The sequence below is a fragment of the Nocardia sp. NPDC005998 genome (assembly GCF_040614395.1).
In the GTDB taxonomy this organism is placed as follows: domain Bacteria; phylum Actinomycetota; class Actinomycetes; order Mycobacteriales; family Mycobacteriaceae; genus Nocardia.
Window position 1 is genome coordinate 1 of record NZ_JBEXUI010000001.1, and the last position, 57312, is coordinate 57312.

Consider the following 57312-nt stretch of genomic DNA (forward strand, 5'->3'; position numbering starts at 1 on the left):
CCAACCGAATTCGCGGTGCACGCGACCCACGGACCGGTGGCGCAGGGGCTGGTCGGCGCGGTGCCGATCGGCCTGCCCGTCTGGAATGCCCAGGCGTATGTGCTCGATGCCCGCCTGCATCCGGTCGCACCGGATGTCGCGGGTGAGCTCTATCTCGCGGGTGCGCAGTTGGCGCGCGGTTACTTCGGACGCGCCGATCTGACCGCGGATCGCTTCGTTGCCAACCCTTTCGGCGCGTCCGGTGCACGCATGTACCGCACCGGTGACCTGGTCACCCGCAATGCCAACGGGGCCATCGTTTACTTGGGCCGCACCGACTTCCAGGTCAAGTTGCGTGGTCTGCGCATCGAGCTCGGTGAGATCGAAACCGCCCTGACCGCGCACGATGCGGTCGCACAGGCCGTGGCGCTGGTGCGCTCGGATGCCCGTACCGGCGATCAGCTGGTCGGCTATGTGGTGCCGGTGAACGGCGGCGAGGTGGATGTCGACGAGCTGCGCAGGCACCTGACCGGGCAGCTGCCGTCGTACATGGTGCCCGCGGCACTGCTGGTGCTCGACGCCATGCCGCTGAACCCGAACGGCAAACTCGATCGCCGCGCACTGCCCGAACCCGCCTTCGAGGCACGGGAATTCCGCGCGCCGTCGACCCCGATCGAGGAGATCGTGGCCGATACCTTCGCCGAGGTGCTCGGTCTGTCGAGCGCCGAGGGCGGGCGCGCGGTCGGTCTCGACGACGACTTCTTCGATCTCGGCGGCAACTCGCTGATCGCCACCCAGGTGGTCGCCCGCCTCGGCGCCGCACTCGATACCCGCATTCCGGTGCGGCTGCTGTTCGAGGCGCCGAATGTGGCCGCGCTGGCCGCGCGGATGGAGGCGCAGCAGGGCACCGGCGGTCGCCGGGAGCTGGTCGCCGGACCGCGGCCGGAACAGATTCCGCTGTCGCTGGCCCAGCAGCGGATGTGGTTCCTCAACCGCTTCGACAACCAGACCGCCGTCAACAACATCCCGCTGGCGGTCCGGCTCACCGGTGCACTCGATACCGATGCGCTGCGGCTGGCCGTCGCGGATGTGATGGACCGGCACGAGGTGTTGCGCACCGTCTACCCGGAGACCGCCGATGGCCATGGCGTGCAGGTCGTGCTGCCCGCCGGTCAGGTCCACCTCGACCTGACCCCGGTCGTGGTGTCGGAGACCGATATTCGCGATCGCATCAGCGAGCTGGTACTGACCGGCTTCGATGTCACCGCCGAGGTTCCGGTGCGGGCCAAGCTGTTCCGGCTCGAGGCCCCGATGGACGGGTCGCTGCCGGATACCCACGTGCTGGTCTTCGTGGTGCACCACATCTCCGGTGACGGCTGGTCGGTGCGTCCGCTGGCCCGCGATGTGATGGTCGCCTACGCGGCCCGCAACCGTGGCGAATCGCCCGCCTGGGCGCCGCTGCCGGTGCAGTACGCCGACTTCGCGCTGTGGCAGCGCGAAACCCTCGGCTCCGAGGACGATCCGGCCTCGCTGATCGCCAAGCAGGTCGCGTACTGGTCCGAAAGCCTGGCGGGACTGCCCGATCAGCTGGACCTGCCATCGGATCGTTCGCGTCCGGCCATCGCGTCCAACCGCGGTGACGTCTACGAATTCGGCATCGACGCACAGCTGCTGACCGAACTCAACGCACTGGCCCGCGCACAGGGCGCGAGCCTGTTCATGGTGGTGCACGCGGCGTTCGCGGCACTGCTGGCGCGACTGTCCGGTACCGACGACATCGCCATCGGCACCGCCGTCGCCGGTCGCGGTGAGGCCGTGCTCGATGACGCGATCGGCATGTTCGTCAATACGCTGGTGCTGCGTACTGCGGTCGATGCGGGTGCGTCGTTCACCGAGCTGGTCGCCCGGGCCCGGGAAACCGACCTGGCCGCCTTCGGCCACGCGGACCTGCCGTTCGAGCGGCTCGTCGACATCCTCAATCCGGCCCGTTCGCAGGCGCGGCATCCGCTGTTCCAGGTGATGCTGTCGTTCCAGAACACCGGCGAGGCGGCATTCGAACTGCCCGGCCTCGAGGTGGCCGGCGTTCCGCTCGATGTGGTGACCGCGAAATTCGATCTGCATCTGAACCTCGCGGACCGGATCGACGCGGCCGGCAATGCCGACGGCATGACCGCCGAATTCGCCTATGCGACCGATATGTTCGACGCCCGCACCATTGCCGGTGTCGCGCAACGGCTGGTCCGCCTGCTGCGCGCGGTGGTCGCGGATCCGGCCGCCGCGGTCGGTGACGTCGATCTGCTCGATGCCGCCGAACGCACGAAGGTGCTCGACACCTGGAACGACACCGCGCATGTCGTCGACGCCGAGCTCACCCTGGTCTCGATGTTCCAGGCCCAGGCCGCCCGGAGTCCGAAGGCGACCGCGCTGACGTTCGAGGGGACGAGTCTGTCCTACGGCGAGTTCAGCACACGGGTGAATCAACTCGCGAGGCATCTGATCGCACTGGGTGTCGGACCGGATTCGATGGTCGCGCTCGGTATGCGCCGGTCCTTCGAGCTGGTGATCGGCATGTACGCGGTGAGCGTCGCCGGTGGTGCGTATGTGCCGCTGGATCCGGATCATCCGGCCGAGCGCACCCGGTATGTGCTCGACACCGCGGACCCGGTGTGCGTGCTGACCACCGCGGCCGACGAATTCGACGCGGGCAGCACTGCGGCGCTGGATATCGCGGCGCTGGATCTGTCGGCGTACTCCGACGAGCCGGTGACCGATGCGGAACGTCTGGTGCCGCTGCGGCCTTCGAATACCGCGTACGTGATCTTCACCTCCGGTTCGACCGGTCGCCCGAAGGGTGTCGCGGTCAGCCACGTCGCCATCGTCAACCGCCTGGTCTGGATGCAGTCCGAATACGGGCTGGATCGCGGCGATGTGGTGCTGCAGAAGACGCCGGCCACCTTCGATGTGTCGGTCTGGGAATTCTGGTGGCCGCTGCAGGTCGGGGCGCGCCTGGTCATCGCACGGCCCGACGGGCATCGCGATCCGGCGTACCTGGTGCAGACCATTGCCGAGGAGCAGGTCACCACGGTGCACTTCGTGCCGTCCATGCTGTCGGTGTTCGTGGCCGATGACCGGGCGGGCGAATGCTTCGACCTGCGCAATGTCTTCGCCTCCGGTGAGGCGCTGCCCGCGGTGACCGCACAGCGGCTGCGCGAGCTGACCGGTGTCTGGCTGCACAACCTGTACGGTCCGACCGAGGCCGCGGTCGACGTCACCTATCACGAGGTGACCGACGCCGACACCGTCTCGGTGCCGATCGGTGCTCCGGTCTTCAATACCGAGGTGTACGTGCTGGATTCACGGCTGCACCCGGTTCCGATCGGTGTGCCGGGTGAGCTGTACCTCGCGGGTGATCAGCTGGCGCGCGGCTATGTGGCGCGTCCGGATCTGACTGCGGATCGCTTCGTGGCCAACCCGTTCGGCACCGGCGGGCGCATGTACCGCACCGGTGACCTGGTCACTTGGACGGCGAATGGTGAGCTGGAGTACCTGGGCCGCACCGACTTCCAGGTGAAGCTGCGCGGTCTGCGTATCGAACTCGGTGAGATCGAATCCGCGCTGACCGCGCTGGATGCGATCGCCCAGGCCGCTGTGGTGGTCCGCTCCGACGATCGCCTCGGTGATCAGCTGGTCGGCTATGTGATCGCGGCGGCCGACCGTAGCGTCGATATCGACGCGGTGCGTGCCGAACTCGCGGCCGATCTGCCCGCCTACATGGTGCCGACGGCCTTCGTCGTGCTGGACGCGTTCCCGCTCAATGCCTCCGGCAAGCTCGACCGAAAGGCATTGCCCGCTCCCGTCTTCGAGGCGAAGGTGTTCCGCGCACCGTCGACCCCGATCGAGGAGATCGTGGCGAGCATCTACTGCGACGTGCTCGGCATCGCCCGGGTCGGCCTGGACGACGACTTCTTCGAACTCGGCGGCAACTCGCTGCTGGCCACCCAGGTGACCGCGCGCATCGGTGCGGCGCTGGATACCCAGCTCGCGGTGCGCGACCTGTTCGAGGCGTCGACGGTCGCCGCGCTGGCGGCCAAGGCCGAACACAATGCCGGATCCGGCCGCACCAGGCCGCGCCTGGTGGCCGGGGAGCGCCCGGCCCGTATTCCGCTCTCGCCCGCGCAGCAGCGGTACTGGTTCCTCAACCAGTTCGATACGGCCACCTCGGCGGTGGACAATATTCCGCTCGCCGTGCGGCTGTCCGGTGCGCTCGATGTGGCGGCGCTCGAGCAGGCGCTCGGTGACGTCTTCGCGCGGCACGAGGTGCTGCGGACCACCTACCCGAGTTCGGCCAGCGGTCCGCACCAGGTGATCCAGCCCGCCGATCAGGCCGTCCCACGGCTGACCGTCACCGATATCGACGAGTCGGATCTGCTGCGCATGGTCATCGAATTCGCGCTCACCACCTTCGATGTCACCGTGCAGGTGCCGCTGAAGGTCGGGCTGTTCCGGATCGCCGAACACGATCACGTGCTGGCGTTCACGGTGCACCACGTCTCGGCCGACGGTTCGTCGATGGGCCCGCTGGCCCGCGATGTCATGGCGGCGTATGTGGCACGGGCGCAGGGGGAGATCCCGCAGTGGGCGCCGTTGCCGGTGCAGTACGCCGACTACGCGCTGTGGCAGCGTTCGGTGCTCGGCTCCGAGGACGATCCGGAATCGCTTGCCGCACAGCAGGTCGCCTACTGGCAGTCCACGCTGGCGGGTCTGCCCGATCAGCTGGAGCTGCCCGCGGACCGGCCGCGTCCGCCCGCGCAGAGCTTCCAGGGCAAGGCGATTCGCTTCGAGATCGCGCCGGATAAGCACGCTCGCCTGCACGAATTGGCGCGGGCCAATAACGCCTCGCTGTTCATGGTCGTGCACGCGGCGCTTGCGGTGCTGCTGGCCCGGCTGTCGGGCACCGACGACATCGCCGTCGGTACGCCTATTGCGGGTCGTGGCGAGCGCGAACTCGATGATCTGATCGGCATGTTCGTCAACACCTTGGTGTTCCGCACCCGGGTGCGGTCCGGCGATACCTTCGCCGATCTGCTCGCCGATGTGCGCGAACGGGATCTGGAGGCGTTCGCGAACGCCGATGTGCCGTTCGAGCGGCTGGTCGAGGTGCTCAACCCGGAGCGTTCGACGGCGCGCAATCCGCTGTTCCAGATCGGTCTTTCGTTCCAGAACCTGGCCGAGACCACCTTCACGCTGCCCGGCCTGTCGGTGAGCGCGGTGAACTTCGATTCACAGCTGGCCAAGACCGATCTGCACGTCACGCTCTACGACCGCTACGCCGATGACGGCACCCCGGCCGAGATCGTCACCGAATTCGGCTATGCCATCGACCTGTTCGACGAGGCCACGGTGCAGGGCTTCGCGGACCGGTTCCTGCGGGTACTGGACGCGGTCGTCGCCGATGCGGCGCAGCCGGTCGGCGAGATCGATCTGCTCGCACCGCAGGAGAGCACGCGGATCCTCACGCAGTGGAATGACACCGCGCATGCGGTCGATACCACCGCGACGCTGGTATCGCTGCTCGATGCGACCGTGGCCGCGACGCCGGACGCGATCGCGCTGGTCGCGGATGTGCCCACCGGCGGCAAGCTGAAACTCACCTACGCCGAACTCGATTCGCAGGTGAACCGCCTGGCGCGGTACCTGATCGAGCGTGGTGTCGGATCGGAGGATCGGGTCGCGCTGGCGATCCGCCGGTCGGTTGATCTGGTCGTCGCGATGTACGCGGTGGCCAAGGCCGGTGCGGCGTATGTGCCCGTCGATCCGGATCAGCCCGCCGACCGCGTCGAGTACATCCTCGGCACCGCCGCTCCGGTGTGCGTCCTGACCACCGGTCACGAGGGCTTCACCTCCGCGACGGTGGATTCGGTGGCCATCGATGAACTCGACCTGTCGCCGTACTCGGATGCGCCGATATCCGGAGACGAACGACTCGGCACGCTGACCGCGGCGAATACCGCGTACGTGATCTTCACCTCGGGTTCGACCGGCCAGCCGAAGGGTGTGGCACTGCCGCACAGTGCGATCGCCAACCAGTTGCAGTGGAAGACCAGCGAATTCGGCCTCGGCGCCGAAGACGCGGTGCTGCTGAAGACGGCTGCGACCTTCGACCTTTCGGTATGGGAGTTCTGGTCGGCCGCGGTGTCCGGTGGCCGACTGGTCATCGCGACCGCCGACGGACATCGCGATCCGGCGTACCTCAATACCCTGATGCGCGATACCGGTGTCACCACATTGCATGTGGTGCCGTCGATGTTGGACGCCCTGCTGACCGAATCGGACGGCAAGCTGCCCGAGTCCTTGTGCCGGGTGCTGGCGATCGGTGAGGCACTGCCCGCCGCGACCGCACAGCGGTTCCGCAAGGCCAATGCCGCCAAGCTGTTCAACCTCTACGGTCCGACCGAGGCCGCGGTATCGATCACCAACCACGAGGTGACCGATGCGGATGCCGTCTCGGTGTCGATCGGTGCGCCGGAGTGGAACAGCCGTGTCTACGTGCTGGATTCGCGCTTGCGGCCGGTGCCGGTCGGGGTGTCCGGTGAGTTGTACCTGGCCGGTGCGCAATTGGCGCGCGGCTACTTCGGACGGGCGGATCTGACCGCGGAGCGGTTCGTGGCCGACCCGTTCGAGTCCGGCGTGCGCATGTACCGCACGGGTGACCTGGTGGCGTGGAATGCCGACGGTGAGCTGGAATACCGTGGCCGCACCGACTTCCAGGTGAAGATCCGCGGTTTCCGCATCGAACTCGGCGAGATCGAGGCGGCACTGCTGCGGCAGACCTCGATCACCTCGGCCGCCGTGCTCGCGCACACCGATCCGGCGCTCGGCGACCGCCTCGTCGCCTATGTCGTCCCGACCAGCGGTGAACTCGATAAGCGCGCACTGCAGTCGGCGCTGGCCGCGGAGCTGCCGTCCTACATGGTGCCGAGTGCCTTCCTGGCGCTGGAAGCGTTGCCGCTCAACGCCAATGGCAAGCTCGATCGAAATGCGCTGCCGCAGCCCACCTTCGAACATGCCGCATTCCGCGCCCCGGTCTCGCCGGTGGAGCAGATCGTGGCCGGTGTGTTCGCCGATGTGCTCGGTATCGAGCGGATCGGCGCCGATGACGACTTCTTCGCCCTCGGCGGTAACAGCATTCTGTCGATCCAGTTGGTATCGCGGGCGAAGGCGCTGGGCGTGGTGTTCTCCGTGCGCGATGTCTTCGATCAGCGCAGTGTCGCCGGACTCGCGGCGATCGCCACCTCGACCGCGGAGCTGCGTCCGACAATGGCGGAGCTGCCCGGTGGCGGGGTCGGCGAGATCCCGCTGCCGCCGAGCATCGCGGCCGTGCTGGCCGGTGGCGCGCCCTACCAGCGCCTCGCCCATGAGGCGACGGTGGCCCTGCCACGCGAATTCGATCGCGACGGACTGCACGCGGCGATCGCCACGATCGTCGAACGGCACGACGCCCTGCGCACCCAACTGCGCCAGGTGGGCGATGGCTGGACATTCGCGGCACTGGAGCGCGGCGCCATCGATATCGATGCACTGGTGCACGAGGTTTCGGTCGATGCCACCCTGACCGAGGACTACGGCTACGACGAGCTCATGCGGCTCGCCGATGGCGAACGCGCCGCCGCGGCGGATCGTCTCGATCCGGCCAACGGTGTGATGGTGCAGTTCGTGCGGATCACCGCGGACAAGCTCGACGGCGGCAATTTCGTGCTGGTCGTGGTGCACGCATTCGCGGCCGACCCGAGGTCCCTCGGCGTGCTGACCGCGGATCTGCGCGATCTGGTCGCGGCCGAGCCGGTCGCACTGCCGGAGGTCGGCACCTCGCTGCGGCGCTGGGCATACGGCCTGACCGAGGATGCGAGTGCCCGTGCCGCCGAACTGCCGTTCTGGCACGAGGTTTCGGCCACGCCGGATCCACTGCTGGGCGCGCGCGCCTTCGATCCCGCACAGGACACCGTCGCCTCGGTGCGGCGGGTTCGGGTCGAGGTGCCGACGGCGGTCTCCGAGATCCTGCTCACCACCGTTCCGGCGCGGTTCCACGGCGGTGTGCCGGACGGGCTGCTTTCGGCATTGGCCATGGCGCTGGTGCGCTGGCGCGGTGAACAGCACGGATCGGATGTGCTGATCCGGCTCGATGGCGATGGGCGCGCGGCGGTCCGCGATGCCGAATTGTCGCGCACGGTCGGTGCTTTCACCACGACCTATCCGGCCCGGCTCACACTGGGCGATATCGATCTGGCCGATGCGTTCACCGGCGGTGCCGCCGCGGGCGCCATCGTCAAGTCGGTGAAGGAGCAACTGCTCGCGGTGCCGGATCAGGGCGCTGGCCACGGTCTGCTGCATCTGCCGCAGGTGGGTCAGGTGAGCTTCCGGTATCAGGACGCGGCGATCAAGACCGAGCGTGCCGCCGATATGCCCGCCAACGGTGCGGTCGATATCACCGTCACCGCCGACGATGCGGACACTGGTCCGCGCCTGCTCGCCACCTTCGAATTCCCGGTGGGCCTGCTCGGCCCGGAGCGGGTGCAGGAGCTGGCGGATCTGTGGATCACCGCGCTGACGGCGCTGGCCGAGCACGCGCAACGCCCGGATGCCGGTGGGCACACACCGTCGGATCTGCCGCTGGTGCGGGTCGGCCAGTCCGATATCGACCTGTGGGAGCGGACCTACCCCGGCCTCACCGATGTGTGGCCCGTTTCGCCGCTGCAGTCCGGTCTGCTCTTCCACGCGCTGATGACCACGGCCACCGTGGACGTCTACACCATGCAGGCCGTGGTGCAGCTGGCCGGAACGGTGGATATCGAACGGCTGCACGCGGCCGCGCAGGCGATCCTGGATCGGTACCCGAACCTGCGCACCGCCTTCGTCACCGACGCCATGGGTCGGGCCATGCAGGTCGTACTCGATCGGCTCGAAGTGCCCTGGCGCGTGGTGGATCTCACCGAGCTGCCGGAGGCGGAGCGGGCCGAGGAACTGCGGCGGCGGATCGAGGCGGACCATGCGGATCGCTTCGATATGTCGGCGCCGCCGCTGGTGCGCTACACGCTGTTCCGTACCGCCGCCGAGGAGTGGTCGCTGGCCATCACCACCCACCACGTACTGGTCGATGGCTGGTCGATGCCGCTGCTCATGCGGGATCTGCTGGTGCTCTACGCGACGCGTGGCGAGCAGTCGGCGCTGCCGCAGGTGTCCTCCTACCGCGACTTCCTGGACTGGCTCGCCACCCGCGACCAGAACGCGTCGCTGCGGATCTGGGCCGAGGCCTTCGACGGTGCGACCGAGCCGACCGAACTGGCGACGCCCGCGCGGACGGCCGAAACCTACGAGACCGGCAAGCTGGTCACCGAGATCGACGCCGACCGCACCCGCCAGCTCACCAAGCACTGCGCCGATCTCGGCATCACGGTGAACACGCTGGTACAGGCGGCCTGGGGCATTCTGCTCGGCCGGCTCACCGGTCGCGCCGATGTGGTATTCGGCGCAACGGTTTCCGGTCGGCCCGCCGAGTTGCCCGGTGTGGAATCGATGGTCGGTCTGTTCATCAATACGCTCCCGATCCGGGTGCGCATCGACGACCGCGCGACCATCGACGATCAGCTGAAGCGGTTGCAGCGCGACCAGACCGAACTGCTCGACCATCACTACGTCGGACTCGCCGATATCCAGCGCGCCGCCGGGATCGGATCGCAGTTCGACACGCTGCTGGTATTCGAGTCGTATCCGATCGATCGCGAGGCGATCGCGGCCGCGAGTTCGATCGACGGCATGTCGGTGACCGATGTCGGTGTCGACAGCACGACGCACTACCCGCTGACCCTGCAGGTGACCGCGGAGTCCAAGCTCGAGTTCACCCTCGAGTACCTGCTCAGCCGGTTCACCGCCGATGAGGTGGAAACCCTGTCCACCAGGCTGATCCGGGTCCTCGACGCGCTGCTCGGCGATCCGAACGGACTGGTCGGCGATATCGATATCCTCGACGCCGGTGAGCGCGCTCGCCTGCTCGCCGAATCCGGTATCGCGGCAACGGCTCCCGCGCCGGAACCGGTCGGCCGGCTCGGCGCGCGCACGGTGTCGAAGGTGCTCGGCGAGGTCGTCGAGGCGGATCCGGAGGCGCCCGCGCTGCTGGTCGACGGCGACGAAATCGCCTACCACGTGCTGGATCGCCGTTCCTCGCAGCTGGCGCGGGTGCTCATCGAGCGCGGTGCCGGACCCGGCGATGTGATCGCGGTCGCGCTGCCGCGTTCGGTGGATGCGGTGGTCGCGGTCTGGGCCATCCAGAAGGCCGGTGCCGCCTGCCTGTTCGCCGGTGATCTGAGTGCCGACGACATGGTCGCTGCCGGAGCCGGTTTCGGGATCACCCTGGAACCGGTCGACGCCCCGATCAACTGGCTGGTGCCCAGCGATCCGACGGTGCAGGCCGAGTTGGCCTCCGCGCCATCGCATCCGGTGTCCTACGCGGACCGCGTGCGCCCGCTGGCCGAGGAACATGCGGCCTTCGTGGTACGCACGGCCGACGGATCGGTCCAGGCACTCAGCCAGACCGAGGCGCTGGCGCAGTCGGATCGCGTCCGCTCGGAGTACGAGATCGACTACGAGTCGACAACGTTCACCACCGCCGCCTCCGGCCGGACCGCCCTGCTGGAGTTCCTGTCCTCGGCAACCGCCGGTGCCATGTCGGTGCTGCCCAGCGCCGATGACATCGCCGACGACCTCGCCGACGGCGAGGTCAGCCACTGGTTCGTCACGGTGGACGAGGCGACCGACGCGGCCGACGAGAACGTACGCATCGTGATCGTCGAGTAGTCGAAAGCGCATTACCGACCCAAAAGCCCCGCACCTCAACAGAGGTGCGGGGCTCCGTGCTTGCTACTGCCAGCCCTGCCATCGAGCCGAGTCATATGGTGGCTTTGCAATCAGATGTACCCACCATTTGACTCGGCTCGACGCCAGGACTCGACCGAGCATCCGGCCATTGCTGATTCGCCGCTGACGTGTGCGGCTCCGGCTAGACTTGGGCGGAGTCAGCGGACATCGTCCGCTCCCGTTCGGCGAGGTTGGAGGTGGTTCCAATGGCAATGCCCGTTCCCAGGTCCGATCGTTGGACAGCCGAGGACCTCGATCACATGCCCGAAGACGGATTACGGTACGAGGTGCTGAATGGCCAGCTCGTCGTGAACGCTGCTCCCAAACCACGACATCAATGGCTGATTCAATGGCTGGTTCGCGCACTCGTTGATGTTGTGCCACCTGGGTATGTCGTGCTGGAAGGCGTCGGGGTGCTGATCGGCGATGACGAGCCGATTCCCGATGTCATGGTGGCTACCGGCCCGATCGACTGGGACGCCCGGGGTGTTCCGGCCGAACAGGTGAAACTGGTCGTCGAAGTGGTATCTAAATCAACGACCCTGCAGGACCGCATGGTCAAGCCCGTTCTCTACGCCGCAGCCGGTATCCCGAACTACTGGCGCGTCGAGATCAACCCGTTCAAAGGCCAACTCCGCGAGGAAATGTTGCCGGTCCTGTTCGCGCATGCCCTTGGTGCGGACGACACCTACGAACGGACGCACCGGGTGGCGGCTGGAGACACCGTCACCCTGCGCAGTCCTTTCGAATTCACGGTGGATCCGGCGTCACTGATGCCCTGAGTCGGACACCATCGCCGCAACGCTGGCCTGTTTCGTTGGTGGCAGGGGGAGGGCCGCATGCTGTGACGAGCTTCGGGCACTCGATGGTCGATGCCGGGCCTCGGTGCTGGGTGCGAGCGCGAGCAGTTCGTCGACCGACCATTGGTCGTCGGCGTGTTTGCCGAGTTTGCTCGCCAGTACACGGCCGTCGGGGGCGATGAGGAAATCGCCGGGGAGGCCGAGGCGGCCGCCCTCGGGTTTGGCTGGGGGAGCGGGCTTTTCCTTGCGCAGTACTGCTCTGGTCACGGTGGCGACGCTGCGGATGATGGTGGGCCAGGCGCGCGGGTCGAGTAGGGCGCGGGGTGTGGATTCGATGCCGAACTCGCGGTAGAGGATTCGGGTTGGGTCGGCGATCAGATCGAACGGGAGGTCGCCCTCGTATCTGCGCAATTCGGCTGCGCTGGAATGGAAGACGACGACCTCGCGGATATTCGCGGCGAGGATCTCATCGTGTCGGACGGCGAACGAGCGCAGGTGCAGGTTGCAGATCGGGCATCCTGCGAAGCGGCGGAACTGCAGGTGTATCAGGCAGTCCTGATCGGGGATCTGAATTGTGCTGTCGGCGATGGTGACGAGTGCCCGATCGGCCACCGTGGTCGGCAAGGACATGAAAACTCCCTTCGTAGGTGTACGACGTACGCCTACGATCAAGTATGCGCGTACCTTGTACGCTGTCAACCCGTGCCCCGCCCTCGCTCGCTGACCAGCCCCGCCATCGCGGCCGCCGCCATCGCCGTGCTGGATCGCGACGGCCTGTCCGGCCTCACCATGCGCGCGGTCGCGAAGGAACTCCGCATCGCCACCATGGGGCTGTACCGCTACGTCGCCGACCGCGACGAACTGGAGGTACTGGTCGTCGACCACCTCCTCGCCACCATCGACCTCACCCCACCGACCGACCCGAATTGGCGCGCCCGTATCACAGCCCTACTGGACCGCATGCGAACCGCGGCCTCCGCCCACCCCGCGGCGGTCCCACTCGTAGTGCGCCACCGCCAGTCTTCCCCCGCCAGCCTGCGCTGGATCGAAGCGATGCTCACGATCCTCACCGACGCGGGCTTTTCCGGCCCGAGCCGAGTCCTGGCCCAACGCACCCTCATGGCCTTCCTCGTCGGCCACCTCCAGAACGAGCACTACGGCCCCCTCTCCGGCCCGGGCACCACCACCATGACCCAACTCCCCCCAACCACCTACCCCCTCCTCACCGAAACCGCCACCGAAGCCCAGAACATCGACTCCACAACAGAATTCCGCCTCGGCCTCGAAATCGTCCTCCGCGGACTCAGCTAGCCCGCTTTGGACGGTGCCCCTCGAGTCCTCCGTGTGCCGTCCCACCCCAGCACGCCCCCCGAGGGGCGTCCTGGACGAGCGATCACCATGCACTCACGCAGGCAAACGTCGAGAACACCCTGCACCAGCGCATTCTCGCCGCCTGTTGAGGCGTGGTGGTGCGCGTTCTGAGGGGCGGGGCGTGGTTCGGGCTTGGGGCAAGGGGGTTGCTGTGTAGGTGACTGCCTTTTTGGGCGTGGAAAGCCTAGCCCTGTGTCCGGATAGCTCTTGCTGTATCGGCTCTGGGGCTGGGGTCTGTTGGACGTAGTCGAATGGTGGTCGCGCAGGCCGGATTCGACGGCCGTGTGACTGCGCTCGGCGAGCTGTCCAAGCTATCTGGACGGGGGCGGCTGGGACCGGCACGGGGTTTCGTGCCGGTCCCAGGGGGGTGATTCAGTGGGTGAGGCCGGGGAGTGTCATGGTTTTGCCCATGATCAGTGCGCCTGCGTCGTTGAGGTGTAGGCCGTCGCCGGAATCGAGGTCGGGGCGGATGTAGTCGGGGTTTTGGGGGTCTTCTACGGCGGCTGCTACGTCGAAGACGGCGTCGAAAATGTCTGTGGTGCGCAGCCATTCGTTGACGGTGTGGCGGACGGGGCGTCCCTCGTCGACATTGAGGTCGGGGTAGATCACGCCGGCGAAGGGGCCGATGGTGTTCGCGTAGACCTTCAGTCCGGCGGCGCGCGCGCGTTCGGCGAGGGCGGTGAACCCTGCGATCAGGTCGTTCGCGGGGGAGGTGTGGTTGTCGAGGATGAGGTCGTTGACGCCGAAGTGCAGCACCACGTGCGTCACCCCGGGGACGGCGAGGACGTCGCGATCGAAGCGGGCCAGGCCGTGCTCGCCTACCTGGTCGGTCAGCAGGCGGTTTCCGCCGATCCCCTGATTGACCACCCAGCCGGAGATGAGACGTTCGTTGAGGATGTCGACCGAGCGGCGGTTCGCACCCGAGGTCGAGCCGACGCCTTCGAACCAGGAGTCGCCGAATGCGACGACGATCGGATCGGTGCTCGCGGTCAGCACATCGACGCCGGTCACATAGAAGCGTGAGGTGGTCTGTTCGGCGTCCGGCAGCGTGAGTGCGGAGGTCTGGTCGCCGGTCGTCACGTAGCTGGGTTCCATCGGCAGCTGCGAGAAGGGGGCCAGCTCGGTCGCCTCGGGCAGGTACAGGCTCAGCGCGAGATCGGTGCCCGCCGCGACGGTGAAATCGATCGGGTCGCTGATGATGTCGGCGCCAGCGGGAATGATCGTGCCCGCCTGGCCGTCGAAGCGCAGTTCGGCATCGGTCTCGGCCACGATCTCCTCGCCCGACTTGCGCACCGCGATGCGCGCCGCACCGATTGTCACCGGCGCCGAGCCGTAGCGGTTGGTCAGTCGCACCCGCAGTTGCTCACCGCCGCCGACCAGGTGCAGCACCTGACGCACCGTGTGATCGGCGAAGTCGCGCGGTTCCGCGAAACGGATCCGCTCGGCGGGGTTGACCAGGGTGGAACGAAATCCCGCGACCCAACGCAGCGTGCCAGTCATCTGAATCTCCATTTTGTTGCTGTGAGGAATATTGCGCTGACAACAACTTAGACAGAGATATTCCTCATGTCAACTATCCCCATCGCAACTATCTTCGGTACGCTCGGAGTCGTGGACACGACAGACCTCTTCGATGACCCCCGACTCACCACCATGGGCCTGCTCTACGAGGCCTACGACGGACTGGCCGGCAAATTGGAACCGACCTGGAAGAAACATGGTCTGTCCGGCCTCGATGTCAATGCGCTGATGCGATTGAGCCGCTCACCGGGGCGGCGGCTGCGGATGACCGATCTCGCCGCCCAGACGAATCTGTCGACCAGCGGTGTCACCCGGCTCGTCGACCGGCTGCAACGCAATGGATTCGTGTGCCGCGAACTGGATTCCGCGGACCGCCGCAGCTCCTATGCCGTACTCACCGCGGCCGGCGCGACCCAATTGGCGCGCCTACTGCCCGAATATCTCGAGGTCATCGAGCGCTGGTTCACCGGCCTGCTGAGCCCGGACCAACTCGATGCCTTCGTCGCCGGGCTGCGCATCATTCGCGACCAGGTGAGTCCGCAGGCGACCATACGTGGATCCGACTAGATCATCGAAATGCGCTCCCCGGCAAAGGGTTCGGCTCTCGATGAACCGACGGACCGGACGCCCGCTCCCGCTGCGCAATGGTCCGCGCGGGCGACGAACCGCATGCCCCGGACGAAAGGTAGCGGCTTCGTCAATTCCGAGGAGGGCCGCGCCGGCCGGACCATCCAGCCCTTCCGGCATCGAGGATGAGGCACGCAAAGGGCGCCAATTTCATTGTGGCGAGCCGCTTCGAGCTGCATGCCGAGACGCCACCCGATCACCGGGCAGCAGCAGTATTCCGGTGCCGCGGTGGCCACGCTCGTCATCGCAGCGCTCGGCGCCTGATCACGCGCCCCTGAGCCGCTCCAGGCCGTCGAGGATGAGCTCGAGGCCGAAATCGAAGTCGGCCACGCCGTTATGGGTGCCCGCGATGACGCGCTCGGCGAGCGCATTCATATGTGGGTATTCCTCGGCCGGAATGAGCGGCAGGAATTCCGCTGCGGCAGAGGCATATTCGGCGGGCTCCATACGACGTCATCCTCGATCTGATCGGCAACCGTTCGCTGGCCGACTGCCGACGCGTTCTCACCCCGGCGGGTGTCTTCGTCTCCTCGGCGGGCGCGCCCGGCGGCAACTGGTTCGGCCCGATCACCTGGATCGCAAAAGTATTGCTCGCCAATATCTTTGCCACCCAGACGCTACGCCCACTGCTCATGCGTCCCCGCAGCGCCGACCTGGTCTTCCTGTCTGACCTCGCCGAGCGCGGTGCGTTGAAGCCATTGATCGAAGGCCGCTATCCGCTATCCGACGCGGCCCTTGCGATAGCGCATGTCGCGGAAGGGCACGCCCAAGGGAAAACGGTCATCCGCATCTGAAAACATGGGCCTGTTCCGGCATATCGCAGCCGGAACAGGCCCACAATCAATGGCAGCAGGACCGCGGCAACGCAGGGGTGAGCGCCATGAGCGAGCCGAGAAGGATTACTCCGGAACAGCGAGAGGACTTCTGGCGGCGCTGTGGCTGGTCACCGGAGCTGCCGGAGGCCGAGCGCCGCCGTATCGAGGAAGTCTGGGATGACGAGTCCATCGATATGGCCGAGCTTTTCGGCTGGTAGTGCGGATCAGGCGGTGAGTTCGCCCGCCTGCCGCCAGGAGTCGCGTTCGGCGGCGAACGCGTCGGCTTGCCGTGCGCGGAACTCATCGATGGATTCGGCATTGTCGGACAGGAACTTCCGGTATTCGGCGAGGGCGAACTCCCCGTCCTCGGCCCGCACCTCGACCTTGCCCGCGGCGAAATCGGCGCGCAGCTCCAGCAGTTCGTCGGCTTCGACGGGGTACCAGCGGATCCGGTCGAAATAGCGGAGCAGCCAAGGGGATTCGTCCTTGTCGGCGTGGTGGTTCCATACCTGGGTGGTGCGTCCGACGAACTGGTAGCCGCCCGGACCCTCCATACCGTAGATGCACAGGTAGGCCCCGCCGATGCCGACGGCGTTCTCGGGGGTCCAGGTCCGGGCCGGATTGTATTTCGTGGTGACCAGACGGTGGCGCGGATCGGTCGGCGTCGCGACCGGCGCGCCGAGGTAGACGTCGCCGAGGCCGAGCACCAGATATTCGGCGCCGAAAACGGTGTCGTACACCTCCTGCACCGAGGCCGATCCGTTCATCCGCCGGATGAATTCGATATTCCACGGGCACCATGGGGCATCGGCGCGTACGCCGTGCATGTAGCGGGTGATGGCCTCGCGCGTCGACGGATCGTCCCAGGACAGCGGCAGGTGAACGGTGCGACTCGGCACCACGAGTCGATCGGCGGCGGGGATGTGCGCTTCGGCCTCGGCCAGCAGGTCCAGCAGTGCGGGCACCGGCAGGATCGCCGGATCCACTCGGATCTGCAGGGATCGCACGCCGGGCGTCAGTTCGGCCACCCCGCGTAGGCCGAGCGCGAGTAGGTGTTGGTGCAGGGCGTGCACCCGGGCGCGCAGACCGAGATCCAGTGTCATGGTGCCGTATTCGACGAGCACACCGTCGTCGCCCTGGCGGCGGTAGGTCACGCCGATCTCGTCATCGACATCGGCGCGGCGCAATACACCGTCATCGCCGTCGCCACCGGGGGACAGTACGGCGGGCCAGGCCGCGCGCCGAGCCGGACCGAGTTCCCGTATCGAGGCGGCGTGTTCGGCACGGATCGGGACGAAGCGCACGGTATCGCCGGGGCACAGTTGGCCGAGCTTCCACCGGTCGGCGGCGACGACGGTCACCGGGCAGACGAAACCGCCGAGGCTGGGGCCGTCCGGGCCGAGCAGGATCGGGGTATCGCCGGTGAAGTCCAGTGCCCCGACCGAATACGGGGTGTCATGGATATTCGACGGATGTAGACCCGCCTCGCCGCCGTCGGTCCTGGCCCACTCCGGCTTCGGGCCGATCAGCCGCACACCGGTGCGATCGGAGTTGAAGTGCACTTCGTAGTCGGTGCCGACAATGGTGTCGAAGTCCTTGCGTGTGAAGAACTCCGGTGCGCCGTGCGGCCCCTCGGTAACCGCCAGTTCCCAGCGTCGCGACAGCACCGGCTGCTCCTCCATCGGCACCGCCTTCGCGATCCGGCCGACGTGCGGGCCGAGCTCCAGCATGTCACCCGCTCGCACGGCATCGCCCTTGCTGCCGCCGAATTTGCCGAGCGTGAAAGTGGCTGTGCTGCCGAGATATTCGGGAAGCTCGAGGCCGCCCGCGAGCAACACGTAGCAGCGCATGCCGGGACCGCGCACCGCGCCGATATCGAGCACCCCACCCGCCGGAACCAGCACGGTCCGCCACTGCCGCGCGGCGGTCCCGTTCACGGTGACATCGGTCGGCGCGCCGGTAACGCACACCCAGGTCGGTGCGGAGAATTTCAGTGCGGGGCCACCGAGGGTGCATTCCAGCCCGGCCGCGCCCTCGGCATTGCCGAGCACCCGATTGCCGAGTCGAAACGACAGGTCGTCCATAGGCCCCGACGGGGGCACACCGATATGCCAGTAGCCGATGCGTCCCGGCCAATCCTGCACGGTGGTCAGCATTCCGGGCCGCAGCACTTCAATTCGCGATATGGCATCGCCGGTTGCTTCGAGGCTGCGGCCATTCGTGTGATCCAATCTGGTCGCAGCAGCCGTTATCGGGGTTGTCCGATCGGCCATCGCGACGGTTGAGATCCCGCCGACCGGATCGGCACCGTTCGCCCCTCGGCCCTGTTCATGTGTGGCGGATTCTGAAGCGGCAGGCGTGATTTCTGACGCCTCCGCCGTGTCGACACTGATGTTCGCCCTTAACTGTCCGCGGGTGTCCGGCCCGCTGATCGAAGGAAAGCGCTTGTCGGTCGGCAGCCCCGACCCAATTGGATTCGTCGCACCGTTCGCCGACAAGTGGGTCACCGTCATCGGGTCACCACCATGCGCACGGGCGTGGGATCGAAGCCGTTGCAGGGGTTGTTGATCTGGGGGCAGTTCGACACCAGCACCAGGGTGTCGATCTCCGCGCGGAGGGTGACCTTCTTTCCGGGAGCGGACAAGCCGTCCACAATGCCGAGGGTGCCGTCGGCCTCCACCGGAACGTTCATGAACCAGTTGATATTCGAGACCAGATCCCGTTTGCCGAGGCCCCATTTCAGCGCCTCGGCGAGGAAGTTCTCCACGCAGGCGTGCTGGTGGCGGGTGTGATGGCCGTAGCGCAGCGTATTGGACTCCTGGGAGCAGGCGCCCGCGATGGTGTCGTGATTGCCGACCTCGTCGGCGACGACGGTCATCAGTGCGGTGCCCGCATCGGTGCGCAGCACACTGCCGGTGCCGAGGAAGATATTGCGCTGCGCGGCGATGGTGGCCTGTGTGCTGTAGCGGTCGGTGTGGTCGGCGGCCGAGTACAGCAGACAGTCGACGGCCTGATTGCCATGCAGGTCGATGATTTCGAGCTGATCACCCGCGCGGACCACGGTCGACCACGGCGCGCGTGCTGGCACGGTCTCGTCGAGCACGATGGTGCGGGTCGGTGCCGAGGTCATGCCCCTACCTCCAGAGTCGCGGCCGTCCAGGCCTGTTCGGTGTTCTCGACCGCCCGCAGATATTCCGGGTCGGAATTATGTTGTTCGGCAAGCTCTTCCGGCGCGGACCAGGCGACGATGTCGAGATCGGTCGCGGGCCGGTCATCGAGCGGATGCGCGGTGTTCGCGATGAGCAGGACCACCGGCAGGTGGATGAGCAGGTCGACCGATGCGCCGGGCGCGGCACTGCCGGTTGCGGTCAGCGCGCCATCGGATTCGACGCGTACACCGCGGAAGAAGGACATGGTCGGCGCGATATCCCGCGGCTCGAGGCCCTGTTTGGCTCCCGCCAGCCGCAGCAGCCCGCGCGCCTGCGGCGTCGGTCCGCACAGCGTGTCGTGGTGGTCGGAGGTATCGGCGACGATGGTGGCCAGCACTCGGCCCTGATCCGAGAGCAGCGGATGTCCGGTGCCGAGATAGGCCTGCCACGGAACCTTCACGGTGTCGGCGACATTGAGCCGCTCCCACGGCGCTTCCGCGCGCAGCAGCAGTAGGTGCGCGCACGCGGCACCGGCGACATCGCCCAGCCGAATCCTGGTCCCGCGACCGAGCACGATATTCGCGTACCCACCGGCCGGAATCCGCTGTGCGAAGGTGATCTTCGCCGCCGCGACGTCATCGGGCTGTTCCGGCCCCGCGATCTCCGCGACGGCCGCTTGCGCCCGGGCATGTGCCCGCGCTCCAGTGGTCGAGGCTGTGCTGGTCATCGTTGATCCTTTCGGTGCGGTAGCGACCGATCCGTCGCTCGGTGGAGCGGCGGTGCTCGCACGCAGTAGTCGGCGGATGGGGCTGGCGTAGGTCGGTTGTCGGTGGCCGAGTGTGTATTCCGTGGTCGCCGTGCGTCTGCCGTGGTCCGCCGGTGCCTCGAGCGGTCGGGAGTAGCGCGGGAGATGTGTTACTGGGGCCGGGTAGTGCGCGAGGTGCGTTACTTGGTCGGGGTGGTGCATGAGGTGCGTTACTTGGTCGGGGTGGTGCGCGAGGCGTGTTACTCGGTCGAGATGGTGCGCGGCGGCAGGTATTCGGCCCACCACCGCGCACCGATCGGTCAGGCAGGTTGAGCGGCTGGCTCGAGGCTCTCGGTCTTCGGCCCGGCATTGACAATGCGGTGCACGACAACACCGACGGCGATCACCACCAGCACGAAAAGTGGTGCGGCCCAGAGCATCCACCAGCCGCCGCCATTGGGCGTGTATACCTCGGCGCGCGGCCAGGCCAGGTTCACCGCCATCGCGATGCCCCACACCACCGCGAGTGCATTGATCGGAATGCCGAAGCGGCCCAGGCTGAACAGTGCGGAGTCGCTGTCCCAGCCCCGGCTCCGCCGCACCAGCAGCGGCACCGTGACCAGCAGATACGCCAGATAGAGCGTCACGATGCACACGCTGGCCAGGGTGGCGAAGATGGCCGCATTGCCGAGATTGAGCACGAGCAGGCCGATGCCGAGCACACCGATGATCACCGAGGGCAGCACCGGAGTACCGAAACGTGGGTGCACCGCGGCCAGGTGACGGGCGAACGGCAACTTGCCATCGCGCGCCATCGAGAACATCAGGCGCGAGCCCGCCGTCTGAATTGCCAAGGTGCACACGGTGATCGCCACCGCGACGCAGCCGAGCAGGACCTTGCCGGGGGTGCTGTCGAGCTTCGAGGTCAGCACATAGGCCAGCCCCTCGGTGGACAGCGCTCCGTCGTCCAGGCTCGGCGCGGCCATCAGTGCCCCGAGCAGCAGCAGTCCGCCGCCGAGCGCGGAAACCGAGAGCGCGGTCAGGATGGTGCGCGGGGCGACCCGGCGCGGATTCTTGGTCTCCTCGGAAAGTTCACCGGCGGAATCGAATCCGACCATCACATAGGCGGCCATCAGACCAGAGACGAGAAAGGCCGCCCAATACGGCCCCGGCGCGGCCTGATCGGTTTGCAGCACCACACCCGCCCCGCGTTCGGTGTGGGTGAAGAACAGCGCGATGATCGCCAGTACGCCGACGATCTCCACGGTGACCCCGATCGAATTGATCCGGGCCATCAGGTCGATGCCGATCACATTGATCAGCGTGGTGATCACCAGCAGGATGCTGCCGAGCAGCACCGCATTGGTCGCGCCGGAGGTCGAGGTGAGCGCGGAATCGTCGCCGACGATCTGGAATCCGCTCCAGATCGAGGGCAGCACCACCTGGAGTGCGATCGCCGCCGCCGCGGCCGTGACGATCTGCGCGATGACCATCATCCACCCGGCGAACCAGCCGACGACCTCCCCGCCGAGCCGCCGCGACCACTGGTAGATACAGCCCGAGATCGGATAGCGCGCGGCCAGTTCGGCGAAGTTCAGTGCGACGAGGAACTGTCCGGCGAATACGATCGGCCAGGTCCAGAAGAAGGCCGCACCACCGAACGAATAGCCGAAGCCGAAGAACTGGAAGATGGTGGTGAGGATGGAGACGAAGGAGAATCCGGCCGCGAACGAGGCGTAGCGGCCGAGTTTGCGGTGCAGTACCGGTTGATAGCCGAAGCCTGCGAGGTCGGCATTGTCCCGGCTGATATCGGGGGATGGGAGGACGGGGGCAACTGAATCGACTGTGGTGGCCATGGGGGTTCCTTCACGAGCGGCCAATACCTATCGAATGACAGTTTTGCGTTCGCGATCGCGCTTTCGGTGACCCCCGTGTATCGCTTCCGGGAACGCCGGTAACTTCTGTGTTGCGCGGATTTCTATCGAATGACAGAAACCTCACACCTCGGCGATCGGCTTGGAACGACCAGACCGGTCTGAACGCTATGGCGGCGAATGGCCGTACCGGACGCGATGCCAGAATGGGTCGTGCCCAATCTCGGTCCCGGCCGTCCCCGTCTCGACCAGCGGCCCCGTCGCGGTCGGACACCGCGCGACGAGATCCTCGACGCCGCCGGAGAGCTCTTCACCACCAATGGCTATGCCAATACCTCCACCCGCGCGGTCGCGGATGCGGTCGGGATCCGGCAGGCCTCGCTCTACCACCACTTCGCCGCTAAGGACGACATCCTCGACGCACTGCTCGCCGAAACCATCGCGGGTCCACTGGAACTCGCCGAACGCCTGCGCGAGGTCAGCGAACCCGCGCACACCCGGCTGTACGCGCTCGCCTGGTTCGACGTGCGCCAGCTATGCGCGGCGCACTGGAACCTCGGTGCGCTGTATCTACTACCGGAGTTGCGCACCGAACGCTTCGCGGCCTTCCGGCTGCGCCGTGACGAATTACGCGGGCACTATGAGACTTTGGCGGCGGCGGTCAGTGCCGAAGCGGGTGTGCCCGGGGCCGAGGGCCTGCCGTTCCGGCTCGTCGAGACGGTGATCAATATCCGCTCGGACGCAGGCAGCGCGCCCGGGCAGGCGGAGCGCGCCATTCCCAACGCGGTGATGCGGATGCTCGGCTGGTCCGGCGATCTGGACCGACTTCGCGCCGACGCACACGAACTCCTCCAGCACTTGGCAGCCTGAACCTCCCGCGGGCCAAGACTTTCCGTCCACACCCACTCACCTCATCGCAGCCGGCAACTCCAGTGCCCCGTCCAGACAGATCGCTGCGCTACCCACTCCGATTGCTCGCCGAGCGTAGTCACCGGGCGGTCGAATGCGCCTGGGCGACCACCATTCGACTACGTTCGACAGACCCGGACCCAGGGCTGGATACGGCAGGAGCTGTCTGGACGGGGCATTAGTCTTTGCCTCGGGTCGCCTTGAACTCGAAGCCCCAGTTGTAGATTCGGGCGATCTCGCGGACGCCGCTGCCGGGACGACCCGTGGGCGGCCGGATGAAGGTGCCGTCGCGGCGGACGATCAATTCACCATCGACATTCTCGATATGCGCGAGGATCACATCGCGGGAATCGTCGTTGCAGCCGCTGATGATCATCTCGATCGGCGGCGAATTGCGCGGGTAGAGTGTGGCGGTCGACTGCACGCCCTGGAAGTTGTTCGCGCCCTCATAGATCGAGGCGAAGACCAGAATCCGACGGAACTGCGCGGTGTAGTCGAGATTGATATCCAGGTTCTCACCGGTCGCGCTGCCGCCGGTCCGGTCGTCCTGGTCGAGCCGGATGAACGGCGGGCGATCCAGTGCGCCGAAGGAACGGTCGAGTGCGCGGACCGATCCGATTCTGCCGTCGGCCAATTCGAAAAAGCAGCAGAGATCGAGATCGAGGCTGCTGGCGCGCTTGCGGCCGAATAGACCGCCGCCCCCGGTGTGCGCGACGGTCCAATTCAGGTTGACCCGCATGGTGCCCGCGGTCGCGCCGTGTTTGGTCAGCGAAACCGTCGGCGATTCCTTCGTCAGCGACACCTTGCCGAGGTTGACCGGCGCGCCCGTCGAAGCGGAACCCGCAGGCGACGGGGTGAATTGGTCGGGCGTCGTCGGCGGCGCATATGGCTGCGGCGCCGGGTTGGGTGCGTATGGCTGCGGCGTCGGCGGATAAGGCTGTGGTGTCGGGCTCGCCGGGTACGGCTGGGATATCGGATTCGGCGGGAATCCGGGCGGAGCCGCAGGCGGATAGGGCGGCGGTGCCGCGTACTGCTGCTGCGCGGGCGCGGGCGCGGTATGCGTAGTAGCTGGTGGCGTATACGGCTGCTGCGGTGCTGGCGGTGGCACGTACTGCTGTTGCGGTGCTGGCGGTGGCGCGTACTGCTGTTGCGGTGCTGGCGGTGGCGCGTACTGCTGTTGCGGTGCTGGCGGTGGCGCGTACTGCTGTTGCGGTGCTGGCGGTGGCGTGTAGGGCTGTTGCGGCGTCGGCGTGTGCTGAGGTGCCGGTGGTGGCGTGTGCTGAGGTGCCGGTGGTGGCGTGTGCTGCGGTGCCGGTGGTGGTGTGCTCGGCTGCGGCGGGGCATACGATGGCGCACTCGACTGCTGCCCGGTCCCCGCGTCATCAACCGAAATCCCGAAATCGGTAGCCAGCCCGGCCAACCCGGTCGCATACCCCTGCCCGACCGCCCGGAACTTCCACGCGCCCTGCCGCCGATACAACTCCCCGAGCACGAATGCGGTCTCGGAACTGGCACCCGGACTGTCGAACCGCGCCGCCTCCGCGCCGCTCACCGCATCGAACACCCGCACATACAGCCCATGGAACTGCCCGAAGGTGCCGCCATCCGCGGAAGCCGCGATCACGATCGTGTCGATCTGCGGTTCGACCTGCGCCAGATTCACCGCCAGCGTGTCGGTCACGGTCGGCCCCTGCCGCTTACCCTCGTGCCGTACCGCGCCGGACGGATGATTCGGCTGGTTGTAGAAGACGAAGTCGTTGTCCGAGCGCACCTTCCCGGAAACGAGCAGTAGGGCCGAGGCATCCGCATCCGGAATCCCTTGACCTGACTGCCACCCCAGCTCGACGCGGACTGAAGACATCGGCACCACGACATTGGCGCCCTTCATCATCGACACATCAGCCAAGGTATACGACCCCGGCGCGCCCTGTCTCGGTGTGCGCGACTGCCTTCGGTCAGTGCGTCGGCGGTGCGATCTGCCAATGTTGTTGCAGCGCACCGGCGATTTCCGGGAGCACCATCACCGGCACGCGCTTGTGCCGCAGCATCGCCCGAATCTCGGTGACCTGCTCGCGCTTGCGCATGTCGTACGCGCCGGCGACGGGCCGCCGCACCGGCGGGATGGACAGCAGTACGAGTTCGCCGTGAAGCTCGTCTCCGCCGGTCAGATCCAGCGCCAGCGACCAGCGGGCCCGCTCGTCGAGCGTGAACCGCCCCGCCACCACCCGCTCCCAGTCGATACTGGATTCCTGCCATGGGGTGCGCCGGTAGATCGCCCCCTCGGTGAGCACGACGACGTCCCTGCCGAACAAAGCGACCAGCAGCGCGATGCCGGCCACCGCACCGGCCAGCAATCCGGTGAAGACCCGGTTCAGCCCGAAACCCGCGACGATCGTACTGCAGACCAGCACGGTGGCCGCGATCCCGAGCATCCCGTACAACATTGCCCGCCGGGTCGGTACCACGCCTGCGCGCACCATCGTCATCTCGACCTCCTGCTCGACCCGCACTCAACCTAGCCGGTACGGATCACCGGCGGCTTCCCGATGCGGGCGGGTCGGCGTACTCAGGCCTCCAGCGCCACCGCGGCTTCCCCGGTGTAGACCAGGAACTGCATGCTCTCCTGGAAGTAGAGCTGTACCGATTGCCCGTCATGGGCGAGGTAGCCGATCGACAGGTCCTGGCCCAGCTGCAGGTCGAAGTCGCCGCCGCGGGTGGTCAGCACGAAGGCGCCGTCGATGGCCGGTGCCCAGATGATCTCGCCATCTGGAATGAGGCGTTCGATATGGGTGCGAATCGGATGGCCGTGATCGGAGGTCTCACTGACCGCCGTGTACAGATCCGCGCTCAACAGCACCGAGTACGGGCCATCGACGCCCGCCAACCGCAGCGCGCTCAGCGCCTGGGCGACGGCCTCCGGCGCCAGCCGCGGATCGCTGGGCAGTTTGATCGGGGCATTGGACGAACTCGCCCGGATACCGGTGATATTCGCCGCCTGATAGCCCTCGAAGATGGCCCGGTCCTCGGCGAAGGCGATCCGGCGTGCCGCCTCCTTCACCGCGTCCAGATCGGTGTCCTTGGCGCCGCGCTCGACATCGTCGAGTTCCTCGCGCGAGAGCGTGAACGGCACCCGCAGTTCGACGAGCGGCGCGACCACCCGCTGACGGGCCTGCACACCCTCATCGGGTGCGGTGATCGCGGTAGTGCGGCCGAGTCCCACCGCCGAGTAGTCGGTGCCGTGCGGTCCGGACAGGTCCACCACCCGACGACCGGCGATATGACGTTTGAAGGTGCGCGTCGCCTCTTGTTCGATCGCCTGCCATGCCTCGGAGGTGATCGGCGCGAGATCCCGATGGAGGTTGTTCATGACTGACTGCTCCTTTTCAAGGTGCCGATACCTAGCGAACCGATAGTGCCAACGCCGTTGGGCGGCAAAGATTCCTCGCGCATTTCCGCGCTGGCCCCCGGCGCTGCGGGGAGGTCGTCGAAGAAGTCCGCGGGGGGCGTGAAGAACAATGTGCCGGTCACCGCTATGGAGAAGTCGAGGATCCGGTCGTAGGCCGCCGCCTCTGTGCCGACGAACATCCGCGACAGCATGGTTTCGGTGACGGTCGGCGTGGCCGAGTAGGCGATGTAGTAGGTGCCGAATTCGCCGTCCTTGACGCTGCCGAAGGGCATATTGGCGCGCACGATCTGCCGCTCGGTGCCATCGGCATCGGTGATGGTATTCACCGCGACATGGGAATTCGCGGGCTTATCCGCATCGGAGAGTTCGAAATCGTCGAGCTTGGTGCGCCCGATCACCCGTTCCTGCTCCTCGACCGACAGTGCCCGCCACTGCGCCATGGTGTGCAGGTACTTCTGCACGATGACGTAACTGCCGCCCGCGAAGTCCGGATCCTCGTCGCCGACGACGGCCGCGCTGACCGCCGCCGAACCCTCCGGATTCTCGGTGCCGTCCACGAATCCGAGCAGATCGCGCTGCTCGAAATAGCGGAACCCGACGGTCTGGTCGACGATGGTGATCGCGCCGTCGAGCCGGTCACCGATCGTCATCGCCAATTCGAAACAGGCGTCCTGGGTTTCGGCCTTGATATGAAAGAGCAGATCGCCCGGGGTGGTCGGGGCGCTGTGCACCGCGCCGACGAATTCGGGGAGTTCATGCAATTCGGCGGGCCGCGGCCCGCCGAAGAGACGATCCCATGCGGCCGAGCCGATCGATGCAACGCAGGTCAGTCCGGCGCCGGGCACCCGAAAACCGATTGATCGACGCAATCCGGGGAGATCGGCGAGCAGGTCTCGCACCGCCGCTTCGCCACCCTCGTCGATCGTGGCGACGAGGAAGACCGCGGCCGGTGTGAGCGGTTCCAAGATCGACTGCGGCGCACCCATGGGCTCCAGACTAGAGCCAAGCACCCGCATACCGGCCAGGCGGTACTGGCCTGTCGGCTACTACTTGGCGACTGTCAGCAGGAATGCGACATCGTCGACGGCCTTGACGCTGTGCCGCGCCTTCGGCACGACCAGCAGGTCTCCGGCCGAACCCTTCCACTCATTGGTGCCGCTGATCAAGGTCAGTGTGCCGCTGAGCACCAGCAGCGTGGCCTCACCCGCATTATCGTGTTCGGCCAGACTCTGCCCCGCCGAGAGACCGACCACGGTCTGCCGCAGCGCATTGGCATGACCGCCGTAGATCGTTTGCGAACTGCGCCCGCTCGTGGCGGTAGCGGCCAACTTGAGCTGTTGGCGTGCGACCGCAGTCAGCGATTTCTTGTCCATGGACCGCCTTTCGCAGAAGCAATCAGCCGGATCAGGGCTGGTGACACGGGCTGATATCCAGGAGTATGCCCGACCGGCGGGTGACGTGTGTCCGGTTTGACCGCTAGGCAGGTTTGCAGTGCATTTGCTGTCATTCGGTGATCGGATGGTGCCGGATGGCCCCGAAGCAGCGATGCTGGCGCTTTGCCAGCTGCTCGGCTCAGGTCCGGGTGTAACGACGGATCCGGAACCGCAGGCCGGACTTCGACTCGCACCACGGGGCGGTGTCGTCGGCGTGCCATTCGGGGCCGATGGCCGGTGCGTAGGCATCGCCCTCGACGTGTGTGTCCACCTCGGTGACCAGCAGGTCCGTCGCGAAATCCATGGCGGCCCGGTAGATTTCGCCACCGCCGATGATCCAGACGTCATCCGGTGCGCAGCTGGCCAATGCGTCGGGAAGGGCGGCGGCGCGTTCGGCGCCCGCCGCCGACCAGTCGGGCTGGCGGGTCACCACAATATTGCGGCGGCCGTCGAGCGGACGGAATCGTGGCGGCAGGGAATCCCAGGTACGCCGCCCCATAATGACCGGATGACCCAAGGTGACGGCCTTGAAGTTCGCCATATCCTCGGGCACGCGCCACGGAATGGTGTTCTCGAAGCCGATCACCCCATCCGGGGTCTGCGCCCAGATCAGGCCGATGACGCGATCCGTCACACCGCTACCGGCGCCTTGATCGCCGGGTGATGCTGGTAGCCGACCACTTCCACGTCCTCATAGGCGTAATCGAACAGTGTCGGCGCGGGCCGCAGGTTCAGCGTCGGGAACGGATACGGCTCCCGGGTCAGCTGCTCGGTGACCTGCTCGACGTGGTTGTCGTAGATATGGCAGTCGCCGCCGGTCCAGATGAAATCACCGGGCTCGAGCTCGGTCTGCTGCGCCACCATATGGGTGAGCAGCGCGTAGCTGGCGATATTGAACGGCACGCCCAGGAACAGGTCCGCGCTGCGCTGGTAGAGCTGGCAGGACAACTTGCCGTCGGCCACATAGAACTGGAAGAACGCGTGGCACGGTGCCAGCGCCATCTTGTCGAGTTCGGCGACATTCCAGGCCGAGACGATGATGCGCCGGGAATCCGGATTGGTGCGCAGGGTGTGCAGCACCTCGGCGATCTGGTCGATATGGGTGCCGTTCGGCGTGGGCCAGGACCGCCATTGCACGCCGTAGACCGGGCCGAGTTCACCATTGCGGTCGGCCCATTCATCCCAGATGGAGACGCCGTGCTCGTGCAACCAGGCCACATTGGAATCGCCGCGCAGGAACCACAGCAGCTCGTAGACGATCGACTTCAGATGCACCTTTTTGGTGGTGATCAGCGGGAAGCCCTTGGCGAGGTCATAGCGCAGTTGATGGCCGAAGACACTGCGGGTGCCGGTGCCCGTGCGATCCGCCTTCGCGGTGCCGGATTCGAGGACCAGTCGGAGCAGATCCTCGTACTGGGTATCAGCATTGTTGGCCACGCCTGGCGAGCTTACTCACCCCCGCACCTGGCAAGCTCGGGCCATGCGCAAGCTTTACGTGATCGGCATCGGTGCGGGTGATCCGGACCAGGTGACGGTGCAGGCGATCAAGGCCATGCGGCAGGTCGAGGTGTTCTTCGTCATCGGAAAGGGTGCCGAGAAGCAGGAACTGGTCGATGTGCGCACGGCGATCCTCGCCGAACACCTCGATCACCCCTACCGCATCGTGGAGATCGCCGATCCGCCGCGCGACCGCGCGCCCACCGATTACCAGGGTGTCGTCGAGGATTGGCACGATCGCCGCTCGGCCTTGCTCGAGGACGCCTTCGCCCGGGTCGACGGTGTCGGCGGGATTCTCGTCTGGGGTGATCCCTCGCTGTACGACAGCACCCTGCGCATGATCGAACGGGTGCTGGATCGCGGTGCGCAGCGCTTCGACTACGAAGTGATTCCCGGCGTCACCAGCGTGCAGGCGCTGGCCGCTCGGCATCGGATGGTGTTGCATCGCATCGGCGAACCGGTGCACATCACGACCGGCCGCCGCCTGCGCGAGGACGGGCTCAGCGGTTCGACAGTGGTGATGCTGGACGGTGACTGTTCGTTCACCGAGGTGCCCGGCGACGATGTGCACATCTGGTGGGGTGCGTATCTGGGCATGCCCGACGAGACGCTGATCGAGGGGCCGCTGCGCGAGGTCGAAAAGGAGATCGTCGAGCGCCGGACGCGGTTGCGTGCCGACAAGGGGTGGATCATGGACGTCTACCTGCTGCGTCCGGGTGCGGGAGACGCCCAGCAGCCTTGACCGTGACGAGGACGGGCGTGGTCTCCAAGGCGTGGATGGCCTCGAGCGCGCCGAGGCGGTGGGTGAGGTAGTGGTGCAGTGCCTCGGGATCGGCGCACATCGCTTGTGCGACAAGGTTTGTCGGGCCGGTGGTGGCGGCGACGAAGGCCAGTTCGTCATGGTCGGCCAGCGCGGTCGCCACCCGGTCGAGGTGCGCCGGTGCCACCGACATCCACAGCAGCGCCTGGGTGGTGGCGCCGAAGTGGGCGTCATCGAATTCGACATCGAAGAAGATCGCCTGGGTCGCTTGTAGCTCCGCGAGTCGTCGGGTGACGGTGGCTTGGGACCAACCGGTCGCGGCGGCGAGGCGGGCCAGGGTGGCTCGACCGTCTTGTTGCAGGGCCGCCAGCAGCGCGGCGTCGGTGTCGGCGAGGGCGCGGCCGGGTGCGGGATCGGATCGGTTCGGCCGCAGTTGATTTCGCTGGTGTTCGGCCAATGCGGCGGTGTGACCGCGCCATGCGGTCGGGCCGCCGAGGTAGGTGTGCAGGACGTAATGGGCCGAGACGGCGGTGATGCCAGCGGCGCGGGGGAGGTCCCGCAGCAGGAGTGAGCGGGACGCGGCGGCATCGCGCGGAATGTGCACCACCAGCAGGATTTCCGTGCCGCCCGAGGTGATTTTGACCCAGGAGGTATCCGGGCGTCGGGCCAGGGCATGTGCGAGGCCCTGGCCGGTGGTCGTGGTCGTGGTCAGGCGGACGAGCCATTGGGTGTGCCCGGCGTGGCTCGGATCGGCGAGGCCGACCACACGGAGTCCGGCGGTGGCGCGCAGGCGTTGGTAGCGGCGGGTGACGGTTTGCGTCGAGACGTGCAGGGCCGCCGCGATCTTGTTGAACGGCGCGCGTCCGTCGATGTGCAGGGCGTGGATCAGGCCGCGGTCGACATCATCGAGCATGGAAATATCTTTCATATCCACGTGGAATATGGAAAGTATCCGCTGATCCTTATCGGTCGATGGTTTGTTTCGGCACTTCTGTCGAAGGTGGACCGAGTCACGGGCTCGTCGGGCCCGGCCGATCGATGAAGGAGAAGTTGATGATTCTGGTGACCGGAGCGACCGGGACCGTAGGCCGCGAGTTGGTTGGCCGGTTGCTCGCGCTGGGTGTGCCGGTGCGGGCGACCACACGGCGGCCCGATACCGCCGGACTGCCCGACGGTATCGAGGTGGTGCGCGCGGATCTGGGCGATCCGGATGGCCTCGCCGATGCGATGCGCGGTGTCGATCGAGTCTTCCTGCTGTCCGGCGGACCCGAAATCCCCACCCACGACGCGAATCTCGCGCGCGCGGCGGACCGCGCCGGGGTCGGTCACCTGGTAAAGCTGTCATCCGGTCGCACCGGCGACGACACCGCGACCGATCCGATCCCCACCTGGCACCGCGCCGGTGAACAGGCGGTCCGCGACAGCGGAGTCGCGTGGACCATGGTGCGCCCCTTGGGATTCATGGCCAATGCCCTGCACTGGGCCGATTCCATTCGCGACCAGGGCGCGGTCTACGCACCGTTCGGCCAGGGCCGCATCGCCGTGGTCGACCCGCACGATATCGCCGCAGTCGCGGCGAAGGCACTCACCACCGGCGGCCATGAGGGCGAGATCTACACACTGAGCGGCCCGGAACCACTGTCACCCGGCGAGCAGACCGCCATCCTCGCCGGCGTACTCGGCCGCCCCCTGCGCTACGTCGAGGTCGAGCCCGCCGCCGCCCGGCAGGCGATCATCGACCACGGCGTGCCGGATGCAATGGCCGACGCGATCATGGCCCTGCGCGCCACCGCCTTGGAGGCGTTCACCTCGGTCGTCCATCCCACCGTCGAGCGGATCACCGGAACCCCACCCCGTCCGTTCCGCGAGTGGGCCGAACACCACAGTCACCATTTCGCCCGAGCGGACGCGCCGCCCAAGCGACCAAGATCAGGTGGAATCTATGGCGGCATCGCCCGAGAAAGTCCCGCCACCAGTTCCACCTGATCTTGATCCCCACATGCGTGAACTGCGCGGATGTCGGTGGGGCCGGGTAGCCTGGCACTCGTGCCCGAGCTACCGGAAGTGGAGGCGTTGGCGCAGTTCCTGCGGGAGCACGCGGTCGGCGCGGTGGTCGGGCGGGTCGATGTGGCGGCATTGAGTGCGGTCAAGACCTTCGATCCGCCGGTGAATGCGCTGTCCGGGCGCGATGTGACAAGCGCGGGCCGGTGGGGCAAATTTCTCGGGATGGAGTGCGACGGGCTGTGGTTGATCACGCATCTGTCGCGCGGCGGGTGGCTGCGGTGGATCGATGAGCCGAGCCAGACGCCACCCAAACCGGGCGGCAAGAGTCCGCTCGCGCTGCGGGTGCACTTCTTCACCCCCGAAGGTCTGACGCCCGCATTCGACCTGACCGAGGCGGGCACCAAGAAGCGTCTGGCGGTGTACATCGTCGATGATCCGAAAAAGGTGCCCGGTATCGCGCGCCTGGGCCCGGACGCGCTAGCGGTGACCGAGGACCAGTTCGGCGAAATCCTGCACGGCGCATCGCAACGCATCAAGACCGCCATCGTGGACCAGTCGCTGATCGCGGGCATCGGCAATGCCTACTCCGATGAAATTCTGCACACGGCGAAGATCTCCCCGTTCGCCAACACCAAAACCATGTCGGCGGAAACGATCTCGACCCTGTACGAGGCCATGCGTTCGGTGCTCGCCGACGCGGTCGGGCGGTCGGTCGGCCAGGACGCCGCACGCCTCAAGGGGGAAAAGCGTTCCGGCATGCGGGTACACGCCCGCACCGGCCTGCCGTGCCCGGTCTGCGGCGACACCGTTCGCGAGGTCTCCTACGCCGAGCGCTCGTTCCAGTACTGCCCGACCTGCCAGACCGGCGGGAAGGTATTGGCGGACCGCCGCATGTCGCGTCTGCTCAAGTAGCCCGTCAGATCAGCGTCGGCACCCGGATTCCCTGCCAGGCAATGCGTTTGGCCCGATCCGGATCGTTCTCCAGGCGGGTGACGTCGTCGATGATCAAGGTGGTGCGTCGATCTTCGGTATAGGCGGGCCAGGATGGCAGCGGTCGGCCGGTGCGGGCGAACGCGAGCCAGTTGTCCTGGAACTGATGGGTGACCGATACCAGTCCACGCCGCCCGCCCGCTGCGGTAATGGCGCGGCCGAACGGGGAGTCGGCGGCGCCGAAGACCGGGATCAGGTCCGTTGCGTGGGTCGCGCCGATACCGGCGAGCCGCAATGCGCGCGGTGCGAAGTCGTAGCGGTAGCTATAGGTCGGGGCGTAGCGACTGTGGCCCGCCGCGACGGTGACCGAGGGGCGCCAGAAGACATAGTCGCCACCGGCGCGAACGGCGACCTTCGCATCGGGATAGCCGGGATAGGCCGCGATTACCCGGGATTCGAGCTCCGCACCGCCCGCGCGAGTCAGCAGGGCGTGCATGCGCGACGGGGTGGTCGGCAGTTCATCGGCGAATTTCGCGAATAGCGTGCCCTCATCGCGATTGGTGCCGATGATCAGCGGAACCTGGTGTGCGGCACCGCTGGTGATGGCATCGATCGGCGACTGTGGCAGGTATTTGCCGTCGACGACCGGCGCGACCGGGTACAGCCCGGGGCGCTCCCGCAACACTTTCCCGCTCATCTGGTCGACCGCGCGGCGAATATCGTTGGCACCGGCCGTGATCAGCGCCTCGGCCGCGGTATCGGGGGTGGCGCCGAGCGCTTCGACGCACCGGCGGGCGAAGGCGCGCGCATCCTCGCCGGACATACCCCAATCGGCCGGTGGGCTCTGCGCGATGCCACGCTGGAACAGCCCCTTGGCCGCGGGCGTGGCCAGCAGCGATAGCACCGAATGTGCGCCCGCCGATTCGCCGAAAATGGTGACATTGTTCGGATCACCGCCGAATGCGGCGATATTGCGCTGCACCCACTCGAGCGCCGCGACCTGATCGCGCAGCCCGAGATTGGCCTCGAAAGGCCGCTCGGGCGTGCCGAACTCACCGAAATCGACATATCCGAACGCACCGAGCCGGTAGTTCAACGACACCACGATCACATCGCCGCGCACCGCGAGCCGGGCACCTGAGTACAGGCCCAACGCCGAGGTGCCGATCAGATAGCCGCCGCCGTGAATGAACACCATGACCGGCCGCGGCGTCGCGGACGGTTCGATCGGCGCGACGACATTCAGTGTCAGGGCGTCTTCACTGGTCGGCTGGTACCGGCGCGGTCCGATCCGCGCACCGGAGCGGTGCTGCATCGCGGCGAATCCGAAGGTGGTCGCCTCGCGCACACCGGTCCACGGCCGCACCGGCTGCGGCGCTCGAAATCGCAGGTCACCGACCGGTGCGGCGGCGTAGGGCAGTGAGCGCCAGCGCAGTACGCGGCGGCCGCGGTAACCGCGGACAACTCCGTCGGCGGTCGTGATATCGGACATCTTTCCGATGGTAACTACGACCGGCGGGCCTCCAACAGGCGCAACCAGAGCTCACTCACCGTCGGGTAGGCGGGCACCGCGTGCCACAGCGTGGCCAGCGGCACCTTGCCGACAACGGCGACGGTCGCCGCGTGGAGCAGCTCACCGACCTCCGGACCGACGAAGGTGGCGCCGAGCAGCGTATCGGTGGCGGTATCGATGACGATCTTCGCGCGCCCCGAGTAGTCATCACGAGCCAAGGACGATCCGGCGACCGCGATATCGATCTCCACGGTTTCGACCGCATAGCCCGCTTTGCGTGCCGCGGCCTCGGTCAGCCCGACCGAGGCGACCTCCGGCGCGGTGAACACCACCTGCGGCACCTGCCCGTGATCGGCCGTCGCGGCGTAGCGCACATCCGACAGCGCGCGCCCCTCGGCCCGTGCCGCGATGACATCACCGCACACCCTGGCCTGATATTTGCCCATATGGGTCAGCGCGGCACGATGATTCACATCGCCGACCGCGTACAGCCACTCGCCGTCGATGCCGCGGACCGTCAGCCGGTCGTCCACCTCGACGTAGCCGTCGGCGAGTCCGACCGCGGCCAAGCCGAGTTCCGCCGTCGCCGGCCCGCGCCCGGCGGCGACCAGGATCTCATCGGCCTCGATCTCGGTCTCGCCGATCCGAACGGTGACGGCGCCGCCGTGGATCCACCCCTCGCCGGTGTCCTTTGCCTCGGCGCGCTCCACGCGCGTGGGTTGGGTGCCGAATCGGATCCGCACACCGGCATCGGACAGCGCCGCGGTCACCCGTTCGCGTGCGAACGGTTCGGCATTGCCCAGCAGCGCGTCACCGCGCACCAGCATGGTGATCTCGCTCGCGCCGAGTGCGGCCAACCAGGTGGCCGCCTCACAGGCGACCACACCGCCGCCGACGATCACCACTCGGCGCGGGACCTCGTGCAGATTGGTGGCATCCCGGGAAATCCACGGCAGCGCGTCACGCAGTCCGGGGATATCGGGCACCGCGGCCTTGGTCCCGGTGGCCAGCACCACCGCGTGCCGGGCGCGCAGCAGTCGTCCGCCGACCTCGACCAGTCGCTCGCCCGCGAGCCGTCCGGTTCCGCGCACCACATCGATACCGTTCTTCGCGGCCCAGTCGACCTGCGAGCGGTCATCGTGCTTGTGCGTGAAGGCGTCACGGCGTTTCAACACCGCTTCGACATCGAGTCCGCTCGCGGCGATCCCGGCCATGGCCTTCGCACCGGACAGCACGTGCGCCGGCCGCAGCAGCGCCTTGCTCGGCATACAGGCCCAATATGAGCATTCACCGCCGACCAATTCCCGCTCGACGATCGCGGCGGTGCGCTCGGTCCCCGCGATGGCGTAGGCGGCGGCGTTCTCGCCAGCGGGCCCACCGCCGATCACGATGACGTCATAGTCGGCGGCGGCGTCCGAGGTCACTGCAGATAACCCTCGACCTGACGGGCCGGATTCTCCTGCGCGTCCTCCGGTGCGCCGCCCGCCTCGATCCGCGCCCTGCGCTGCCGCAGCAGATCCCAGGCCTGATCGAGCATGACTTCGAGTTCGGCGAGCTGCTGCCGCTCGGTCACCGGATCGACGGCCCCGGCCGTTGCCCGCGACCGCAAGTCGTGCTCGCGGTCGACCAACTTTTTGATACGCGCCAGGATGTCCTGTTCGGTCATGGGGACCATGCTACGACCACGCTGGCGATCCGAAGGTTTCGTGCGATCCGGCATCGGCCGCCGGCACATCGATACCTTGCTGCAGCGCGGCCACGATGCCGTCCAGGATTTCGTACAGCGCCGCGATCGAATGGTCGGTGCCGAGCATCCAGTTGTCGAGGCCGACGCCGAAGGCGGCGAAACAAGTGGCGGCCACGAGTTGCGGGCGTAAATCGGAGTCGGGCAGTCCGGAACGCTCGGCGAGGAACTGGGCGAGGGCATGTTTGCGGCTCATCGCCCCGGTGAAATTCTCTTGGCGCAGTTCGGGATTGGTGACCAGCAGGTGGCGGGCGCGGCGGGCGGTATCGGCCTGATGACGGCGCAGCGCCGCCTCGGATTCGTCGAGCAGTAGCTCCTGGATCGCCGAACGCATTGCGGTGAGCGCGGATTCGGTGACCGGTCGGCGCTCGAGTGCCGAAAGCAGTTGCGTCATCAGATCTTCCTCGTGCGCGAACACCACGGCCATCTTGGAGGGGAAGTGACGGTGGAAGGTGCGCCGCGAAACCTGCACGGCATCGGCGATCTGCTGCACGGTGGTCTGCTCGAAACCCTGCCGCTCGAACAGGCGCAGCGCGGTCTCGATCAGCTCACGGCGCAGTCGGGCCTTTTCCTTCTCGCGCAGACCGCTCTGCTCCATGCACCCTCCCGAATACATCTGTCTCAAAGTGACACTTTATAGCTTAGTCTGGTTAAAGTGTCTCATTGAGACAGCAGCTCTGAGCGAGAGGAAGTGTCGATGCGTCGCACTCTGATCACCCTGGCCACGGCGGCCATCCTGACCGGCTCCCTGGCCGCGACCGTCCAGGCGGATCCGGCCGGGCCGGCGCCGGGAACGGTGGTACGCGACGAGGCGCTGACATCGGACCTCTGGCTCGACGGCACCGGATCCGCGCGTCGACTCACCTACTGGACCCGCGACTCCGACGACCGCCCCGCCCAATCGACCGGCGCGATCTTCCTCCCTGTGGGTACGCCCCCACCCGGCGGCTGGCCGGTGCTGTCCTGGGAACACGGAACCGTCGGCGTCGGCGATGATTGCGCCCCGTCGACGGCGGGCCGCTCCGAGCGCGACAAGAACTATCTGGCCACCTGGCTGCGGCAGGGCTATGCCGTCGTGGCCACCGATTACATCGGACTGGGCACACCCGGAGTGCACGCCTATCTCGATGGTCGCGCCGAGGCGCATGCCGCGATCGATATGGTGCGCGCCGCCCGCGCCGTCGACGACTCGCTTTCGTCGAAATGGGTGGCCATCGGTCAGTCCCAGGGCGGCGGGGCGGCGGTGTTCACCGCGTCGCTGGCCACGAAATATGGTCCAGAGCTCGACTATCGCGGTGCGGTAGCCACCGGACCCGCTTCGAATATCGTCGACGCGTCCACGTTGGTCGGCCCGTCGACACCGAGCATCCAGTCGTCGCATCTGACCGCCTACGCGACATATGTGATGAACGGGTTGAAGGCGGCACGCCCGGACTTCGACCTGGACAGCTACCTCACCCCAGTCGGTAAGGAATTGATCGCGGCGGCCCAGACGCAGTGCTTCACACCCATGGCCCAGCGCGCCGAGGGCGTCACCCTGAATCAGCTGTTCTCCCGGCCGCTTTCGGACGGCGACTTCGCCGCGACCGCACGTCCGATAATGGATGTGCCGATGACCGGATACGACCGCCCGCTGTTCATCGGCCAGGGCACCAATGACACCGATGTGCCCGCGCCGTTGACCGCGAAGCTGGTCGCCGACCTAACGGCCAATGGCGTCCGGCCCGAGGTGCACATCTATCCCGGCCTGGATCACAACGCGACCGTCGCGGGTTCGCTACCGGACAGCATGCCGTTCGTCGCCCGACTGTTCGGCTGAACCTGAGACTGCAGGCATGCTCCGGCAATTCGCGGTGTCCGCGGTCAATTCGGTGACGCGTCGTACTGATCAAGGATCCGCATGCCATCGGGTTCGATCAACCTCCAGCTACGACCGGCCAATGCAGTCCGCGGCAATCGAAACGGCGGCGGTCAGATCGGGCCAGTTCAGCGCCGTGTAACCGAGCGCGATGCCGAAGGTGTGTGGACCCGACGCCCTGGCGAGCGGATGTTGTTGCACCACGAGGTGGTGGCGTGCCAGGCCGTCGAGTTCCACACCGCGTGCTCGGCCCGCGGTCACGGCTTGCTGTTCGGCTTCGGCCGAAGCCAGCGGTACGACCACGTGTGAACCGGCGTCGTCGCCGAGTACTTCGAGTCCGCGGCGGCGTAGTTCGTCCACGACCAGGGCTCGGCGCGGGGCCACTGTACGGCGCAGTCGGCGCAGGTGTCGCGCGAGATCGCCGTGGCGGGCGAATTCGGCGAGTACTCGTTGGCCGGCGGGGCTCGGGCCTGTGCCGGTTCGTTCACGGTGCGCGACAACGGCTTCGGTGATATCCGGGGCGGCGACGAGCCAGCCGATGCCCAAGGTCGGCGAGAAGATCTTGCTCGTGGTGCCGAGATGGACGACGACGTCCGGGGCCATGGCGGCCAGCAGCGGCAAAGGAGCAGTGTCGTAGCGCAATTCGCCGTCGTAATCGTCCTCGATGATGAGTATGCCCGCGCGCCTGGCGAATTCGACGAGTTGTACGCGACGTGATGCCTGCATGCGGGTGCCGAGTGGAAATTGGTGTGCCGGAGTGCAGTACACGGCCTTGATACCGTCCGGCAGTCGGTCGACACGCAGACCGTCGGCATCGATCGGCACCGGGACCACCCGGACACCAGCCGCGAGGAATGCGCCCGCCGCGCGCTGGTAGCCGGGATCTTCCATGGCGATGGTGTCGCCGGGGCGCAGCAGTGCGGACGCGAACTCGACTACGGCAGAACTGGTTCCGGCCGTCGCGAGCACCACGGTCGTGCTGCCCGCGCCGAGACCGCGGTGGCGCAGCAGGTGTTCGGCGACCGCCGCGCGGTAGTCCGGCTCGCCGCCGCGGTCCTTGCGCACGATGGGGGAGTCGTCCGCGGCCGCGCGCCAGGCGCGTCGCCAGGCCGCCTGATCGATCGCTTCGATGCATGGTGCGCCCGGGCCGAGGTCGAGCAGTTCCGGCGGGTGCTCGGCAGTAGCGCGCGGGCTCGGCCGGGCGGGCGCTTCGGTGGGGGCGGTCGTCAAGTAGGTGCCCGAACCGCGGCGGCTCGCGATCCAGCCCTCCGCATGCAATTGGTCATAGGCCGCGGCGACCACCGTGCGGCTGACACCGAGGCGCTGGGCGAGCGAGCGCGAGGAGGGCAGCCGATCATCCGCGCGCAGCAGACCGGAACTCGCCGCGGCCCGCAAACCCTCCGCGACTTGCACCGATAATGGCTGGTCAGCGCCACGGTCGAGAATCAGTGGAAGTTCGTCCAGCATCGCCAACCTCCCGAAATTGGACTGTTCAAATTTCCATGAATTGGCTATTTCAGAATGCCACTTTCACCTCCACGCTAGAAGTATGACGAAGTCGATCAGCTCTCGGCCGCCACTTTCGCCGACCCCGCGCACCACCCTGACCCGCTCCAAGGAGCGCGGCCGGACCGACCGGGCCGAACTCGACGCGGTCCTCGACGCCGGACTCGTCTGCCACCTCGGCGTGCTGCTCGGCGACAGCCCGGTGGTACTCCCGACCGTCTACGGCCGCGACGGCGACACGCTGTATCTGCACGGCTCGACCGGTGCCGGAAATCTACGGGCGGCGCTGACCGGCGATATCTCCATCGCCGTCACCCTGGTCGACGGCATCGTCTACGCCCGCTCGGCCATGCACTTCTCCGCGAACTTCCGCTCAGCGGTGGTGCGCGGCCGTGCGGTCGAACTCACCGACGCCGATGAGTGCATGCACGCGCTGCGGGTGATCGTCGAACACTCCGCACCCGGGTCCTGGGATCGGGTGCGGTGGCCGAACAAGAAGGAAATGGCCGCCACGATGGTGCTCGCGCTCGACCTGACCGAGGCCTCGGTCAAGGTCCGGACCGGCGGTCCGAAGGACGATGCCGCCGATATCGAGAACGGCGGTGTGTGGGCGGGCGTTCTGCCCATGCGTCAGATCTGGGACGCCCCAGTCTCTTCGGATGATCTGGAGCCGGGCATCGAGGTGCCGCAGGATGTGCTCGATCGACTCGACATCGCCTCGCTCACCACATCGTGATCGTTCCGATCACGCCGGGTACGCAGTCCTGCGGATACGAAAGGGCCCGATCCGAACGAGCGGATCGGGCCTGATCGTCGTTCTCGCGGAGAACTTATGGGCGGTTGAACTCACCGTCGTTAACGCCCGCAGTGAAGGCGTCCCATTCGCCGGGTGTGAAGACGAGTGCGGGGCCAGTCGGATTCTTGGAGTCACGCACGCCGACAAAGCCCCCGCTCAGGTGCGCAACCTCGACACATTCTTTTCCGCCTGAGCTGCGACTGCTCTTGAACCACTTCGCTCCGGATACGTTGACGCTCACTAGGATTACTCCTTTGCTACTCGCAGGGGCGGTTGAACTCGCCGTCGGTAACGCCTGCGGTGAAAGCGTCCCATTCGCCGGGTGTGAAGACCAGCGCCGGACCGGTCGGATTCTTCGAGTCACGCACGCCGACAAAGCCCCCGGTCAGGTGCGCAACCTCCACACAATCTTTCCCGCCTGCGCTGCGACTGCTCTTGAACCATTTCGCCCCGGTGAGGTCGATCTTCACGGCATGAACTCCTTCGCTACCTGCAGGGACGGTTGAACTCGCCGTCGGCAACGCCTGTGGTGAAGGCGTCCCATTCGCCGGGTGTGAAGACGAGTGCCGGGCCAGCTGGATTCTTCGAATCCCGAACCCCGACCGCGCCCCCATCGAGGAACGCGACCTCCACACACTCCGAATTCCCGGCACTGCGGGTGCTCTTGAACCACTTAGCCCCCACCAGGCGGTCTTTGTCCACTGTCACGAATCCCTTCTTGCTACCTGCCGTAGCAGGCTTCTGCTGGCTACCACGTCCAGCGCGGAATACTGGATCGTCGCGAATGCCCGACGGTACTTGTCGACGTCCGACTCTCCTTCAAGGTACGCATCACCGGTGAAGTTCTCGACATAGATGACAGTCGGTTCGGCGACGCCTTTCGAGTCCGGCTTGAAATCGAGGATGACGAACGGGCCTACTGCCATCCCGAGCGGGAAACCTGCCTTGAACGGTAGAACGCGGATCGTGATGTTCGGCTTGGTGCTGATGTCGGCGAGGTGGCGCAGTTGGGTTGCCATGATCGCGGTGTCCCCGACCATCGAGTGCAGCGCCGACTCGTGCAACATCAGATCGACACCGATGGGGGACTTCTTGCGCGTAATGATGTTCTGGCGCTGCAACTTCAGCTCGATTCGACGATCCTGCTCCTCCTCGGAGTCCTTGGGGAAGTAGATCCGATTGAGTGCGCGGGCATACTCGGCCGTCTGCAACAGACCCGGCACAAGGTCGGGGCGATAGATCCCCATGGCGTGCGCATCTGTTTCCAGTCGCATGTACACGTCGAAGTTCTCGCGGATCAGGTCATCGAAGGTGTTGTACCAAGTCTTCTCGGCGACCTGATGTGCCAGATCGATCATGGCGGCCACCTTGCCCTCAGGGATTTCGAGGACCTCGCCGAGGGCGGTCAGATCGCGGTCGAGCACCTTGCCGGGTTCGCCGCGTTCGAGGCGTGAGTACTTGCTGTGGCTCCACTGCATCTGACTCGCCACCTCCGCCTGCGTGAGTGAGGTGTTCTCCTCGCGTTGCCTGCGGATGAACCGCCCCAACTGGCGGCGCGGCAATGAGGCTCGGGATGGATCTGCGGTCACTTCAGCTCCTCGGCACTCTCGAAATGGCAGTGATCGCCTGCCGGGATGACATCTGTCGTGGGGGTTCTCATGAGTTCGGTGGGATTGTCGGAATGACAATGCCATTCTGAGGTGTCGCTGGTGTGCTAGAAGCGCGCCCGGAGAGACGAATCTCCTTCCCTCTCAGGAGTTTTGTTCAGGGGCCGGGCGCACCCAACAGCCATCGACTCACGGAGGTCGGTACATGCCGAGCCGAGAACTTCCAAAGCGAGCCGCGTTCCTTGGACCACAGCACAGGATCTACTGCGATGTGCCAACCGAGGTTATCGAGCGCTACCTCGAAGCCCTCCGAGCGTGGGCACCTCCCGAACGGCCTGGCACCGAGATGCCCTGTCCCACATCGGGTTCGGCGACTGCGATCGTGAGGCAGCGATGAGGTCGAATCCGTTGCACACCACGCAGATACCAGCTGGGAAGGTCGCAGTGTGGCAGCTCGTCAACCGCGCTGCTCGCATACTTCGTGTTCAGCTCAGCGGCGAGGCGTTCACCGCGTATCGCCTGCCGTCGCGAACGCCGCTGCCCGGAGTGCAGCCCGGAACGATCATGTTCGACGCTGATCCCGATCTGGTCGACGCCCGCGAACTGCTGCCCCAGCACGGCGATCTGTGGGACGCGGTCCGCGAGGAATACTGGTCCGCGCTACTGAACATGTCGGATCTCCCTTCCGCGCAAGCGGGGATGTGAACGCGATGTTCGGACTTCGGCCATGGAGCGGCGAAATAGCGCCCTCGGTAAGGGATCTCCTTGCGATGTTCCACGAGGACACTATGCGAAGGCTCGAATTGGCCCCTACGGACAGCGCTCCGAAACATCACACAGCCGACTGCAAGGTGACCGAGATCGGCGAAGACGGTTGGCCCAACGACTATGAAGACACGAACGCGCCCGAAGCTGTCCAACCCACCCGCGCCGTCGACACCAAGCGGTCATGAGCGACCTGCTCTCGGCACTACCGCGCGGTCGTGAGCGCCCTCGGCGTCCGCAGCGTTGATCTTGCGGCCAGTCAGATCCTGCCAAGAGGTTTCCGGTCGGACATTGCGAATCGAGTTGTGCCGTCGACGGAATTCACGGACCTACAGGTGGCATTACCGAGACCGGTTCGCACCGCTCGGCGAATTCCTGCCGCCGAGCGAGCGAACGCGTGCAGGGCTACGTGCGTGGGCCGTTTTCGCGCACAGCAAACGGAAAGGTTCAGGCGCGCGGCAGCACGCCCAGGAGCGTCGAGGTGAAGGAGTCCCGCAGAGCCTCACGCATATCCAAGTGGAGCACGCCGAGGGCGGGCTCATCCTCGTAGGCGGCAAGGAGGCTGGGCGGCGGCGGGACGTACGCCGACAGGGCACCCGCCGAGACCAGGCTCATCAGGCAGAACAGCTGCGCGCGGTCGCCGAGCTCGGGCACGTGGCGGCGCACGAGTTCGATCATGTCCGCGAGCCGCGCGAGGGAGGAACGCTTGTGCCGCTTGACCACCTCGACCGAGACGTTGTGCTCGAGGACGCCGCCCTGCGCTCCGAAGAGGTCGCACAGGACCACCCGGCCCGCTAGCGATCGACTGAGAATCTCGGCCAGCTGGCCCGCCCGCACTTCCGGCGCCGCATGCGCCTCGATGCCCGCGGCCAGCTCATCGGCCAGCTCGGCGAGCCAGCTCTCCAGAAAATCGTCCAGCAGTTCGAGCAGCACCGCCTCGCGCGACTCGAAATACCGCAGGACGTTCGACTTGGCCAGGCCCACCCGGCGGCTGAGCTCGTTGAGGCTCACCTCGGCCACGGGCATCTCGTCGAGCATCTCCGCCGCCGTATCCAGGATCACCTTGCGGCGGATCTCCCTCTGCTCCTCGCTGCGCGCTCGCTGAAATGTCACGCCTTCATCCTAACTTAAAGACCACCGGTTCCTTGACAAGAGACCGCCGATCTCTTACGATCGGATAATAACAGACCGGCAGTACTTTAGGAGAAATGTCATGTGCAGCAACTGGACCGAGCAACACATCCCCGATCAGCACGGCCGGGTGGCGATCGTGACCGGCGCCAACACCGGGCTGGGATTCGCGACCGCCCGGATGCTCGCCGCACGGGGGGCGGCGGTGGTCCTGGCCGTCCGCGACGTCGAGAAGGGTAAGCAGGCAGCCGCCCGCATTACTGGCGACGTCACCGTCCAGCCCCTCGACCTGACCTCCCTGGACTCGATCCGGTCCGCGGCGGCCGACCTGCGCGCCGCCCACCCACGCATCGACCTTCTGATCAACAACGCGGGTGTGATGTACACCCCGCGACAGACCACCGCCGACGGCTTCGAGCTGCAGTTCGGCACTAACCACCTCGGCCACTTCGCCCTCACCGGCCTGCTGCTGGACCGGCTGCTGCCCGTCCCCGGCTCCCGCGTCGTGACGGTCAGCAGCACCGGCCACCGCATCCGGGCCGCCATCCACTTCGACGACCTGCAATGGGAGCGCTCATACAGCCGCGCCGCCGCCTACGGCCAGTCCAAACTCGCCAACCTGATGTTCACCTACGAACTGCAGCGCCGGCTCGCACCGCACGGCTCCACCGTCGCGGTCGCCGCCCATCCCGGCGTGTCCAACACCGAACTCACCCGCAACTCGCCCGCCGCGTTCCGCCTGCCGATCACCTGGATTGCGCCGCTGCTCACCCAGACGCCCGAGATGGGCGCCCTGCCCACCCTGCGCGCCGCCACCGACCCGGCGGTCGCCGGCGGCCAGTACTACGGCCCTGGCAACCGGGGCGAGATCCGCGGTTACCCGAAGCTGGTCACCTCCAGCCCCGACTCCCACGACCAGGCCGTCCAGCAGCGCCTGTGGACCGTCTCCGAGGAGCTCACCGGGGTGACGTTCCCATGCCGTGAAGCGGTGACCCCATAGCTCGAGCAACACATCCCAGGAGAAATCCGATGACCGATCGCCCCCGCCCCGGATTCCTACGCGAATTCCTGCGCGCCCCACGCACTGTCGCCGCGATCGCGCCCAGCAGTGCATCTCTGGCGGCGGCCGTCACCTCGCCGATACCGCTCGCCGGTGCACCGATGGTCCTCGAGCTCGGCCCCGGCACCGGTTCCTTCACCGCCGCGATCCAGCAACGTTTGTCGGGGCGCGGCCACCACCTCGCCATCGAGATCAACGACCGCTTCGCAAACCGTCTGGCAGCGGAATTCCCGCAAGTCACAGTGGCCGCCGGCGACGCGCGAAACCTGAAGACGATCATGACCGCGAACGGCCACCGCCAGGCGGACGTGATCGTCAGCGGTCTCCCCTGGGCCGCGTTCGCTCCCGGCCACCAAGACAGCCTGCTCGACGCGATCGTCGACGGCCTCGCCCCGGACGGGGCGTTCACCACCTTCGCCTACACCTCGACGCAGTGGATGCCGCCCGCACGCCGTTTGCGGCACTCCCTCACCGACCACTTCGAGGAGGTACTGCCGCGCCGCACTGTGTGGGCAAACCTGCCTCCGGCGTTCATCTACGTCTGCCGCCGACCACGACGTCACCTGCCGGCCGCACACGATGCTGCCGCCGCGGTGCCAACGCGCGGACTCGGCGAGCGCTATCCGGCTGGAGTAGGGATATGAGCGGCAGCAACGTCGCGGCTGGGGCTTCGCCAAGCGCCTGGCCGACAACACGGACTGAGCCGACACCGTGAGCTCCGGGTCTCCGTTTGGGGCCGGTGCCCGAGCGGGTCAGGCGATGGCGGGCAGCTGCGATCCCGACCGGCGTCGGCGCGCCGGCATGATCAAGATTCCGACTGCTAGATCATCCGGGACGGTGCGTCCTTCCCATCATCCACAGGTCTTGATCATTTCTCACCGGAGAGCTCGAAAATCCTTGTCCTACATGGACTCCTGTAACTCACAAAGTGGCCGCGGCCACTGTTCGCGTCGGCCTCCGAACAGCTTCGGCCGTATCGATCCTTGGGCTGGGGAGTTCTGGCGAGCGCAGTCGAATGGTGGTCGACCACGCCGCATCCGACCGCCCTATCACTACGCTCGGCAGGCAGCGGGAGTGGAGGGGGCGCTTGCTGAGGATGCGGACAGTGTTTCACCACATGGTGATCGGTAGCGAGAGGGGGGCTGTGGTCTCGTGGACCAGGGTGCGGAGGGTTTGGGGGGTGTCGATGCGGTCGGGGGCGAGGCTGACGATGGCGAGGGTGTAGGTGTCGGCGATGCGGCACAGGTAGCCCGATAGGCGGGTGCGGGGGAGTTGGTCTGCGGTGAGGCCGGGGTGGATGGCGCGGGCGGCGACGCCGGTGCAGCGGTGCGGGCCGAGGGCGCACAGGGAGTCGGGGAGGGTTCCGATGTTGGAGCACAGGATGTCTCGCTCACCCGCGCCCTTGGATAGTGCGTAGGCCCAGCGGTCTGGAATCACCTGCAGCAGTTCCTCCGGCATCCCGCTGGGGCTGGACATGCGGCGCTCGTAGGCGATTCGGGACTTCTCGCGGATCGTGGCCGGAGTATCGGCGCGATCGATACTGATCTCGGTCATCGCGAGATCGTTGTCGACGCGCGGCTCGTCGCGGGTATCGACCGGAAGACTGGCATCGATGGTCTCCCCGGGAAATCCGCTGGCCCACAGCATCTTCGCGATCAACGTGATGAAAAGACTATTGGCCGTGCCACCCTGCGCCGCAGCCGCCAACTCCCAGTCGGCCGCCGAACATTGCACTATCACGCTGTGAGTCGGTAGGGCCTCCCGCCCGGTGCGTTCGCGGGCCGATACCGCGCGGGCGGGGCGTTCCGGGATCCCGCGGCGCAGTGCCCGAAAGGTGCCGCGCACGACGACCGACCACTGCCGCCACGCATCGGACCAATCCGATTCCGGAGCGCGGGCCTCGGCTGCCCGATCCATCCGGGCAGGTGTGCGCGAGCTATCGGACCGGTCTGATTCCCGTGCAGCGGACGTCACCGCAGGAGGGGATGTCGCTATCGGTTCGCTCGCACTCGATTGTCCCGACGTGCCGTCGACTGTTGGTGTGGTGTGAGGGCGATTTGATTTCGGTGTAGCGGATATCGGCGCGTCGGTGTTGGGGGTCGCGATCGGTTCGCTCGCACTCGATTGTCCCGACGTGCCGTCGACTGTTGGTGTGGTGTGAGGGCGATTTGATTTCGGTGTAGCGGATATCGGCGCGTCGGTGTTGGGGGTCGCGATCGGTTCGCTCGCACTCGATCGTCCCGACGTGCCGTCGACTGTTGGTGTGGCGTGAGGGCGATTTGATTTCGGTGCAGCGGATATCGGCGCGTCGGCGTTGGGAGTCGCTATGGCGTCGCTCGCACTCGACCTGCCCCGCGCGCTTCCAGCCATTGGCGTGATGTCAGAGCTATCTGGTTCTGGTGCAGTGGATTTCGCGAACGAACCCCCGCTCCGCGCCGGCGATGCGGCCAAGCTCGTGCCGCCGAGCGCATCGTCCACCGCGAGCACTAGCGCCCTGCCGTCGGCGAGCGCATGCGAACAGGTCAGCGACACAACCGATCCGCCATCGTCCAACGCGGCGGCGGATAGTCGCCAACCCGGACCGTATTCGGGATCGAGGTTCGTGCCCTGCTGGTCGGCCCACGTGAGCAGATCCGCGTGAGCGACCGTGCCCTCGGTGAACTCGAGTGGATACGCGCGACTGTTCGGTCGCCAACTACGGCGCGCGCCCGGTATCCGCGGCCGAATCACCCTGCGCCCCAACGGACCACTACTCAGCGCCGCGTGCACCCGACGCAGCAACTCCGGGTCGACGCGATCAGCGGTGCGCCACAACCCCTGTAGCGCGATCGGGGTGCCGAGCCCGCGATGCGTGCGCAGGAAGATCTCGTCGACGACGCTCAGCCGCCCCGTCACTGTCGGGCTCGCTCCCTCAGCTACGCGCGCCGTGGCGACCCGCACCGGCCGCGAATCGCTGGGCACCATCCAAAGCTCCGTCGGCGAGGGCGCGCAGACCGTGCTGGTACTCGTTGTGCAGGGCGGTCTGCTCGTCCATGCCGTCCTGTTCCAGCAGCGATATCCGGTCCGAGCGCAGGCAGGTCTGTGGCAGTGCGGCCAGTTCGGCGGCGAGTTGTTCGGCGGCGCTGCGTGCTTGGCCATTCGGCACCACCCGATTGACCAGTCCGATCTGCAGCGCCTCCGTCGCGGCGACGGCCCGGCCGGTGAGAATCAAATCCATGGCGCGACCGGTGCCGATGATGCGGGGCAGCCGGATGGTGCCGCCGTCGATCAGCGGTACACCCCAGCGGCGGCAGAACACGCCGAATGTGCTGTCCTGCTCGGCAACTCGCATATCGCACCACAGCGCCAGCTCCAGCCCACCCGCGACCGCATATCCGGAGACCGCGGCGATCACCGGCTTGGACAGTCGCATGCGGGTCGGCCCCATCGGGCCGTCGCCGTCCTCGGTGACCTGATTGGAGCGCTCGGTGCCCAACCCCTTCAGGTCCGCACCCGCGCAGAAGGTGCCGCCCTCGCCCCACAGCACCGCGACCGCCGCATCCGGGTCGGCATCGAATTCGCGGAATGCGTCGGCTAGAGCCGCGGCGGTCGGGCCGTCGACCGCATTGCGTGCCTCGGGACGGTGCAGGATCACGGTGGTCACGGGTCCGTTGCGTTCGATTCGCACACTCACGAGCACGACCATACGCCGTCCGGGGTGGTCTTGTGCCAAGAAATGAATTTGTGGTTCACTTCTTGTGTGGCCTACCGCAGAACCCCCGCTGTCCAGGCCCGCCTCGATGCGCAGGCGGGGCTGATCGTGCAGGCCGCGACCAAGGTGCTGTCCCGGGCGGGCTATGCCGGACTGTCCATGGCGGCGGTCGCCGCCGAGGCCGGATTGGCCACCGGAACGGTCTACAAGAACTTCAGCGGCAAGGCCGACCTGGTCAGCGCGGTATTCCGGAAGGTGGTCGCGCACGAGGTGACCGCGGTGGCGACCGCCGCCGCCACCGGAACCGCCGTCGAGCGGGTCAGCGCCGCGGTGGAGACCTTCGCGGGCCGGGCGCTGAAGAATCCGAAACTCGCCTACGTCCTGCTCGTCGAACCCGTCGATGCGGTGGTCGACACCGAGCGCCTGCACTTCCGCCGCGCCTTCGCCGAGGCCTTCGAATCCGCTGTGGCGGACGGGGTTTCGCACGGCGAACTGCCCGCACAGGATGCCAGGACCAGTGCGGCCGCACTGGTCGGCGCCATCGGCGAGGTCCTGGTCGGCCCGCTGGCCGACGCACCGCACAGCGAATCCGTTGTGCCCGAAGTCATCAGGTTCGCATTACGCGCGCTCGGTGCGCGCGATGAATCCCACTCAGGAGTGTCCGATGCCGACGCATGAAGTCTTCAACCAGGTTCCGAACATCGTGCCCTTCGATGTCTCGAAGAACCCGGCCCTGCTGGAGGGACTGCGCCGGGAAGGGGCGGGCTGGGCCGAGCCGGAAGTGCGCGAACTCGGCACGCTCGCCGGCGGATTCGAAGCGCAGGAGTGGGGTCGTCTCGCCAACGAATACCCGCCGGTCCTGCACACCCATGACCGCTACGGCAACCGCATCGACGAGGTCGAATTCCATCCGTACTGGCACGAACTCATGAAAGTCGCGGTGGCACACGGACTGCACGGCGCACCCTGGCTCGACGACCGGCCCGGCGCCCATACCGCCCGCGCCGCCAAGTTCTACACCTGGGGCACGGCCGACGCCGGACATACGTGCCCGATCTCGATGACCTACGCCGTGGTGCCCGCGCTGCGCCACAATAGCGAGCTCGCCGCCAAGTACGAGCCGCTACTCGGTTCCCGCACTTACGATTTCGGCCTGCGTGAACCGTCTACCAAGGCCGGTCTCATCGCGGGCATGTCGATGACCGAGAAGCAGGGCGGCTCCGACGTCCGGGCCAACACCACCACCGCGACACCGCAACCCGATGGCAGCTACCGCATCGTCGGGCACAAGTGGTTCACCTCGGCGCCCATGTCGGATATGTTCCTGACCCTGGCCCAGGCCCCCGGCGGTCTGTCCTGCTTCCTGCTGCCGCGCGTCCTGCCGGACGACACCCGCAATCCCATTCGGATCCAACGGCTCAAGGACAAGCTCGGCAACAAGTCCAATGCCTCCTCGGAGATCGAATACGAGAACGCCACCGGCTGGCTGGTCGGCGCGGAGGGCGCGGGCGTCAAGACCATTATCGAAATGGTCAATATGACCCGGCTGGACTGTGTCATCGGCTCCGCCACCGGTATGCGCATGGGCGCCGTCTACGCCGCCCACCACGCCCGGCACCGCGAAGCGTTCGGGGCCAAGCTGATCGATCAGCCCGCGATGCGCAATGTGCTGGCCGACCTCATTATCGAATCCGACGCCGCGACCACGGTCATGATGCGCCTGGCCGGTGCCACCGACCGGGCGAGCACCGATCCGGCCGAGGCCGCGCTGCGTCGAATCGCCTTGGCGGTCACCAAGTACTGGGTCTGCAAGCGCGCCTCGTCGCATGCGGCCGAGGCCCTGGAATGCTTCGGCGGCAACGGCTATGCCGAGGAATCCGGTATGCCGCGGCTCTATCGCGAGGCTCCGCTGATGTCGATCTGGGAAGGCTCCGGCAATGTGGCCGCCCTGGACGCCTTGCGCGCCATGGGCCGCCAGCCCGAAACCGTGGAGGCATTCTTCAACGAGGTCTCGCTCGCGGCGGGTGCCGACCCCCGGCTCGACGACGCCATCGCCCGGGTCGGCAAGGAACTGTCCGACCTCGACGAAATCGAATACCGCGCCCGCCGCGTCGTCGAACTCATGGCCCTGGTGCTACAGGGTGCGCAGCTGGTCCGCCACGGCCACCCGGCGGTGGCCGATGCCTTCTGCGCTACCCGCCTCGGCGACGACTGGGGCATCGCCTTCGGCACCCTGCCCACCGGTGTGGACACCGCGGCCATCATCGACCGCGCTCTCGTCTAGTGCCCCGGGCCAGCCGAAGCGGTTGCGCGCCACCTACCATCGCACCAAGGGGGTGCGGCACCTGCTCGGTGCACCCGACTGCCGGATTACCTACCGTACGTTGCTTGACGAGAGGTCAGCTCACTTACTGAAACCGACGCGAAAACCGCTGGCCAGGAACATAATTCGGTTGACATCGGGAGAGAATGATCCCGTGACAGGGAACAGGTCTGCTCGGTGGGCGGTCGAGCCCGCCGAGCCGCGTTCGCCCGAGGCGGCCACCATCCTCCGGCTCTATCTGGCCGAGATGATCAGCCGCTACTACTGCCGTCCTACCGATGAGGCGGAGATCGACCGGCACCTCGCCGATGGCCACGACAGCGACGACCTGGCCCCGCCGACCGGCTTGCTGCTACTCGCACGCCGAAGCGGCGAGGCCGTCGGCTGCGTCGGCCTGCGCCGCCTCGATGCGCAGACTCTCGAGCTGACACGCATGTTCGTCCGCCCCGATGCACGCGGCGACGGCGGCGCCGCCGAATTACTGGGCTCGGCGGAACTCGCCGCCCGCGAACTCGGCGCACACGCGATCCGCCTCACTACACGCAAGGATCTCGTGGAGGCTCGCGCCCTCTACTCCAAGCATGGATACGCCGAGATTCCGCCCTACGGCGACGACCCGCTGGCAGATCACTGGTTCGAAAAGAAGCTGGACTGAGAGGTCGGTGTTTCCGCGCCCTGACATGTTTCGTCCCAACCAGCGCGGTAGGCGGTTGCCGAACTGCCGGTCCAATTTTCCAGCAGCCTGGTGATCTCGACATCGAGGGAACGGACTCCGTTGACCAATTCCTCGGCGGTCAACTGCACATACCGACCAGCGTCGGTCACCTCGGCCGGAACGATGTCGAACGTCCCATTCCCCGAATTCGGTTGCGCCACAGTCACCCTCCCCCCACGTAACCAAGTACATCGAGAAGCTGCACCACCTCGCAGCTCGAATCCACCGCCGTAGTGCCGCAATGGCCAGTCTCCGGCGTCAGTGGGCGAGGGCGTCGGGTTGGCCGCGCCATTGCCGTGGTGACAGACCATGGTTGCGCCGGAACAATCGGGTGAAATAGCCGGGATCGGGCACGCCGACGCGGCGGGCGATCTCGCCGACCGGCAGATCGGTATCGGCCAGCAGTCGGCGCGCCTCGGCCATCCGCCGTTCGGTGATCCACGACTGCACGGTGCGCCCGGTGCGGCGGCGCACCACGGTGGTCAGATGTCCCGGTGTCATGCCGACCTCGTGCGCCACATCGCGTAGCGAGAGCGGTGCGGTATGCCGCTGGTCGATCACCTCGAACACCTCGGCGAGCAGCGGTTCACCGCTGCGCCGTAGATCACCCACCACGTCGGCAGCCAGGCGCGCGAGGTCGATGAGCAGCAGCGTCAGATGTGCGGTCGCGGCCTCGCGGTAGCCCTCCTGTCGCTGCGTCAGTTCAGCATCGATGGCGGCGATCGCGTTGTCCCACAGCGGCCTGCGCGGCACCGGTACCGACAGCTCCAGCACCCCACCAGAATGTTGGTGCAAGAAGGGGAACAGCAGCGGATGCGCGCGCCAGGCTGGCCACGGTGTCCGCCCGGCATCGCCGAGCATGGCGGGATCGAAGAACACTCCGACGGCGCCATCGAACTCGCCCACGGCGGCGGCCTTGATCACCTCACCCGCCGCGACCACGTACACCACCCCGGTGGGCCGGACATACACCAGCACCGGAAATTCGTGAATATGCGGACTGCCATTACCGGGCGCGTGGCGTTCATCGAATCGCATCAGCGATATCGGCGGCGTGACCTGGTCGGTCCTATAGTCGTACACCGGAACGCCGTCGCGGTGCCTGATCACCCGGGTGGCCTCGGTCATAGCACCGAAAATAGTCCTAATTCCGCCGATAATCACCCAATTCTATCGCTGTATCTGCGGGCACCATGGGAATCATGACCAAAGATCATCCACATTCTGTTCTTCATGCCATGGGCAACCGGCACGACTACCTGCCCGCAGCGGGCCGTGACGCACTGCTCCCCGGCTACGATCTGCTCACCCGGCTGCTCGGCATGTACAAACTCCACGAAACCCTCGTCGCGCAGGCCGAACTCGCGCCCGGCCAGCGTGTCCTGGAAATCGGCTGCGGCACCGGAAATCTGACGATTCGCGCCAAACGCGCCCAGCCCGCCGCCGAGCTGATCGGCTCCGATCCCGATCCGCTCGCACTGGCGCGCGCCGAACGAAAAGCACACGGGCTGAGCGGCATTCGCTTCGAACGTGCCTACGCTCAGGAACTGCCCTATGCGGAAGGGGAGTTCGACCGGGTGCTGTCGGCGATGATGCTGCACCACCTGGAGACCGACATCAAAACAGCCGCGCTGGCCGAGGTGCTGCGGGTGCTGCGCCCCGGCGGCAGCGTGCACATTGTCGATGTCGGCGGTGCCGTCACCTCGGACGACGGCCTGGTGGCCCGGCTGATGCTGCACAACGAGCACGCCGCCGACAACCTCGGCGATGGCATTCCCCAACTGCTGCGCTCCGTCGGCTTCGACAGTGCCGTGGTCGCCTCCCAACGCCACCGCCGCCTGGGCCGCGTCACCTTCTACCGCGGGATCCGCCCGATCTAACTGGTGCCAGGCGAGAGCGGTTGCAGCACCCGTTCGACGAGCGCGGTGTCGCAGTGCTCGATCACCTCGGTGAGCCGACCGTCGGCGACCCGGAAAATGAAACAGTAGGTCTGCTCGTAGGGCTCTCCGCTGGTGGTCCTGCCATGGCCGCGCACCTGGGCCACCACGCGGTCGTCTTCGGCAATGATGAATTCGGCCGCACTGCGATATTCGGTGAACTGGGTCATCAGCGGCCGCAGGAGCTCGTTCAGCACAACGGCCTTCGGTTCCCAGGTCTGCGACCAGGACCAGTTTCCGGGAAAGATCCAGCGGAAGTCGTCGGCCATGGCCTCGGCCATCGCCCGGGTATTGCCCCGGGACATCTCGTCGAAGATCCGCTCGACCAGTTTCTTATTCTCGGTTGCGCTCATACCTGCGACGCTAGGTAGCGTCGAGGCATGCGACAAGCGACAGTCTTGCATGGTTGATATGAGTAAACCGCATGGGTGAGTTCACGATCGTCGGGCTGCGCGTGGTGCGCGAGGCCGCGAGGTGCGGATCGTTCTCGACCGCCGCGGAGCATCTGGGATATACGCAGTCGGCGGTATCCCGGCAGATCGCGCTCATGGAACAGGCGGCTGGCCGGGCACTGTTCGAGCGGCATGCGCGGGGCGTCCAGGTGACCGCGGCCGGACGGATCGTGCTGCGCCATGCCGAAACGGTGCTCGGCGGTCTCGGATCCGTTCGTCACGAACTCGACGACCTGGCCGCTCGTCCGCCCGCCACCCTTCGGGTCGGCGCGTTCTCGACCGCCATGGCGGCACTGGTGCCAAGGGCCATTGCCGCCACCGCGACCCGGCTCGCGCGGGTGCCGTTGCGTGAAGGGACAAGTCCGCGGCTGCTGTCCGCGGTCACGCGCGGGCGACTGGACCTGGCGGTGGTGACCGAGACTCGGAATCTGCCCGCGGATACCGAGATCGAGCCACTGCTGGACGACCCGCTGCTCATTGCGGTGTCGCCGGAACATGAGCTGGCAAATCGGGTGAGTGTCACGCCCGAGCAGCTGCGCGGTGCGCGCTGGATCGCGGGCAGCCCCGACCCGAGCAGCACCCTGCTCGGCGCGTGGACCGACGCCACCCGGGAGCCGGAGATCGCCTTCGTCGCGCGCGACTGGTTCGCCAAACTCGGGCTGGTCGCGGCAGGTATGGGCTTTACCGTGGTCCCCGGAATCGCGGTACCGGTACTGCCGCAGGGCATTGCCCTGGTCCGCATCGATCATCCCGCCGCGGTACGTACCACATCCGTCGTCCATGTCTCGAAGGCTCGGCCCGGCATTCAGGACAACCAGAAGCGCGACGCCGAGCCGCGACAGATCTTCATCGAAGCCCTGCGCGATGCCGCCGCCGATCTTGCCGCCGAAGTTCGACAGCGACTTCGATAGCCGACTTACATAGCCATACGCCCAAATTCACGGCGGGCGGCCGCAGCCTGAGTAGGGTTGTTTCGATGACACGGACTTCCGTCGAAATGCCGTTGCGCTCGCTCGTCGCGCATCTGCAGATCCGGGCGACGGGTTGCGCCCGACGTTATGTGCTCGGCATCGCGGGCCCGCCGGGCGCGGGTAAATCCACACTGTCCAAGTCGATTCGCAATGAACTGAACAACCGCGCCGGTCGGATGTGCGCCGAGATCGCGCCGATGGACGGCTTCCACCTACCGAATGCCGTGCTGCGCACGACGAATGACCTGGAGCGCAAGGGCGAGCCGCATACCTTCGATGTCGCCGCCTATCTGGACGCCCTGCGCCGTCTGCGTGATACCCCGATCGGCGAGCCGGTGCCGTGGCCGACCTTCGACCGCGCCATCGAGGAACCGACCCCGGCCGGTGTCGTCTTCGACCGGCACGAGATCGCCATTACCGAGGGCAATTACCTGCTGCTGGACGAGGGCGCCTGGTCGGGCGTGCGCGACCTGCTCGACGAGGTCTGGTACCTGGACGTGGAACGCGAGGTCATCGAACAACGCCTGCTGCGCCGCCACATCCGCGGTGGGCGGAGCGCGGACGCCGCGAAAATCAAGGTGCACGACAGCGATCTACCCAATGCCGACCTGATCGCGGGCACCCGGGACCGTGCCGACCTGGTGCTGCGCCAGCGCGGCGGCCGCTACTACGCCGCCGAGGGATAACACTCGCGGCACCGACTCCGCATCGCCGAATCCCGCTGGGAGTGACATGATCTCGCTCGATAGTTCGTGTCGACGTATCTGGGAGCAAGCGGGATGTGGGAGTACGAGTACAGCGCCGAAACTGCGGTCGCATCGGAGGCGCTGTGGCGGTGCTGGTCGGATATGGAGGCCTGGCCGGAGTGGAACGACGGTCTCGACGAGATCGAGATCGATGGCCCGTTCGAGGTCGGCACCGGGTTCACTATGACGCTGCCCGACGGCGATACGGTACGGCTGCGTCTGGTAGAGATCGAGCCCGGCGAGCTGTTCACCGATGAAATGGACGGCGGCGATTTCACCGTCGTCACCGAACACCGCCTGGAGCCCGCGGGCGAGGGCTTTACCCGCGTCGTCTACCGGACCGAGATCATCGGCGACGCCGCCGACACCGTGGGCCCCGAAATCGGCCCGGGTATCACCGCCGACTTCCCGGATATCGTTGCCGCCCTGATCAAGACGGCACAGGCACTGGGCTGAACTGGCGGTGGCCGGCCGGTCCGGTCGGTCACCATGGGATCAGCGGTGGTCGCGGTACCAGCCGATGAGGGCGTCGGTGGACGAGTCGCCCTGGGACGGCGGCGCTTCCGCAGAGGTCAGCAGCGGGGCCAGCGCCAGCGCCTGCTGTTTGCCCAGTTCGACGCCCCACTGGTCGAAGCTATCGATACCCCAGATGGTGCCCTCCACGAAGACCTGGTGTTCATAGAGTGCGATCAGCTGACCGACGGTGGCCGGGGTCAGCTGCGGCGCGAGAATGGTTGTGCTCGGCCGATTTCCCGGCATCACCTTGTGCGGTACCACCTTCGGGTCGGTGCCCTCGGCCGCGATCTCCTCGGCGGTCTTGCCGAAGGCGAGCACCTTGGTCTGCGCGAACAGATTGCTCATCAGGATGTCGTGCATGCTGCCGGTCCCGTCGCGGGTGGGCAGATCGTCGGTGGGACGGGCGAATCCGATGAAATCGGCGGGGATCAGCCGGGTGCCCTGGTGCAGCAGCTGGTAGAACGCGTGCTGGCCGTTGGTTCCCGGTTCACCCCAGAAGATTTCGCCGGTCGAGGTGGGCACCGGCGTACCGTCGGCGCGCACCGACTTGCCGTTCGATTCCATCGTGAGCTGCTGCAGATAGGCCGGAAAGCGCGCCAGATCGTTCGAATAGGGCAGAACCGCATGCGATTCCGCGCCGAAGAAGTTCGAGTACCAGATGCCGAGCAGGCCGAGCAGCACCGGTCCGTTCTCGGCCAGCGGCGCGGTCGCGAAATGCCGGTCCACGGCATGCATTCCGGCCAGGAATTCGGCGAAGCGCTCCTTGCCGATGGTCGCCATCACGGACAGGCCGATGGCCGAATCCACCGAGTAGCGACCGCCGACCCAATCCCAGAAGCCGAACATATTCGCGGTGTCGATACCGAATTCGGCGACGCGCTCGGCATTGGTCGAGACCGCGACGAAATGCTTGGCGACGGCCTCCGAGCCGAGCGCGGCGACCAGCCAGCGTCGGGCGGCGGTGGCGTTGGTCAGCGTCTCCAGCGTCGAGAAGGTCTTGGAGGCAACGATGAACAGCGTTGTCGCCGGATCGAGTCCGTTGAGCTTCGCGACCAGATCGGCCGGGTCGACATTGGAGACGAATCGGGCGCCGATCCCGGCATCGGCGTAGTGCCGCAGAGCCCGGTGCACCATATCCGGGCCGAGATCCGAGCCGCCGATGCCGATATTCACCACGGTCTCGATGCGTTCGCCGGTGGCGCCGCGCCATGCGCCCGAGCGCACCGCGTCGGTGAATTCACCCATCCGCCGCA

At 66.8% G+C, this 57312-nt stretch carries 52 protein-coding genes and 1 pseudogene (1 of these 53 only partly in view); 22 read left to right on the top strand and 31 right to left on the bottom strand.

All coding sequences use genetic code 11. From position 1 onward, the window contains the following. Both ABZ293_RS00005 and ABZ293_RS00010 read left to right on the top strand, forming a co-directional pair. A partial coding sequence (locus ABZ293_RS00005; protein WP_355176388.1) for an amino acid adenylation domain-containing protein occupies positions 1-10827 on the top strand: 10827 nt, incomplete at its 5' end. A gap of 272 nt (positions 10828-11099) precedes the next feature. Next, positions 11100-11669 (top strand): Uma2 family endonuclease, encoded by a 570-nt coding sequence (locus ABZ293_RS00010; RefSeq protein WP_355177103.1) that lies wholly within the window; start codon positions 11100-11102, stop codon positions 11667-11669. A gap of 105 nt (positions 11670-11774) precedes the next feature. Here the strand turns inward: ABZ293_RS00010 and ABZ293_RS00015 are convergent. Beyond that, positions 11775-12317 (bottom strand): annotated as a pseudogene (locus tag ABZ293_RS00015) (peroxiredoxin-like family protein); the annotation flags it as partial. A gap of 72 nt (positions 12318-12389) precedes the next feature. On the opposite strand from ABZ293_RS00015, the gene ABZ293_RS00020 reads away from it, so the two are divergent. Continuing rightward, entirely contained in the window at positions 12390-12998 is a 609-nt protein-coding gene (locus tag ABZ293_RS00020; protein WP_355176390.1) for a TetR/AcrR family transcriptional regulator C-terminal domain-containing protein, read from the top strand. Positions 12999-13430: 432 nt separating this feature from the next. Here the strand turns inward: ABZ293_RS00020 and ABZ293_RS00025 are convergent, their stop codons facing one another. Beyond that, on the bottom strand, positions 13431-14558 hold the full coding sequence (locus ABZ293_RS00025; protein ID WP_355176392.1) for a GDSL-type esterase/lipase family protein: 1128 nt from the start codon (positions 14556-14558) through the stop codon (positions 13431-13433). 111 nt (positions 14559-14669) lie between these two features. Here ABZ293_RS00025 and ABZ293_RS00030 point away from each other — a divergent pair, with 111 nt between their 5' ends. Beyond that, positions 14670-15146: a MarR family transcriptional regulator gene (locus ABZ293_RS00030; RefSeq protein ID WP_355176394.1), complete on the top strand. Its 477-nt coding sequence runs from the start codon at positions 14670-14672 to the stop codon at positions 15144-15146. 324 nt (positions 15147-15470) lie between these two features. Here the strand turns inward: ABZ293_RS00030 and ABZ293_RS00035 are convergent, their stop codons facing one another. Continuing rightward, positions 15471-15653 (bottom strand): TetR/AcrR family transcriptional regulator C-terminal domain-containing protein, encoded by a 183-nt coding sequence (locus ABZ293_RS00035; RefSeq protein WP_355176396.1) that lies wholly within the window; start codon positions 15651-15653, stop codon positions 15471-15473. Between the two features lie 35 nt (positions 15654-15688). On the opposite strand from ABZ293_RS00035, the gene ABZ293_RS00040 reads away from it, so the two are divergent. Both ABZ293_RS00040 and ABZ293_RS00045 read left to right on the top strand, forming a co-directional pair. After that, a complete protein-coding gene (locus ABZ293_RS00040) occupies positions 15689-16000 on the top strand; it encodes a zinc-binding dehydrogenase (RefSeq protein ID WP_355177104.1) in 312 nt (103 codons plus the stop codon). 86 nt (positions 16001-16086) lie between these two features. Continuing rightward, on the top strand, positions 16087-16239 hold the full coding sequence (locus tag ABZ293_RS00045) for a hypothetical protein (protein WP_354960730.1): 153 nt from the start codon (positions 16087-16089) through the stop codon (positions 16237-16239). Positions 16240-16245: 6 nt separating this feature from the next. On the opposite strand, the gene ABZ293_RS00050 is transcribed toward ABZ293_RS00045, so the two are convergent. The 4 genes from ABZ293_RS00050 to ABZ293_RS00065 form a co-directional block, all read right to left on the bottom strand. Further along, positions 16246-18192 (bottom strand): 5-oxoprolinase/urea amidolyase family protein, encoded by a 1947-nt coding sequence (locus ABZ293_RS00050; protein WP_355176398.1) that lies wholly within the window; start codon positions 18190-18192, stop codon positions 16246-16248. A gap of 338 nt (positions 18193-18530) precedes the next feature. Continuing rightward, positions 18531-19151 (bottom strand): urea amidolyase associated protein UAAP2, encoded by a 621-nt coding sequence (locus ABZ293_RS00055; RefSeq protein ID WP_355176400.1) that lies wholly within the window; start codon positions 19149-19151, stop codon positions 18531-18533. Further along, a complete protein-coding gene (locus ABZ293_RS00060; protein WP_355176402.1) occupies positions 19148-19897 on the bottom strand; it encodes a DUF1989 domain-containing protein in 750 nt (249 codons plus the stop codon). The genes ABZ293_RS00055 and ABZ293_RS00060 overlap by 4 nt, the downstream gene beginning before the upstream one ends. Before the next feature lie 338 nt (positions 19898-20235). Beyond that, entirely contained in the window at positions 20236-21771 is a 1536-nt protein-coding gene (locus ABZ293_RS00065; protein WP_355176404.1) for an amino acid permease, read from the bottom strand. 231 nt (positions 21772-22002) lie between these two features. On the opposite strand from ABZ293_RS00065, the gene ABZ293_RS00070 reads away from it, so the two are divergent. Continuing rightward, on the top strand, positions 22003-22659 hold the full coding sequence (locus ABZ293_RS00070) for a helix-turn-helix domain-containing protein (RefSeq protein WP_355176406.1): 657 nt from the start codon (positions 22003-22005) through the stop codon (positions 22657-22659). Between the two features lie 217 nt (positions 22660-22876). On the opposite strand, the gene ABZ293_RS00075 is transcribed toward ABZ293_RS00070, so the two are convergent. The 7 genes from ABZ293_RS00075 to ABZ293_RS00105 all read right to left on the bottom strand — a co-directional run bounded on the left by ABZ293_RS00075 (position 22877) and on the right by ABZ293_RS00105 (position 28974). Next, complete coding sequence (locus ABZ293_RS00075) at positions 22877-24589, bottom strand: TerD family protein (protein ID WP_355177105.1); 1713 nt, start codon at positions 24587-24589, stop codon at positions 22877-22879. Positions 24590-24653: 64 nt separating this feature from the next. After that, positions 24654-25184, bottom strand: coding sequence for a hypothetical protein (locus tag ABZ293_RS00080; protein ID WP_355176408.1), 531 nt, complete (start codon positions 25182-25184; stop codon positions 24654-24656). Between the two features lie 80 nt (positions 25185-25264). Further along, positions 25265-26065 carry a family 1 encapsulin nanocompartment shell protein gene (locus tag ABZ293_RS00085; protein WP_355176410.1) on the bottom strand — a complete coding sequence of 267 codons (801 nt, stop codon included), beginning with the start codon at positions 26063-26065 and terminating at the stop codon, positions 25265-25267. Continuing rightward, positions 26062-27090 carry a Dyp-type peroxidase gene (locus tag ABZ293_RS00090; RefSeq protein WP_355176412.1) on the bottom strand — a complete coding sequence of 343 codons (1029 nt, stop codon included), beginning with the start codon at positions 27088-27090 and terminating at the stop codon, positions 26062-26064. Before ABZ293_RS00090 ends, ABZ293_RS00085 begins: the two co-directional genes overlap by 4 nt. 60 nt (positions 27091-27150) lie before the next feature. Next, entirely contained in the window at positions 27151-27477 is a 327-nt protein-coding gene (locus ABZ293_RS00095; protein WP_355176414.1) for a cupin domain-containing protein, read from the bottom strand. Between the two features lie 199 nt (positions 27478-27676). Beyond that, positions 27677-28171 (bottom strand): dihydrofolate reductase, encoded by a 495-nt coding sequence (locus ABZ293_RS00100; protein ID WP_354957150.1) that lies wholly within the window; start codon positions 28169-28171, stop codon positions 27677-27679. After that, a complete protein-coding gene (locus ABZ293_RS00105) occupies positions 28168-28974 on the bottom strand; it encodes a thymidylate synthase (RefSeq protein ID WP_354957151.1) in 807 nt (268 codons plus the stop codon). The genes ABZ293_RS00100 and ABZ293_RS00105 overlap by 4 nt, the downstream gene beginning before the upstream one ends. Before the next feature lie 43 nt (positions 28975-29017). On the opposite strand from ABZ293_RS00105, the gene cobF reads away from it, so the two are divergent. After that, positions 29018-29776, top strand: a complete 759-nt coding sequence (cobF, locus tag ABZ293_RS00110) for a precorrin-6A synthase (deacetylating) (protein ID WP_355176416.1) — start codon at positions 29018-29020, stop codon at positions 29774-29776. Here cobF and ABZ293_RS00115 read toward each other — a convergent pair. Further along, positions 29724-30722 (bottom strand): Lrp/AsnC family transcriptional regulator, encoded by a 999-nt coding sequence (locus ABZ293_RS00115; RefSeq protein ID WP_355177106.1) that lies wholly within the window; start codon positions 30720-30722, stop codon positions 29724-29726. The two genes, cobF and ABZ293_RS00115, sit on opposite strands and share 53 nt — an antisense overlap. A gap of 125 nt (positions 30723-30847) precedes the next feature. On the opposite strand from ABZ293_RS00115, the gene ABZ293_RS00120 reads away from it, so the two are divergent. Further along, complete coding sequence (locus tag ABZ293_RS00120) at positions 30848-31780, top strand: SDR family oxidoreductase (RefSeq protein ID WP_355176418.1); 933 nt, start codon at positions 30848-30850, stop codon at positions 31778-31780. A gap of 60 nt (positions 31781-31840) precedes the next feature. Next, positions 31841-32710: a DNA-formamidopyrimidine glycosylase family protein gene (locus ABZ293_RS00125; protein ID WP_355176420.1), complete on the top strand. Its 870-nt coding sequence runs from the start codon at positions 31841-31843 to the stop codon at positions 32708-32710. A gap of 4 nt (positions 32711-32714) precedes the next feature. Here the strand turns inward: ABZ293_RS00125 and ABZ293_RS00130 are convergent, their stop codons facing one another. From ABZ293_RS00130 to ABZ293_RS00145, 4 genes are read right to left on the bottom strand one after another with little or no spacing between them, the layout of a single operon-like run. After that, entirely contained in the window at positions 32715-34220 is a 1506-nt protein-coding gene (locus ABZ293_RS00130; RefSeq protein WP_355176422.1) for a carboxylesterase/lipase family protein, read from the bottom strand. A gap of 14 nt (positions 34221-34234) precedes the next feature. Next, on the bottom strand, positions 34235-35665 hold the full coding sequence (locus tag ABZ293_RS00135; RefSeq protein WP_355176424.1) for an NAD(P)/FAD-dependent oxidoreductase: 1431 nt from the start codon (positions 35663-35665) through the stop codon (positions 34235-34237). Further along, positions 35662-35907: a DUF2630 family protein gene (locus tag ABZ293_RS00140; protein WP_354957158.1), complete on the bottom strand. Its 246-nt coding sequence runs from the start codon at positions 35905-35907 to the stop codon at positions 35662-35664. The genes ABZ293_RS00135 and ABZ293_RS00140 overlap by 4 nt, the downstream gene beginning before the upstream one ends. Positions 35908-35917: 10 nt before the next feature. After that, entirely contained in the window at positions 35918-36583 is a 666-nt protein-coding gene (locus ABZ293_RS00145; protein WP_355176426.1) for a TetR family transcriptional regulator, read from the bottom strand. Between the two features lie 99 nt (positions 36584-36682). On the opposite strand from ABZ293_RS00145, the gene ABZ293_RS00150 reads away from it, so the two are divergent. Beyond that, the gene (locus ABZ293_RS00150; RefSeq protein ID WP_355176428.1) at positions 36683-37804 is read left to right on the top strand and encodes a lipase family protein; all 1122 of its coding nucleotides are present in this window, start codon (positions 36683-36685) and stop codon (positions 37802-37804) included. Between the two features lie 108 nt (positions 37805-37912). Here the strand turns inward: ABZ293_RS00150 and ABZ293_RS00155 are convergent, their stop codons facing one another. After that, positions 37913-39310, bottom strand: coding sequence for a PLP-dependent aminotransferase family protein (locus ABZ293_RS00155; protein ID WP_355176430.1), 1398 nt, complete (start codon positions 39308-39310; stop codon positions 37913-37915). An 82-nt stretch (positions 39311-39392) separates the two neighbouring features. Here ABZ293_RS00155 and ABZ293_RS00160 point away from each other — a divergent pair, with 82 nt between their 5' ends. After that, positions 39393-40085, top strand: coding sequence for a pyridoxamine 5'-phosphate oxidase family protein (locus ABZ293_RS00160; protein WP_355176432.1), 693 nt, complete (start codon positions 39393-39395; stop codon positions 40083-40085). 94 nt (positions 40086-40179) lie between these two features. Here the strand turns inward: ABZ293_RS00160 and ABZ293_RS00165 are convergent, their stop codons facing one another. From ABZ293_RS00165 to ABZ293_RS00180, 4 genes are read right to left on the bottom strand one after another with little or no spacing between them, the layout of a single operon-like run. Continuing rightward, positions 40180-40386, bottom strand: coding sequence for a DUF397 domain-containing protein (locus ABZ293_RS00165; RefSeq protein WP_355176434.1), 207 nt, complete (start codon positions 40384-40386; stop codon positions 40180-40182). A gap of 16 nt (positions 40387-40402) precedes the next feature. Continuing rightward, positions 40403-40615, bottom strand: a complete 213-nt coding sequence (locus tag ABZ293_RS00170; protein WP_355176436.1) for a DUF397 domain-containing protein — start codon at positions 40613-40615, stop codon at positions 40403-40405. A 16-nt stretch (positions 40616-40631) separates the two neighbouring features. Then, positions 40632-40853, bottom strand: a complete 222-nt coding sequence (locus ABZ293_RS00175; RefSeq protein ID WP_355176438.1) for a DUF397 domain-containing protein — start codon at positions 40851-40853, stop codon at positions 40632-40634. Continuing rightward, a complete protein-coding gene (locus ABZ293_RS00180; protein ID WP_355176440.1) occupies positions 40850-41734 on the bottom strand; it encodes a helix-turn-helix transcriptional regulator in 885 nt (294 codons plus the stop codon). The genes ABZ293_RS00175 and ABZ293_RS00180 overlap by 4 nt, the downstream gene beginning before the upstream one ends. Before the next feature lie 411 nt (positions 41735-42145). Here ABZ293_RS00180 and ABZ293_RS00185 point away from each other — a divergent pair, with 411 nt between their 5' ends. Next, positions 42146-42457 (top strand): hypothetical protein, encoded by a 312-nt coding sequence (locus tag ABZ293_RS00185; RefSeq protein WP_355176442.1) that lies wholly within the window; start codon positions 42146-42148, stop codon positions 42455-42457. A 507-nt stretch (positions 42458-42964) separates the two neighbouring features. Here the strand turns inward: ABZ293_RS00185 and ABZ293_RS00190 are convergent. Then, complete coding sequence (locus tag ABZ293_RS00190) at positions 42965-43630, bottom strand: TetR family transcriptional regulator (protein ID WP_355176444.1); 666 nt, start codon at positions 43628-43630, stop codon at positions 42965-42967. Between the two features lie 100 nt (positions 43631-43730). On the opposite strand from ABZ293_RS00190, the gene ABZ293_RS00195 reads away from it, so the two are divergent. After that, positions 43731-44648, top strand: a complete 918-nt coding sequence (locus ABZ293_RS00195; RefSeq protein WP_355176446.1) for an SDR family NAD(P)-dependent oxidoreductase — start codon at positions 43731-43733, stop codon at positions 44646-44648. A 29-nt stretch (positions 44649-44677) separates the two neighbouring features. After that, the gene (locus tag ABZ293_RS00200) at positions 44678-45352 is read left to right on the top strand and encodes a methyltransferase domain-containing protein (protein WP_355176448.1); all 675 of its coding nucleotides are present in this window, start codon (positions 44678-44680) and stop codon (positions 45350-45352) included. A gap of 466 nt (positions 45353-45818) precedes the next feature. Here the strand turns inward: ABZ293_RS00200 and ABZ293_RS00205 are convergent, their stop codons facing one another. Continuing rightward, positions 45819-46625: a hypothetical protein gene (locus tag ABZ293_RS00205; protein WP_355176450.1), complete on the bottom strand. Its 807-nt coding sequence runs from the start codon at positions 46623-46625 to the stop codon at positions 45819-45821. 994 nt (positions 46626-47619) lie between these two features. Continuing rightward, positions 47620-48393, bottom strand: coding sequence for a crotonase/enoyl-CoA hydratase family protein (locus ABZ293_RS00210; RefSeq protein WP_355177107.1), 774 nt, complete (start codon positions 48391-48393; stop codon positions 47620-47622). Positions 48394-48447: 54 nt separating this feature from the next. Between ABZ293_RS00210 and ABZ293_RS00215 the strand changes: the two genes are divergently transcribed. From ABZ293_RS00215 to ABZ293_RS00225, 3 genes are all read left to right on the top strand, one after another. Beyond that, complete coding sequence (locus ABZ293_RS00215) at positions 48448-49077, top strand: TetR/AcrR family transcriptional regulator (protein ID WP_355176452.1); 630 nt, start codon at positions 48448-48450, stop codon at positions 49075-49077. Continuing rightward, on the top strand, positions 49064-50683 hold the full coding sequence (locus ABZ293_RS00220) for an acyl-CoA dehydrogenase family protein (protein WP_355176454.1): 1620 nt from the start codon (positions 49064-49066) through the stop codon (positions 50681-50683). The genes ABZ293_RS00215 and ABZ293_RS00220 overlap by 14 nt, the downstream gene beginning before the upstream one ends. A 193-nt stretch (positions 50684-50876) precedes the next feature. Continuing rightward, entirely contained in the window at positions 50877-51377 is a 501-nt protein-coding gene (locus ABZ293_RS00225; RefSeq protein ID WP_355176456.1) for a GNAT family N-acetyltransferase, read from the top strand. Here ABZ293_RS00225 and ABZ293_RS00230 read toward each other — a convergent pair. Next, positions 51350-51748 carry a WXG100 family type VII secretion target gene (locus tag ABZ293_RS00230; RefSeq protein ID WP_355176458.1) on the bottom strand — a complete coding sequence of 133 codons (399 nt, stop codon included), beginning with the start codon at positions 51746-51748 and terminating at the stop codon, positions 51350-51352. The genes ABZ293_RS00225 and ABZ293_RS00230 overlap by 28 nt on opposite strands. Continuing rightward, positions 51696-52565, bottom strand: a complete 870-nt coding sequence (locus tag ABZ293_RS00235; protein ID WP_355176460.1) for a helix-turn-helix transcriptional regulator — start codon at positions 52563-52565, stop codon at positions 51696-51698. The genes ABZ293_RS00230 and ABZ293_RS00235 overlap by 53 nt, the downstream gene beginning before the upstream one ends. Positions 52566-52639: 74 nt before the next feature. Between ABZ293_RS00235 and ABZ293_RS00240 the strand changes: the two genes are divergently transcribed. Continuing rightward, the gene (locus ABZ293_RS00240) at positions 52640-53317 is read left to right on the top strand and encodes a class I SAM-dependent methyltransferase (protein WP_355176462.1); all 678 of its coding nucleotides are present in this window, start codon (positions 52640-52642) and stop codon (positions 53315-53317) included. On the opposite strand, the gene ABZ293_RS00245 is transcribed toward ABZ293_RS00240, so the two are convergent. Next, the gene (locus ABZ293_RS00245; protein WP_355176464.1) at positions 53314-53727 is read right to left on the bottom strand and encodes a nuclear transport factor 2 family protein; all 414 of its coding nucleotides are present in this window, start codon (positions 53725-53727) and stop codon (positions 53314-53316) included. The two genes, ABZ293_RS00240 and ABZ293_RS00245, sit on opposite strands and share 4 nt — an antisense overlap. A 71-nt stretch (positions 53728-53798) precedes the next feature. On the opposite strand from ABZ293_RS00245, the gene ABZ293_RS00250 reads away from it, so the two are divergent. The 3 genes from ABZ293_RS00250 (at position 53799) to ABZ293_RS00260 (ending at position 55999) form a co-directional block, all read left to right on the top strand. Then, a complete protein-coding gene (locus ABZ293_RS00250; RefSeq protein ID WP_355176466.1) occupies positions 53799-54737 on the top strand; it encodes a LysR family transcriptional regulator in 939 nt (312 codons plus the stop codon). A gap of 65 nt (positions 54738-54802) precedes the next feature. Further along, entirely contained in the window at positions 54803-55483 is a 681-nt protein-coding gene (locus tag ABZ293_RS00255) for a nucleoside/nucleotide kinase family protein (protein ID WP_355176468.1), read from the top strand. 93 nt (positions 55484-55576) lie between these two features. Continuing rightward, complete coding sequence (locus ABZ293_RS00260) at positions 55577-55999, top strand: SRPBCC family protein (protein WP_355176470.1); 423 nt, start codon at positions 55577-55579, stop codon at positions 55997-55999. Between the two features lie 39 nt (positions 56000-56038). Here the strand turns inward: ABZ293_RS00260 and pgi are convergent, their stop codons facing one another. Beyond that, on the bottom strand, positions 56039-57312 hold the 3' portion of the coding sequence (pgi, locus tag ABZ293_RS00265) for a glucose-6-phosphate isomerase (RefSeq protein ID WP_355176472.1). 364 nt of this gene lie beyond the right edge of the window; 1274 of the gene's 1638 nt are visible here — the last part of the coding sequence; its start codon lies off the right edge, out of view — the gene reads right to left on this strand; it ends in the stop codon at positions 56039-56041.

What these genes read in the sequence shown, in the direction of transcription:
- ABZ293_RS00010 (WP_355177103.1), top strand. Translation starts at nt 11,100, where the DNA reads ATGCCCGTTCCCAGGTCCGATCGTTGGACAGCCGAGGACCTCGATCAC.
- ABZ293_RS00025 (WP_355176392.1), bottom strand. Translation starts at nt 14,558, where the DNA reads ATGACTGGCACGCTGCGTTGGGTCGCGGGATTTCGTTCCACCCTGGTC.
- ABZ293_RS00035 (WP_355176396.1), bottom strand. Translation starts at nt 15,653, where the DNA reads ATGGAGCCCGCCGAATATGCCTCTGCCGCAGCGGAATTCCTGCCGCTC.
- ABZ293_RS00045 (WP_354960730.1), top strand. Translation starts at nt 16,087, where the DNA reads ATGAGCGAGCCGAGAAGGATTACTCCGGAACAGCGAGAGGACTTCTGG.
- ABZ293_RS00055 (WP_355176400.1), bottom strand. Translation starts at nt 19,151, where the DNA reads ATGACCTCGGCACCGACCCGCACCATCGTGCTCGACGAGACCGTGCCA.
- ABZ293_RS00060 (WP_355176402.1), bottom strand. Translation starts at nt 19,897, where the DNA reads ATGACCAGCACAGCCTCGACCACTGGAGCGCGGGCACATGCCCGGGCG.
- ABZ293_RS00065 (WP_355176404.1), bottom strand. Translation starts at nt 21,771, where the DNA reads ATGGCCACCACAGTCGATTCAGTTGCCCCCGTCCTCCCATCCCCCGAT.
- ABZ293_RS00075 (WP_355177105.1), bottom strand. Translation starts at nt 24,589, where the DNA reads ATGATGAAGGGCGCCAATGTCGTGGTGCCGATGTCTTCAGTCCGCGTC.
- ABZ293_RS00080 (WP_355176408.1), bottom strand. Translation starts at nt 25,184, where the DNA reads ATGACGATGGTGCGCGCAGGCGTGGTACCGACCCGGCGGGCAATGTTG.
- ABZ293_RS00085 (WP_355176410.1), bottom strand. Translation starts at nt 26,065, where the DNA reads ATGAACAACCTCCATCGGGATCTCGCGCCGATCACCTCCGAGGCATGG.
- ABZ293_RS00090 (WP_355176412.1), bottom strand. Translation starts at nt 27,090, where the DNA reads ATGGGTGCGCCGCAGTCGATCTTGGAACCGCTCACACCGGCCGCGGTC.
- ABZ293_RS00095 (WP_355176414.1), bottom strand. Translation starts at nt 27,477, where the DNA reads ATGGACAAGAAATCGCTGACTGCGGTCGCACGCCAACAGCTCAAGTTG.
- cobF (WP_355176416.1), top strand. Translation starts at nt 29,018, where the DNA reads ATGCGCAAGCTTTACGTGATCGGCATCGGTGCGGGTGATCCGGACCAG.
- ABZ293_RS00115 (WP_355177106.1), bottom strand. Translation starts at nt 30,722, where the DNA reads ATGAAAGATATTTCCATGCTCGATGATGTCGACCGCGGCCTGATCCAC.
- ABZ293_RS00120 (WP_355176418.1), top strand. Translation starts at nt 30,848, where the DNA reads ATGATTCTGGTGACCGGAGCGACCGGGACCGTAGGCCGCGAGTTGGTT.
- ABZ293_RS00130 (WP_355176422.1), bottom strand. Translation starts at nt 34,220, where the DNA reads ATGTCCGATATCACGACCGCCGACGGAGTTGTCCGCGGTTACCGCGGC.
- ABZ293_RS00140 (WP_354957158.1), bottom strand. Translation starts at nt 35,907, where the DNA reads ATGACCGAACAGGACATCCTGGCGCGTATCAAAAAGTTGGTCGACCGC.
- ABZ293_RS00145 (WP_355176426.1), bottom strand. Translation starts at nt 36,583, where the DNA reads ATGGAGCAGAGCGGTCTGCGCGAGAAGGAAAAGGCCCGACTGCGCCGT.
- ABZ293_RS00150 (WP_355176428.1), top strand. Translation starts at nt 36,683, where the DNA reads ATGCGTCGCACTCTGATCACCCTGGCCACGGCGGCCATCCTGACCGGC.
- ABZ293_RS00155 (WP_355176430.1), bottom strand. Translation starts at nt 39,310, where the DNA reads ATGCTGGACGAACTTCCACTGATTCTCGACCGTGGCGCTGACCAGCCA.
- ABZ293_RS00160 (WP_355176432.1), top strand. Translation starts at nt 39,393, where the DNA reads ATGACGAAGTCGATCAGCTCTCGGCCGCCACTTTCGCCGACCCCGCGC.
- ABZ293_RS00185 (WP_355176442.1), top strand. Translation starts at nt 42,146, where the DNA reads ATGAGGTCGAATCCGTTGCACACCACGCAGATACCAGCTGGGAAGGTC.
- ABZ293_RS00195 (WP_355176446.1), top strand. Translation starts at nt 43,731, where the DNA reads ATGTGCAGCAACTGGACCGAGCAACACATCCCCGATCAGCACGGCCGG.
- ABZ293_RS00200 (WP_355176448.1), top strand. Translation starts at nt 44,678, where the DNA reads ATGACCGATCGCCCCCGCCCCGGATTCCTACGCGAATTCCTGCGCGCC.
- ABZ293_RS00205 (WP_355176450.1), bottom strand. Translation starts at nt 46,625, where the DNA reads ATGGATCGGGCAGCCGAGGCCCGCGCTCCGGAATCGGATTGGTCCGAT.
- ABZ293_RS00210 (WP_355177107.1), bottom strand. Translation starts at nt 48,393, where the DNA reads ATGGTCGTGCTCGTGAGTGTGCGAATCGAACGCAACGGACCCGTGACC.
- ABZ293_RS00220 (WP_355176454.1), top strand. Translation starts at nt 49,064, where the DNA reads ATGCCGACGCATGAAGTCTTCAACCAGGTTCCGAACATCGTGCCCTTC.
- ABZ293_RS00230 (WP_355176458.1), bottom strand. Translation starts at nt 51,748, where the DNA reads ATGGTCTGTCACCACGGCAATGGCGCGGCCAACCCGACGCCCTCGCCC.
- ABZ293_RS00235 (WP_355176460.1), bottom strand. Translation starts at nt 52,565, where the DNA reads ATGACCGAGGCCACCCGGGTGATCAGGCACCGCGACGGCGTTCCGGTG.
- ABZ293_RS00240 (WP_355176462.1), top strand. Translation starts at nt 52,640, where the DNA reads ATGACCAAAGATCATCCACATTCTGTTCTTCATGCCATGGGCAACCGG.
- ABZ293_RS00245 (WP_355176464.1), bottom strand. Translation starts at nt 53,727, where the DNA reads ATGAGCGCAACCGAGAATAAGAAACTGGTCGAGCGGATCTTCGACGAG.
- ABZ293_RS00250 (WP_355176466.1), top strand. Translation starts at nt 53,799, where the DNA reads ATGGGTGAGTTCACGATCGTCGGGCTGCGCGTGGTGCGCGAGGCCGCG.
- ABZ293_RS00255 (WP_355176468.1), top strand. Translation starts at nt 54,803, where the DNA reads ATGACACGGACTTCCGTCGAAATGCCGTTGCGCTCGCTCGTCGCGCAT.
- ABZ293_RS00260 (WP_355176470.1), top strand. Translation starts at nt 55,577, where the DNA reads ATGTGGGAGTACGAGTACAGCGCCGAAACTGCGGTCGCATCGGAGGCG.